Source organism: Chlorogloeopsis sp. ULAP01 (assembly GCF_030381805.1).
Classification (GTDB): Bacteria; Cyanobacteriota; Cyanobacteriia; order Cyanobacteriales; family Nostocaceae; genus Chlorogloeopsis.
Window position 1 is genome coordinate 57,672 of sequence record NZ_JAUDRH010000013.1, and the last position, 57,671, is coordinate 115,342.

Annotated in this window: 49 protein-coding genes and 3 pseudogenes (2 of these 52 cut by a window edge); 24 read left to right on the top strand and 28 right to left on the bottom strand. The window is 42.7% G+C overall.

Translation table 11 applies throughout. The features are described from left to right. Nucleotides 1-47 carry the beginning of an agmatinase SpeB gene (speB, locus tag QUB80_RS23815; RefSeq protein ID WP_289791960.1) on the bottom strand. Its footprint begins 1,000 nt before the window's first position, so only the first 47 of its 1,047 coding nucleotides appear in the window; it begins with the start codon at nucleotides 45-47; the stop codon falls past the left edge of the window. A gap of 586 nt (nucleotides 48-633) precedes the next feature. Here speB and QUB80_RS23820 point away from each other — a divergent pair. From QUB80_RS23820 to QUB80_RS23830, 3 genes are all read left to right on the top strand, one after another. Next, nucleotides 634-2,667 carry an FAD-dependent oxidoreductase gene (locus QUB80_RS23820; RefSeq protein ID WP_289792125.1) on the top strand — a complete coding sequence of 678 codons (2,034 nt, stop codon included), beginning with the start codon at nucleotides 634-636 and terminating at the stop codon, nucleotides 2,665-2,667. 122 nt (nucleotides 2,668-2,789) lie between these two features. Beyond that, nucleotides 2,790-3,116: an ATP-dependent Clp protease adapter ClpS gene (clpS, locus tag QUB80_RS23825; RefSeq protein WP_289791961.1), complete on the top strand. Its 327-nt coding sequence runs from the start codon at nucleotides 2,790-2,792 to the stop codon at nucleotides 3,114-3,116. 9 nt (nucleotides 3,117-3,125) lie between these two features. Continuing rightward, nucleotides 3,126-3,449: a DUF2103 domain-containing protein gene (locus tag QUB80_RS23830; RefSeq protein ID WP_289791962.1), complete on the top strand. Its 324-nt coding sequence runs from the start codon at nucleotides 3,126-3,128 to the stop codon at nucleotides 3,447-3,449. A gap of 172 nt (nucleotides 3,450-3,621) precedes the next feature. Here QUB80_RS23830 and QUB80_RS23835 read toward each other — a convergent pair whose 3' ends face one another. The 6 genes from QUB80_RS23835 to QUB80_RS23860 form a co-directional block, all read right to left on the bottom strand. Continuing rightward, entirely contained in the window at nucleotides 3,622-3,942 is a 321-nt protein-coding gene (locus QUB80_RS23835) for a hypothetical protein (protein WP_289791963.1), read from the bottom strand. 493 nt (nucleotides 3,943-4,435) lie between these two features. After that, nucleotides 4,436-6,814 (bottom strand): response regulator, encoded by a 2,379-nt coding sequence (locus QUB80_RS23840; protein ID WP_289791964.1) that lies wholly within the window; start codon nucleotides 6,812-6,814, stop codon nucleotides 4,436-4,438. A 265-nt stretch (nucleotides 6,815-7,079) separates the two neighbouring features. Then, on the bottom strand, nucleotides 7,080-8,042 hold the full coding sequence (locus QUB80_RS23845) for a TIGR03885 family FMN-dependent LLM class oxidoreductase (RefSeq protein ID WP_289791965.1): 963 nt from the start codon (nucleotides 8,040-8,042) through the stop codon (nucleotides 7,080-7,082). A gap of 58 nt (nucleotides 8,043-8,100) precedes the next feature. Continuing rightward, nucleotides 8,101-9,495 (bottom strand): Nramp family divalent metal transporter, encoded by a 1,395-nt coding sequence (locus QUB80_RS23850; RefSeq protein WP_336622342.1) that lies wholly within the window; start codon nucleotides 9,493-9,495, stop codon nucleotides 8,101-8,103. 206 nt (nucleotides 9,496-9,701) lie between these two features. Continuing rightward, nucleotides 9,702-10,346: a pentapeptide repeat-containing protein gene (locus tag QUB80_RS23855; RefSeq protein WP_289791967.1), complete on the bottom strand. Its 645-nt coding sequence runs from the start codon at nucleotides 10,344-10,346 to the stop codon at nucleotides 9,702-9,704. A gap of 174 nt (nucleotides 10,347-10,520) precedes the next feature. After that, the gene (locus QUB80_RS23860; protein WP_289791968.1) at nucleotides 10,521-10,820 is read right to left on the bottom strand and encodes a YkvA family protein; all 300 of its coding nucleotides are present in this window, start codon (nucleotides 10,818-10,820) and stop codon (nucleotides 10,521-10,523) included. A 515-nt stretch (nucleotides 10,821-11,335) separates the two neighbouring features. On the opposite strand from QUB80_RS23860, the gene QUB80_RS23865 reads away from it, so the two are divergent. After that, nucleotides 11,336-13,024, top strand: a complete 1,689-nt coding sequence (locus QUB80_RS23865) for a phosphoenolpyruvate carboxykinase (RefSeq protein ID WP_289791969.1) — start codon at nucleotides 11,336-11,338, stop codon at nucleotides 13,022-13,024. A gap of 552 nt (nucleotides 13,025-13,576) precedes the next feature. Next, nucleotides 13,577-14,185 carry an MBL fold metallo-hydrolase gene (locus QUB80_RS23870; RefSeq protein ID WP_289791970.1) on the top strand — a complete coding sequence of 203 codons (609 nt, stop codon included), beginning with the start codon at nucleotides 13,577-13,579 and terminating at the stop codon, nucleotides 14,183-14,185. Between the two features lie 163 nt (nucleotides 14,186-14,348). On the opposite strand, the gene QUB80_RS23875 is transcribed toward QUB80_RS23870, so the two are convergent. Continuing rightward, nucleotides 14,349-15,587: an MFS transporter gene (locus QUB80_RS23875; RefSeq protein WP_289791971.1), complete on the bottom strand. Its 1,239-nt coding sequence runs from the start codon at nucleotides 15,585-15,587 to the stop codon at nucleotides 14,349-14,351. A gap of 122 nt (nucleotides 15,588-15,709) precedes the next feature. Continuing rightward, nucleotides 15,710-16,651 carry a serine hydrolase gene (locus QUB80_RS23880; protein WP_289791972.1) on the bottom strand — a complete coding sequence of 314 codons (942 nt, stop codon included), beginning with the start codon at nucleotides 16,649-16,651 and terminating at the stop codon, nucleotides 15,710-15,712. A gap of 15 nt (nucleotides 16,652-16,666) precedes the next feature. On the opposite strand from QUB80_RS23880, the gene QUB80_RS23885 reads away from it, so the two are divergent. From QUB80_RS23885 to QUB80_RS23895, 3 genes are all read left to right on the top strand, one after another. Continuing rightward, entirely contained in the window at nucleotides 16,667-17,392 is a 726-nt protein-coding gene (locus tag QUB80_RS23885) for a C40 family peptidase (protein WP_289791973.1), read from the top strand. A 133-nt stretch (nucleotides 17,393-17,525) separates the two neighbouring features. Continuing rightward, complete coding sequence (locus QUB80_RS23890; RefSeq protein WP_289791974.1) at nucleotides 17,526-18,557, top strand: glycosyltransferase family 2 protein; 1,032 nt, start codon at nucleotides 17,526-17,528, stop codon at nucleotides 18,555-18,557. Nucleotides 18,558-18,819: 262 nt separating this feature from the next. Next, entirely contained in the window at nucleotides 18,820-20,976 is a 2,157-nt protein-coding gene (locus QUB80_RS23895) for a polyribonucleotide nucleotidyltransferase (RefSeq protein ID WP_289791975.1), read from the top strand. On the opposite strand, the gene QUB80_RS23900 is transcribed toward QUB80_RS23895, so the two are convergent. Then, the gene (locus QUB80_RS23900; RefSeq protein WP_289791976.1) at nucleotides 20,934-21,119 is read right to left on the bottom strand and encodes a hypothetical protein; all 186 of its coding nucleotides are present in this window, start codon (nucleotides 21,117-21,119) and stop codon (nucleotides 20,934-20,936) included. The genes QUB80_RS23895 and QUB80_RS23900 overlap by 43 nt on opposite strands. A 299-nt stretch (nucleotides 21,120-21,418) precedes the next feature. Here QUB80_RS23900 and QUB80_RS23905 point away from each other — a divergent pair, with 299 nt between their 5' ends. Continuing rightward, complete coding sequence (locus QUB80_RS23905) at nucleotides 21,419-22,474, top strand: J domain-containing protein (protein ID WP_289791977.1); 1,056 nt, start codon at nucleotides 21,419-21,421, stop codon at nucleotides 22,472-22,474. 228 nt (nucleotides 22,475-22,702) lie between these two features. Beyond that, complete coding sequence (locus QUB80_RS23910; protein WP_289791978.1) at nucleotides 22,703-22,966, top strand: DUF3146 family protein; 264 nt, start codon at nucleotides 22,703-22,705, stop codon at nucleotides 22,964-22,966. A 391-nt stretch (nucleotides 22,967-23,357) separates the two neighbouring features. Here the strand turns inward: QUB80_RS23910 and QUB80_RS23915 are convergent, their stop codons facing one another. Together QUB80_RS23915 and QUB80_RS23920 are read right to left on the bottom strand one after the other, a co-directional pair. Further along, nucleotides 23,358-25,181 carry an ATP-binding cassette domain-containing protein gene (locus QUB80_RS23915; RefSeq protein WP_289791979.1) on the bottom strand — a complete coding sequence of 608 codons (1,824 nt, stop codon included), beginning with the start codon at nucleotides 25,179-25,181 and terminating at the stop codon, nucleotides 23,358-23,360. 17 nt (nucleotides 25,182-25,198) lie between these two features. Then, the gene (locus QUB80_RS23920) at nucleotides 25,199-26,968 is read right to left on the bottom strand and encodes an ABC transporter ATP-binding protein (RefSeq protein ID WP_289792126.1); all 1,770 of its coding nucleotides are present in this window, start codon (nucleotides 26,966-26,968) and stop codon (nucleotides 25,199-25,201) included. Between the two features lie 174 nt (nucleotides 26,969-27,142). On the opposite strand from QUB80_RS23920, the pseudogene QUB80_RS23925 reads away from it, so the two are divergent. Beyond that, nucleotides 27,143-27,973 (top strand): annotated as a pseudogene (locus tag QUB80_RS23925) (Rpn family recombination-promoting nuclease/putative transposase). A 20-nt stretch (nucleotides 27,974-27,993) separates the two neighbouring features. Here QUB80_RS23925 and QUB80_RS23930 read toward each other — a convergent pair. The 4 genes from QUB80_RS23930 to QUB80_RS23945 form a co-directional block, all read right to left on the bottom strand. After that, nucleotides 27,994-28,371, bottom strand: a complete 378-nt coding sequence (locus QUB80_RS23930; RefSeq protein ID WP_289791980.1) for a DUF1636 family protein — start codon at nucleotides 28,369-28,371, stop codon at nucleotides 27,994-27,996. Nucleotides 28,372-28,473: 102 nt separating this feature from the next. Next, nucleotides 28,474-29,514 (bottom strand): ABC transporter substrate-binding protein, encoded by a 1,041-nt coding sequence (locus QUB80_RS23935; RefSeq protein ID WP_289791981.1) that lies wholly within the window; start codon nucleotides 29,512-29,514, stop codon nucleotides 28,474-28,476. Between the two features lie 14 nt (nucleotides 29,515-29,528). Beyond that, entirely contained in the window at nucleotides 29,529-31,922 is a 2,394-nt protein-coding gene (locus tag QUB80_RS23940) for a TonB-dependent receptor (RefSeq protein ID WP_289791982.1), read from the bottom strand. Nucleotides 31,923-31,931: 9 nt separating this feature from the next. Continuing rightward, nucleotides 31,932-32,186, bottom strand: coding sequence for a hypothetical protein (locus QUB80_RS23945; RefSeq protein WP_289791983.1), 255 nt, complete (start codon nucleotides 32,184-32,186; stop codon nucleotides 31,932-31,934). Between the two features lie 377 nt (nucleotides 32,187-32,563). Between QUB80_RS23945 and QUB80_RS23950 the strand changes: the two are divergent. Next, nucleotides 32,564-32,707, top strand: a pseudogene (locus tag QUB80_RS23950) (DUF4351 domain-containing protein); the annotation flags it as partial. 107 nt (nucleotides 32,708-32,814) lie between these two features. Here the strand turns inward: QUB80_RS23950 and QUB80_RS23955 are convergent. The 5 genes from QUB80_RS23955 to ntcA form a co-directional block, all read right to left on the bottom strand. Next, nucleotides 32,815-33,498: a Uma2 family endonuclease gene (locus QUB80_RS23955; protein WP_289791984.1), complete on the bottom strand. Its 684-nt coding sequence runs from the start codon at nucleotides 33,496-33,498 to the stop codon at nucleotides 32,815-32,817. Nucleotides 33,499-33,647: 149 nt separating this feature from the next. Further along, nucleotides 33,648-34,664 (bottom strand): helix-turn-helix transcriptional regulator, encoded by a 1,017-nt coding sequence (locus QUB80_RS23960; RefSeq protein ID WP_289791985.1) that lies wholly within the window; start codon nucleotides 34,662-34,664, stop codon nucleotides 33,648-33,650. A gap of 357 nt (nucleotides 34,665-35,021) precedes the next feature. Next, nucleotides 35,022-35,471 carry a pre-16S rRNA-processing nuclease YqgF gene (locus tag QUB80_RS23965; protein WP_289791986.1) on the bottom strand — a complete coding sequence of 150 codons (450 nt, stop codon included), beginning with the start codon at nucleotides 35,469-35,471 and terminating at the stop codon, nucleotides 35,022-35,024. 306 nt (nucleotides 35,472-35,777) lie between these two features. Then, nucleotides 35,778-37,271 (bottom strand): DUF3084 family protein, encoded by a 1,494-nt coding sequence (locus tag QUB80_RS23970; RefSeq protein ID WP_289791987.1) that lies wholly within the window; start codon nucleotides 37,269-37,271, stop codon nucleotides 35,778-35,780. A 135-nt stretch (nucleotides 37,272-37,406) separates the two neighbouring features. After that, nucleotides 37,407-38,078: a global nitrogen regulator NtcA gene (gene ntcA, locus QUB80_RS23975; RefSeq protein WP_016874320.1), complete on the bottom strand. Its 672-nt coding sequence runs from the start codon at nucleotides 38,076-38,078 to the stop codon at nucleotides 37,407-37,409. 493 nt (nucleotides 38,079-38,571) lie between these two features. On the opposite strand from ntcA, the gene fabI reads away from it, so the two are divergent. From fabI to QUB80_RS23990, 3 genes are all read left to right on the top strand, one after another. Then, entirely contained in the window at nucleotides 38,572-39,348 is a 777-nt protein-coding gene (fabI, locus tag QUB80_RS23980) for an enoyl-ACP reductase FabI (protein WP_289791988.1), read from the top strand. A 194-nt stretch (nucleotides 39,349-39,542) separates the two neighbouring features. Beyond that, nucleotides 39,543-40,172: an imidazoleglycerol-phosphate dehydratase HisB gene (gene hisB, locus QUB80_RS23985; RefSeq protein WP_289791989.1), complete on the top strand. Its 630-nt coding sequence runs from the start codon at nucleotides 39,543-39,545 to the stop codon at nucleotides 40,170-40,172. Between the two features lie 73 nt (nucleotides 40,173-40,245). After that, nucleotides 40,246-40,770, top strand: coding sequence for a GNAT family N-acetyltransferase (locus QUB80_RS23990; RefSeq protein WP_289791990.1), 525 nt, complete (start codon nucleotides 40,246-40,248; stop codon nucleotides 40,768-40,770). A 287-nt stretch (nucleotides 40,771-41,057) separates the two neighbouring features. Here QUB80_RS23990 and QUB80_RS23995 read toward each other — a convergent pair whose 3' ends face one another. Further along, nucleotides 41,058-42,074: a sulfate/molybdate ABC transporter ATP-binding protein gene (locus tag QUB80_RS23995; protein WP_289791991.1), complete on the bottom strand. Its 1,017-nt coding sequence runs from the start codon at nucleotides 42,072-42,074 to the stop codon at nucleotides 41,058-41,060. A 319-nt stretch (nucleotides 42,075-42,393) separates the two neighbouring features. Here QUB80_RS23995 and chlP point away from each other — a divergent pair, with 319 nt between their 5' ends. The 4 genes from chlP to QUB80_RS24015 all read left to right on the top strand — a co-directional run bounded on the left by chlP (nucleotide 42,394) and on the right by QUB80_RS24015 (nucleotide 46,584). Further along, nucleotides 42,394-43,614, top strand: a complete 1,221-nt coding sequence (chlP, locus tag QUB80_RS24000; protein ID WP_289791992.1) for a geranylgeranyl reductase — start codon at nucleotides 42,394-42,396, stop codon at nucleotides 43,612-43,614. 117 nt (nucleotides 43,615-43,731) lie between these two features. Next, a complete protein-coding gene (locus QUB80_RS24005; RefSeq protein WP_289791993.1) occupies nucleotides 43,732-45,534 on the top strand; it encodes a GH3 family acyl-acid amido synthetase in 1,803 nt (600 codons plus the stop codon). A 31-nt stretch (nucleotides 45,535-45,565) separates the two neighbouring features. Beyond that, on the top strand, nucleotides 45,566-45,712 hold the full coding sequence (locus QUB80_RS24010) for a hypothetical protein (RefSeq protein WP_289791994.1): 147 nt from the start codon (nucleotides 45,566-45,568) through the stop codon (nucleotides 45,710-45,712). 191 nt (nucleotides 45,713-45,903) lie between these two features. Continuing rightward, a complete protein-coding gene (locus tag QUB80_RS24015) occupies nucleotides 45,904-46,584 on the top strand; it encodes a tetratricopeptide repeat protein (RefSeq protein WP_289791995.1) in 681 nt (226 codons plus the stop codon). Between the two features lie 674 nt (nucleotides 46,585-47,258). On the opposite strand, the gene recF is transcribed toward QUB80_RS24015, so the two are convergent. After that, the gene (gene recF / locus QUB80_RS24020) at nucleotides 47,259-48,395 is read right to left on the bottom strand and encodes a DNA replication/repair protein RecF (protein ID WP_289791996.1); all 1,137 of its coding nucleotides are present in this window, start codon (nucleotides 48,393-48,395) and stop codon (nucleotides 47,259-47,261) included. Nucleotides 48,396-48,557: 162 nt separating this feature from the next. Beyond that, a complete protein-coding gene (locus tag QUB80_RS24025; protein WP_289791997.1) occupies nucleotides 48,558-51,416 on the bottom strand; it encodes a cation-translocating P-type ATPase in 2,859 nt (952 codons plus the stop codon). 292 nt (nucleotides 51,417-51,708) lie between these two features. Between QUB80_RS24025 and QUB80_RS24030 the strand changes: the two genes are divergently transcribed. Together QUB80_RS24030 and QUB80_RS24035 are read left to right on the top strand one after the other, a co-directional pair. Then, nucleotides 51,709-53,379, top strand: a complete 1,671-nt coding sequence (locus QUB80_RS24030; protein WP_289791998.1) for a transglutaminase domain-containing protein — start codon at nucleotides 51,709-51,711, stop codon at nucleotides 53,377-53,379. Nucleotides 53,380-53,530: 151 nt separating this feature from the next. Then, a pseudogene (locus QUB80_RS24035) lies at nucleotides 53,531-53,722 on the top strand (macro domain-containing protein); the annotation flags it as partial. Between the two features lie 15 nt (nucleotides 53,723-53,737). On the opposite strand, the gene QUB80_RS24040 reads toward QUB80_RS24035, so the two are convergent. Together QUB80_RS24040 and QUB80_RS24045 are read right to left on the bottom strand one after the other, a co-directional pair. Next, a complete protein-coding gene (locus QUB80_RS24040; RefSeq protein ID WP_289791999.1) occupies nucleotides 53,738-54,643 on the bottom strand; it encodes a LysR substrate-binding domain-containing protein in 906 nt (301 codons plus the stop codon). Between the two features lie 112 nt (nucleotides 54,644-54,755). Then, a complete protein-coding gene (locus QUB80_RS24045; protein ID WP_289792000.1) occupies nucleotides 54,756-54,881 on the bottom strand; it encodes a hypothetical protein in 126 nt (41 codons plus the stop codon). Between the two features lie 27 nt (nucleotides 54,882-54,908). On the opposite strand from QUB80_RS24045, the gene QUB80_RS24050 reads away from it, so the two are divergent. After that, nucleotides 54,909-55,775 carry an oxidoreductase gene (locus tag QUB80_RS24050; RefSeq protein ID WP_289792001.1) on the top strand — a complete coding sequence of 289 codons (867 nt, stop codon included), beginning with the start codon at nucleotides 54,909-54,911 and terminating at the stop codon, nucleotides 55,773-55,775. Between the two features lie 92 nt (nucleotides 55,776-55,867). Here the strand turns inward: QUB80_RS24050 and QUB80_RS24055 are convergent, their stop codons facing one another. After that, entirely contained in the window at nucleotides 55,868-56,038 is a 171-nt protein-coding gene (locus tag QUB80_RS24055) for a hypothetical protein (protein ID WP_289792002.1), read from the bottom strand. A gap of 99 nt (nucleotides 56,039-56,137) precedes the next feature. Here QUB80_RS24055 and QUB80_RS24060 point away from each other — a divergent pair, with 99 nt between their 5' ends. Together QUB80_RS24060 and QUB80_RS24065 are read left to right on the top strand one after the other, a co-directional pair. Further along, the gene (locus QUB80_RS24060; RefSeq protein ID WP_289792003.1) at nucleotides 56,138-56,797 is read left to right on the top strand and encodes a DJ-1/PfpI family protein; all 660 of its coding nucleotides are present in this window, start codon (nucleotides 56,138-56,140) and stop codon (nucleotides 56,795-56,797) included. Between the two features lie 10 nt (nucleotides 56,798-56,807). Further along, nucleotides 56,808-57,248, top strand: a complete 441-nt coding sequence (locus QUB80_RS24065; RefSeq protein ID WP_289792004.1) for a DUF6220 domain-containing protein — start codon at nucleotides 56,808-56,810, stop codon at nucleotides 57,246-57,248. 188 nt (nucleotides 57,249-57,436) lie between these two features. On the opposite strand, the gene QUB80_RS24070 is transcribed toward QUB80_RS24065, so the two are convergent. Beyond that, on the bottom strand, nucleotides 57,437-57,671 hold the 3' portion of the coding sequence (locus QUB80_RS24070; protein WP_289792005.1) for a PD-(D/E)XK nuclease family protein. 599 nt of this gene lie beyond the right edge of the window; only the last 235 of its 834 coding nucleotides appear in the window; the start codon falls outside the window, past its right edge; the stop codon is at nucleotides 57,437-57,439.

The following is a 57,671-nucleotide window of genomic DNA, read 5'->3' on the forward strand; positions in this document are numbered from 1 at the left end:
TTGATTTGACCAATGCCACTAGGATTATAGTCTTGGAGATTAGTCATAGTACCTGAGAAAACTTCACTATTACCATGTTATGGATTAAACGGAGTGCTAACATCTCTACTACGACGGTTAAGATGGTACTTGTAGTTGAGACAATTAACCTGCTTTAGCAATTATTAGTGATCTGCCGCAAAAGTGTTGATAGGTTTGTAGTAAGCACAAACAGTGCTGCACTCATCAAGGACTAAAGTCCTGGCTACGAAATCATTCTGCACTCATAATTCATGCGATGAACCACTAGTCCTATTTTTGGAGGGTGGAAAAGTATCTCAAAAGTCGTTTTTGACGGAACGGGTTAGTCGAGTGAGCGATCGCTTACAGGTTGCTAGTTGCAGAAGGTATTCTGATGGTTCTTGAACTGTAAGCTTTATTTACACTTTGTTAATGTGAATTAACGTGAAAATAAGATTTTAAGGGTGCTAGCACCTCAAAGAACTGATAAAGTACCTAGCAAAAGCAAAAATCTCTGCTTTTTACGTATATAAACCCATATGGTTGCTTTTTCTGCTGTCAATGCAAGGGTGCAAGATGGCTGAACTTGCAACCCTAAGTCCTGATTTAGGAGTTGAACGGAATCATATCTATATGAAGGGCAAATACTTAGTTAGTTTTCGTCTATCATCCTTAATTAGTTTCACTCTCATCTCTAGTTTTATTGCACCTTACTCTGTAGTCGCTGCACCACCGAGAACACCCGACAAAACCTTAAACTGTGACATTCTCGTTGTGGGTGGCGGACTTTCTGGTGCCGCTACAGCTTACGAAGGCTTACTGGCAGGTCAAACGGTTTGTCTTACAGAAATTACTGATTGGCTGGGAGGACAAATTTCTTCTCAAGGAACCTCTGCACTCGATGAACGACCAACTCAACGCGCCAAGCTATACTACTCTCGTGGTTACTTGGAACTGCGAAAACGGATTGAGCGCAAGTATGGAAAGCTCAACCCCGGTGATTGCTGGGTAAGCGATTCTTGTTATCTACCCCGCGACGGGCATGAAATCTTGAGATCCATGCTCAGAAATGCGGAAAAACAAGGTAGAGGCAAGTTGCAATGGCTTCCGAACACAGTTGTTAAGGAATTGAATATTAGTCCGGATGGAAAAATAATCAATAGCGCGATCGCCATCCAACACGAGCCAGCACCCAATGCCCCACCCCTAAACACTTTTACTTTATCCCAAAGCATCGAAGACGCCTATCGCTATCAGAACTCTTCTCGCTTTACCAAAAACATCATCCGCTTGGTTCCGAGACAAAAACAAAAAGGTAATGCCCCTAACTGGTATGTTGTAGACGCTAGTGAAACAGGGGAAATTATTGCCCTTGCTGATGTTCCCTACCGCCTGGGTATTGATGCTCGTTCTTACTTAGAACCTTCTGCCTCTAGTGCCAACAACGATCCCTACTGCACCCAAGGCTTTACTTATACCTTTGCGATGGAGGCAACCGAACAACCACAACCCCAAACAATGCCTTCTTTTTATCCAAATTATGCACCTTATTACAGTTATGAATTGTCGCGGTTGGCAAGCTTTCCTTTAGTTTTTACCTATCGCAGGATCTGGAGTCCCCAGACAGGGGAAACAACTAAATTTGGGGGCATAACCTTTACAGTTCCTACCCCAGGTGATATTTCCATGCAAAATTGGACTTGGGGTAATGACTACCGTCCTGGAACCTCCAAAGATAATCTGATTTACACTCGCCAACAACTCCAAGCTACCGGACAGTTAAAACCAGGCGGTTGGATGGGCGGACTGCGGACAGAAACTTTGCGTAGAGGCGAAGAAAATGCTTTGGGTTTTTATTACTGGTTAGTGGCAGGTACTACTGATTCCCAATTAGGAGATGGTGTCAAAAAACCACAACCAAACAATCGCTTTCTGTCTGGGTTAGATTCGCCAATGGGGACAGCGCATGGCTTATCAAAGTATCCGTATATGCGCGAAGGGCGGCGTATCATCGGACGCCCAAGTTGGGGCGCTCCCGATGGATTTGCGATTTGGGAAATTGACATTTCTCGCCGCAACTACGACGATGAGTACTATAGTAAAACTCTACCACCAGGAGAGTATCGCCGTCTGAAAGCAGCCTTAGCTGGCTTGGAAGCCTTATCAGTTCTTTCTGGACAAAAACGACCAGAAAATGTAGCACGGCGGACTCGTTCTACTATCTTCCCCGATGCTATAGGTATTGGTCACTATGCAATTGACTTCCACCCTTGTATGACTAAAAGCCCGCCAGAAGCACCTGGAAATACAGAACGTGCAGGTGAAAGGCGCGGGGCTGGACAAGCTTACCCCTTCCAAATCGCGCTGAGAGCAATGATTCCACAAAAAATAGATAATTTGTTGGTAGGAGGTAAAAGTATAGCTACCAGTCATATCGCAGCCGCAGCATATCGGGTACATTCCTTTGAATGGTCATCTGGAGCCGCAGCAGGAACTACAGCGGCTTTTGCGCTAAAAAATAATGTCGCACCTTATCAACTCGTAGATAATTTACCTAGACCAGAACCCCAACTGGAAGCCCTAAAGCGTTTGCTAGAGAAAAACGGTAACCCTACTGCATTCCCTGATACCTCGATTTTTAACCAAAATTGGGAAGATTGGAAGTAATTAGATAGTAGATAGTAGTTAGTAGATAGTTGTTTACCACTAACCACTATCCACTATCCACCTACCATGAACTAAACTAATAATTTGTAGTGTAGTTTTGGAAAAACTTGGGTTAAGTATTTATGGTTACCAGACTTTCAGCAGCTTTTTACGGGATGGCAACGGCACCAACTGTAGCTCCTGAACGGTCTAGTCAAGTTACCCGCAAGACCTATCCAAATTACAAAGTCATTGTTTTGAATGATGACTTTAATACTTTTCAGCACGTAGCTGAATGTTTGATAAAGTATATTCCGGGTATGACTAGCGATCGCGCTTGGGAACTCACTAACCAAGTACACTACGAGGGTCAAGCTATTGTCTGGATTGGGCCTCAAGAACCAGCTGAACTTTATCATCAACAATTACGTCGAGCCGGTCTGACGATGGCTCCTCTGGAAGCAGCATAACTAAATAACATGAAAAAACCTACCCCAGACGCTCGTAAGGCAAGTTCTCCTAAAAATGGCAGATTAGTTTGGAATCACTCAACCCATATCCCTGGTTTGATTCCCATCCTCGAACGTCTGTGCAAACAGGATGGAATTCAAACCATAACCCCAGGACAGATTGGACGAGTGAAAGGTCATTGCCCGAACTTGCAATTGCGGGTGTCGGTACCCATTCGGGGGGGTTTTAAAGCGATCGCCCGTCAAGGTAAAACAGTACAAGAAGTATTTATCCTTACTACTTTGCAGCAGAATCAACTTGAAGAAGCGATTGCGATCGCCATGCATCATTAATCAATAATTTATTGGCTAGTAGGAGCGGGTTTGTTACAGAGCTTTTATCGTCAAAAAGAGATTTTTGTTAAAACCCGCTTGCACTCTAGGTTAATTGTTCATTGCCATTAACCATTAGCTATTAGCCATTAGCGACTAATTTAGAAACGCTTCGGAACCGAAGCATCTGTACCTACTCCTGAACATGCCGTACAGCAAACTTGTGTAGGGGCAGACTGACAATACAAGAAAATGTTAAAAAATATGATAAAGCAGTGGTGATTCTTAAAGTCATATGTATTGCTTCCCAATGCGGTAAAGCAATTTTTTCTATACCAAAAGCAATACAGTAAACTAGCCAGTATGAGAAGCTCATTCTAAACAATATTTGTTCTGTGATTTCAGCTTCATCATTTTGTTGTTTGTTATTCCACAGTAAAGCCAAACCAAGAATACAAGCTACACATGAAACAGCAACTACAAAATCATGACAAAGAAAACTCACTAAATACATTTGTGCTGATCCCCAAAGTTTTCCATTGCAAGAATCAGTCTAAAGGAATATTTATTCCAGTTAAGCAAATAGTTACAAACTGAAATAGATTACAGCAAAAAATGTAAATAAATACTACAAATTTATAAATTTAGTTATAGAATTCAGAATAGTAGCACAATAAACCGTCAGCAGTCTGCTAACACCAATTTAAAATAGGATAATTCATTACTCAGTTTATAAATAGACAATACACATATCTTGCACCTCACCTTGAACACCCTTGTACAAAAGTACAAGTCTTATAGCCAAAGTCCGTTGAAACGGACTAGAAGATATGTCTAGTAAGCTAAAGCTTTTAGCCCTTGAAATTTATTTTTTGGCGGTCGAAAAATAGGTGCAAAATATAACAATACAAATTGATGTGCCTTCTGCCAAACAACCAAAACTTGGAAAGTTTTTGCAGTTTCTCTTCTGATTATCAATCTTAAATCCTGCTTTTGGCTTCAGAATTTTATTCATTTTTACTAATCTCCAAAATGCTACTGGCAGCTTGGTACAAAGATGCCACATTTAAGCCATCTGTTGGATACTCAACTACAGCAAAGTTACATATAGCTTGATATCGAGTTCCATCGGCAGCTATGAATATTTGTTGGCGGAGGGTAGTTAAAACATCCGAGAGGCGATCGCTCATTTCAGCCTTTGTTAAACCTGATATGCCCACCACAAATTCTCCATTTCCCCAGTAACCCACAACTTCGCCGCCACGAAATGTAGATTGAAAAAGGCGGCCCCATTTTTGTAATACCTGATTACCTGCTTCGTGACCATACTGAATATTTATTTGTCGTAAGTCAGCTACGCTGAATATTGCCAGGCAAACCAACTGACTGTGTGTTTGGGCATGGATAATGAACTGTTGCAAATCTCGATCAGATTGAGGCTGATTTGCAACTCCTGTGATCAAGTCTTTGGTATAGAAAGCTTGTAATAAGCGAGCGCGTTCTAAGCGATGAGTAATCCGTGCTAACAATTCTGCACCTACTACGGGTTTGACAACATAATCATCAGCACCAGCAGCAAACACCTGTTGTACCGTTTCCATCTCCCGATGAGCAGTGAGAAACAAAATTGGTAATTCCTGCCAATTGGGATCGGTACGAACTGCCTGACAAAGCTCAATGCCACTCAATTGAGGCATATTCACATCTAAAATTAACAAATCCGGCATGACAGCTTGGAGTACTTCCCAAAAATGTAATGGATCTTCTAGTTCTGTCATCCTGATACCCCAAGGTTCTAACATCGGGCGCAGTATCTCTAGCATTACTGGATCGTCATCTACAACCAGTACATTTATTACTTGGGAACGGCTGCGCTGTAATATCTGTAATGCAGTATTCCAAATTTGAGTAGCTGTGGCGGGTTTAGCCAGAAATCCCCGTGCTCCAGCACGAGCTACTGTGACGCGATCTACCAATCCATCAACAGCAGCAAGCACTAGTACCGCCAGAGGTGGAGTACGATTGGCTAAGTCTAATAGTAATGCCAAACTTTCTTCTCGCCACCCCGCCTCATCTATACTTAGTACTACCAAATCGGGTGATGTATTTTGTAGATAGTGTTTAGCATCCTCTAATTTAGTAATTTGTTTCCAGTAAATATCCCCAGTCTGTACTAATTTTTGCAATTGTGCGCCTAATTGCAGATCGGGATCGATGAGCAGTAAACGGGCATCAGGAAGGGGAGGGAGTGGAGCAGATAGGGGAGATGGGGAAGATGGGGAAGAATTTACTCTTATTACTCCCTCAACTCGTTGTCCGCTTGTCCCCTTGTCCTCTTTCCCCTGTTTTTTCAGATTTAATAAGTTGTCTAACTTCTCTATGAGTGATATTAACTGACGTTGTTGGGCTGCTGATAACTTACTATCCCCTTCTAGAATCCTTTCTATTTCTCGCGCCGTCTGGGTACCAGTTTCTTTGCCAAACATTCCCAACACACCAGCTAGTTTGTGTGCTGCTCGCCCCGCAGACTGGTGTAAATCAGAACCTAATTTTCCAGTGTGCAACTCTCCTGCGGCTTGTTGCAGTACTTGTATTCGTTCTGCCATTAGTTCTTGATACTGGTTCCACATCCCACTCATCGCTTGATTGAACTGCTGTTCAACATTTGGATTGAAAATTTTGGTTGGGGAGTTTGAGATTTGAGATTTTTCCTGAGAATGTGATTTTAGCCGATATCCTACACCGTAGACATTTTCAATCCAGTCTGATGCTCCTGCTGCTTTTAACTTTTGCCGCAAACCTTTAATGTGCGACTTTACACTTTCTTCTTGAGGAGGATCGTCAAATGTCCACAGATGCTCGATGATATCACCCCGACTATAAACTCGTGCTGGATTCCTCAAGAATAACTCCAATAGGCTGTATTCTTTGGGTGTTAATTCTAGTGGCTTATCTTCGTACTTAGCCTCACAAATACTTGGATCTAGCCGTAGTGCGCCTACTTGTAATACAGGAGTACGAGGGACATCACCCCGACGCAACAGCGCTCTTACCCGTGCTTGAAGTTCACCGACCTCAAAAGGTTTAATTAGGTAATCATCTGCACCTGCATCCAGTCCGCGAATCCGATCGCTACTAGCATCTTTAGCTGTCATTAATAAAATCGGAGTCAAAAAGCCTTTAGAGCGCAATTGCTGGCACAAAGTAATACCATCTAACTTTGGTAGTCCCACATCCATTAAAAGCAGGTCATATTTAGTACTCTCGACATATTCCCAGCCAGTTTCTCCATCCGCAACGATATCTACAACATAATTTTGCTTGTGGAGCGATCGCGACAAGATATCGGCTAAAACCTCGTCATCCTCGATGAGCAAGATTCTCATTCCTCGTTTCTCCCATCTATCACTGCTGTCTATATATGAGGAGAATCGCCTGTTTTTAGTAAGTATGTCAACTGAATATAGAAGTACTAAAAATTACTAAGACTTTGGCTATTTTCTCATAGGTGATAGATTAAAAATTATTTTGCTCAAACAGATATTAACTAGCAAATACTATCTATAAATACTTGAATCTTCTGTCAATGCGATCACAGCGAAAACTCTGAATATGAAAATTTTGTATTTTTTGTTACTAGCTTTTTGCATTTTACACCAAAGCTGGTAAAACCTTTTCACTAAAAACCTCAATAAACTGCTGCTGCTCTTGGTTGACGTTGTGCAGAATTAATTCATCAAAACCCAATTCAATGTAATTGTGCAACCACTCTATATGCTGATAGCAGTCAGCCGAAATGCGGATGTGTTCGTATAGTTCCTCTGGTTTGACAAACTCGCCAGCAGCATCAAATTGTTGGGGAGTTCGCAATTCTGTCATGACGATATTCTTGAAAATATTGTTGCGCCACTGTTGATGTGCTTTTTGTTTTGCTGCCTCCTCATCGCGATCATAAGAAAGCTGTACTTTCAAAATCATTGGCTTGCCTTCTCCACCTCCACGACGAAAAGCATCAACCACTTTTTGCAATTCTTCTAGTGGGTGAGAGATCGTAATTAAACCATCTGCCCAACTGCCCAACCACTCTGCCGTTTTTGCGGTGACAGCAGCACCAATAATTAGAGGAAGGATTTGCGGACGGGTATAAAGTTTTGCTTCTTCAACGCAAACCAAACCGTGATGAGTAACGGTTTCCCCAGCCCAAAGAGCGCGGATGATATCAACACAGTCTTTGAGGCGGGCATTGCGATCGCTCTTGCAAGGCCATTTATCTCCTGTAATTTGTTCATTCACTGCTTGACCACTACCAACTGTAAGCCAAAAGCGGTTAGGGAACATTTCTGCTAGAGTTGCAGCTGCTTGAGCAACAATTGCAGGATGATACCGTTGCCCAGGAGCGCAAACAATGCGGTAGGAAAGCTTAGGAGTTGCTTGCATTGCCGCACCCAACCACGACCAAGCAAAACCGCTTTGTCCTTGTTGCTCACTCCAAGGGTGGAAGTGATCGGAAGACAGAGCAAGGCTAAAGCCTGCTTGTTCTGCCATCTGCACATATCTCAACAGTTCGCTAGGTTTGAATTGTTCGTGGGAAGCGTGATATCCAATCTTGGCCATAATTTTCTCCGTATCAGTTGCAGTCCCTTTTGATTACGTGTTGTGTAAGCTCTGCTCTTCAGATCGCTCCCAGGAGTTGTAAAAGATAGATCAATGCAAATACGGCAAAAAATATTCCTGCGATCGCTGTACCAGCAAAAATTATTTTTGATGGTTGTAGTTCTTTTGGCAACATCCGGTGGTTAAGGTAGAGCGTAAGTCCAGTCACAATGGGAATGTGGGCAGCTTCAATTGCGCCTGCTGTTTGCAGTAAGCCAACAGGTTGACCGAAGAACAAATAAACAGCTATTGGTAAAACTGTCAGTAGAACTACAATGTAAACACGCTGCAAGAACTTCTCGTTAGTCCACCGTCCACGCACACCAAAACCCTGGACAATAATCTGCGTACCATCAGCAAACATCCGTCCAAAACCATCTTCTACTGACAGTACAGTACTACAAAAGGTGATAAAAACAATCGCCACCATAAACCAGAAGCCAAAAGGCCCCCAAAGATCGCCTAGTAGTCTTCCCAGAGTTTCTGCTACCTGATTTTCTTGTGGTACTATTCCCAGTGGACGTAGCAACTCACCACCGAGAATCAGGAAAGACAATGCTGCCAATAGCGCACCAACCACAGCTAAGGTGTTGGATATAGCCATTAGATTTAACCAACCGCGTAATTTCTTTTTTTGCTCCTGGTTGAGTTGCTTGGGATCTATACTTTCTTTTCCCTTAACACTAGCAGCACCATATCCTCTAGCTTCAACCCAGTAAGAATACCACATTAACCCAGCTGCTCCAGCTAGCATAAAACCCAACCAAGGTAGTATTTCTTGATACTGTATATTCTGTGGAATTTGCGGTATTAATCCAGTTGCTAGTTGACGAACATTAGGAAAAACCAGAATAGCAGCTGTTACCACTGCAACTGTGCGAGCAATTCCTACATAAGAAGAAATCTTTTCTACTAAGTTGTATTGTCCAAACAAAACAATTGCCGCCGTGACAACGATGATGATTACTGTCCACAGTTGCACACCTCCTCGAGTAACCAAAATCAGTGCCGTAGCAGCAGCTCCTGCCAGCCCAGCAACAGTAGAAATCGCTACCACTAACTGTGGTAATAATATCAGCCAGATAGCCCAGTTTTTCGGCCCAGGAAGTTGCCTGAAACCTTCTAGGATAGTTGCACCAGTACAAACTGAAAAGCGACCTACCTCACCATTAATAAACCATTTCAGAATCACAGCAGCAAGTAACGCCCATAGCAAAGAGTAGCCATAGAATGCGGCAATTCTGGGTGTAAATAGCAATTCACCAGAACCCGCAGCCGAAAGCATCCATAAAAAACTCGGCCCAAGCCACTTCAGGTTTTCCCAACCATGTGGCGATTCTGGTATATTTTGTATATTTTTTTCTTGCTGTCTTTTTGTAGTTTTTGATGAATCGCGATCGCTTTGATTATTCATTTCCTGGAGAAGATGAACCTCTGTGGCTACAGCCAGATTTTGTCGAATAACTGCAAAAGGTTCATCAATCAAAGGTAAAGTTTCTATTTCTACCTTAAGATTGTTCTATTCTACTGAAAACTCTGCGAATTAACCTATCTGCGGTAGGATGTGCTTAAAAACACAGATTCCTGACTTCTGTTGAGAAGTCGGGCATGTTAGACTTATCAAAAATTATCAAAAAGCGCCCCACTCATATCAGCCCCTCTTAAGTCTGCTTGAGAGAAATTTGCGCCTCTCAAATCTGCTTCACTTAAATTGGCATTTCTTAAGCAAGCATGACTTAAATTTGCTCCTTTTAGATCTGCCCGCGACAGATTTGCTGAGATGAAATTAGCTCTAACCAACTGTGAGCGACTCAAGTTAGTATCGCTGAGATTAGCATCTTGTATATCTGCTGCTGTTAAGTCTGCCTTACTAAGATTAGTTCCACTCAAATTAGCCAAATTTAGTTTCGCCCTACTTAAATTTACTTCACTCAAAACAAGCGAACAAAGCTTGGCACATCTCAAATTAGCATTAATAAAATTTCTTTCTCCAATTGTATAACGACGCAAAAGTTCATCTGTTGTCAATCGATGTGAAACAGCAACCCAAGCACCTTGATAACACCATGCAGCTTCCATTAGAGTAGCAGCAGTATTAATAGCTACTTCATCACATTTAGAAACGATCGCACCATTGCAGCCATCCCACTCACCTTTGAGCATAAAAGCAACTTCATTAGCGGCAGCAATTGAATCAAACAGTAAAACAGATTTTTGAGGGCTTTTTAACCAGCTATTCAAAGCTGTTGATATTATGTTTTTCATTGTTTAATAACCTAATATAAAAAACAATCGGAGCTAGAGACACTCCAACTCCGTGCTATTTACTTAATATTTTGTGCAAGAAGCTGATTGACTGTAATTTTCAACAAGATGGATATTGTGCTTCTAGCTTTTATATCCAAAGCATTAACTGCTTACTAACACTACTGAATAGTTTCAAGATACAGCGTTAACATCAATTACAGTAGATGTTTGAGTAGAATTTGAGGCGGCAGAATTGCCTTTTTGGCGATTTTTGAGTTTTTCTGCCAGAATTTGGGAAACTTCTGCAACAACTAAGCTAGCAACTAGCCCATCATCTATCCATCCCAAAATCGGGACAACATCTGGTGAAATATCCAACGGGCTAATTAAGTACACTAGACCAGCAATAATTGCAAACCAGCGATATTTAGAGTTACGGAAAACTTTACGAATTTTGTCTACTAGTAACTGAGTAAAAAATCTCTTGCCCATTGAGAATGCCCTCTAACTAACAACATTAATCCTGACAAATTTACACATAAAAGTCTTGTGTGGATAACCCTTGGCTTTGTAGTGAAAACTCACCGCCCAAACTTATGTACGGTTAACCGTATGTTACTAAGCCCCTACTAATCACTAACTACTGTACGCGCAGGTTTATTTGAATATTTCGTCATCCTAGAGAGATTGTTGTTAAAACCCGCCCCTACAATTGACCAATGACTAATGTCTATAAAACTTTATATGAAGAATTACTCCTTTCTCACAACTTCCTCACATTTTTTTCTTAGCGTGGTACTAGAGCCAATCAAAAAATAAAATTAAAAATAATTTCCTCTATTTTGGATGGAGATAAGCATAATTTTCTGTTGCATTGCGATATTGGAAAACACCGCTGCAATGGTAGAAATGTTATGTTGCCATCAAAAAAGAAGGTACAGAAGCAAGTTTGTGAAGGAAGGGCTATCTTTGGCTTAGTACAGCATTAAATAACGAAAAATCGGGCAATGACAGAAAATATATTTGTACAGACCTGGCTTGACAGTGTGCCATTACTAAATGGCAATTCTATGGAATCGGCAATGCCTGGAAACGTAATGCACAGCAACTATGCTCTAGAAGAGCAAGGTATCCTCAATCCTGGTAATGTCTATTGGAATCTTTCAACTCCAGCCCTCTATGAAGAAGCAATTCGACGGCAAGAAGGAGTGATGGCGGCTGAAGGGCCATTTGTTGTGCGTACCGGTCAACATACAGGGCGATCGCCAAATGACAAATTCATCGTTCGTGAATCCAGCAGCAATAATGAGATTTGGTGGGGAAAGGTGAATTATCCCATCAGCGAGCATCGTTTTGAGGCTCTACACGCAAGAATGCTGGCATATATGCAAGGACGAGATCTGTTTATTCAAGACTATTATGCTGGTGCTGATCCCACCTATCAGCTGTCGGTTCGCTTCATTACCGAAACAGCCTGGCATAGTATCTTTGTCCGCAATCTATTTATTGAACCATCGCGGCAAGAACTCGCTAGTTTTTTGCCTGATTTTACTGTAATTGCTTTGCCCAACTTCCATGCCAAACCAGAAATTGATGGCACCCATTCAGATGTATTTATTGTCTTAAATTTTGCTCGTAAATTAATTTTGGTTGGTGGCACCAGTTATGCTGGTGAGATTAAAAAATCTATATTTACAACCCTTAACTATCTGCTACCTCACCATCACGTTCTACCAATGCATTGTGCTGCTAATGTTGGGCAAAGCGGGGATGTGGCTTTGTTTTTTGGATTGTCTGGTACGGGTAAAACAACTCTTTCTGCCGACTCCAAGCGCACGCTGATTGGTGATGATGAACATGGTTGGAGCGATCGCGGCATCTTCAATTTTGAGGGTGGCTGTTATGCCAAGTTAATTCACCTATCTAGGGAAGCAGAACCGGAAATTTATCAGACAACACAACGCTTTGGCAGCATTCTAGAAAATGTCGCGATTAACCCTCTTACCAGGCATTTAGATTTAAATGATGCCACTCTTACAGAAAATACTCGTGGAGCTTACCCCATTGAATATATTAGCAACGCCAGCCCGACTGGAATGACTGGTCATCCGCAAAATATTATTTTCCTCACTGCTGATGCTCTGGGAGTATTGCCACCAATTGCCCGATTAACTAATGAACAGGCGATGTATCATTTTTTAAGTGGCTACACAGCGAAGGTAGCCGGAACAGAAAAAGGATTGGGACACGAGCCTCAAGCTGTCTTTAGTGCCTGCTTCGGCGCACCATTTATGGCTTTGCATCCCAGTGTTTATGCGGATTTATTAGGGCAAAAAATTGAACGTTATAAAGTAAAAGTATGGCTTGTCAATACTGGTTGGACAGGCGGATCTTATGGTGTAGGAGAGCGCATCCCCATCAAACAGACTCGCGCCATGTTAACAGCAGCACTGAGTGGCGCATTAGACGAAATACCCACGACAGTTGATCCGGTGTTTGGTTTCCATGTCCCAGTTCGCTGTCCTGGGGTGTCTGAGAAGTTGCTGACTCCTCGCTTGACTTGGAGCGATCCTGATCATTACAATATTCAGGCTTATAAACTTGCAGAAATGTTTATCGATAATTTTAAGCAGTTTGCAGATGGAGTTGCTCCTCAAGTGCGATTAGGCGGGCCTTTAGTAGGAAAAGCAAATTAAACTAAATTCTCAATAAAAAAGCCAGTAGAAGAAACACTACTGACTAACAGTAAAGCCAATTGGAAGTTATTGAGGAATCATGGTCTAAAGATTAGAATTCCAGAGACTAAAATTTATGTAAAGTGATATGCAATTTTCATGCAACACCTAGTAATTTGTCTTTGGCAATCCGATCACCTGCGGTAAACAGAAATCAAAAAATCTTCGCTGAAGTTGAAAAGAAAAAAGCTAGTGGGACACACACCACTAGCAACAAGCAAGCCAAAATGTAAAGTCAATCTCATGAACTAAAATTGATAATTTCAAAAAATGATCACCTCGTAAAGTTATATGCAACTTTCATGCAACACAATACCTCTCATTTAATAATTGGTAGGGTGCATTAAAGCAGCGCGTAACGCACTGTCAGTGGGGCGTACGGCTAGTTCTCGCTCTTTTAAACTCTCAAAGATTTATATAGCCGTAACACACCCTACAAATTTCCACAAATTGCCCACTCCAGTATGCCATTGCAGTGTATGCTGGCAAGGGAGCGATTCAAAAATCTATTTTATGAAATTACTACACCGTTCTGACTTATATGGATGGTCGAGCTTCGATGAAGAACGCAATGTAGATTTCAATAGCGTTGCTTGGATTCGTCCCCAGGGAAACATTGTTATAGATCCATTACGTTTATCGATCTACGACTGGAAACATCTTAATTCCTTGGGTGGTGCGAGTTGGATAGTTATTACCAACTCCGATCATGTACGTGCTGCCAAGCAAATCGCTAATTCTTTTAGTGCTAAAATCGCAGGACCGATCGCTGAAAAAGACTATTTTCCGATTAAGTGCGATCGCTGGCTTGGTGAAGGTGATGAGTTAGTACCAGGATTGCAGATACTGGAATTACATGGCTCAAAAACCCCAGGCGAATTGGCATTACTTTTAGAAAAAACAACCCTAATTACTGGTGACTTGGTACGAGCACATAAAGGGGGTAGTCTAATGATATTACCAGATGCGAAACTTTCTAATCAAGTCGAAGCGATTGCTTCAGTTCAAAGATTAGCAAAGATGAAGGAAATAGAGGCTGTACTGGTAGGTGATGGTTGGTCAGTATTTCGAGATGGAAACCTGGTTTTACAAGAACTTACAGATAAAATCAGCAAATCTTGAGGAACCAGCACAACAAAATAGTCGCAATGAACTCACTCAACATGAAAAAGGCATTGGGCATTGCTATAAAAATTTCCTCCCTACACCCTTTTTCAAGCTAAACTGTCATGCGATAAATCATACAAATAGCCAATAAGAATCTCTTTTCCCTAGCCTCTAGCTCCTAGCCCTTTGTTTTTCTACCACAATGAACCGATGATTTGAGACTGAGGGCAAATCCTGCTGTTAACAAGGTTAGAACCCCTGTCACCCAAAAAGGAGTGCCGTAGCTAATACTGACAAGCAAACCCGCCACAGCAGGACCGATTGCATTAGAGATACTTAGGTAAGAGGCATTAATTCCTTGAACTTCACCTTGTTCGCGATCGCTGCTATTGATAGATAAGATAGCGCTGATCAGTGGGATGGGAAACGAATTCGTGATACCCAAAAGACACGCCAAGACAACGAACACAGGAAAAACTGGAAAGACAGGAATTAGTAGAAAAACTGCGGCTCGTCCAGCAATTGCCACAGCCAGAATATTGGCAAGATTGAACCGTTTTGTCAGGGGTTCGACAGCAAAAATTTGTGTAAGCACCCCGACTACGCCAATGAGTGTAAATACGATCGCCAAAGTTTGGGCATCTTGATTGAGCACTTTAAGGAAGAAGGGTTGAAAGGCGAAGGTGAAGATTGTAAATGTAAAGCCACTAAAAAACGTCAGCACAAAGGCTTGACCAAGCTTTGGATGCAATGCAGACTGAAAGATTTTACTGAAACCAAACATTTGCCAACTCAGTTGGAATTTCTGTCGCTGTGGTAAGGTTTCTGGTAGTAGCAACCAAGTCAGAACAACAGCTGAAAAGGCAATAATAGCTCCTGCAAAAAAGCTCATTCCTAGTGAAGAAACTCCCGGAAAAGTTGGTAACAGTTGAGCAAAATAACTAATAGCAGGCCCTGTAACAAATCCTAAGCGAAAAGCAGCATCAAGCAATCCAAATGCTTTGGCGCGATCGCCTGGTGCAGTCGTGTCAGTAATAATAGCTCTAGCAATGGAAGTGTTGCCTCCCGTCAAACCATCGAAAATCCGAGCCGCAAAAAGTAACCAGGCAACAGGTGCAAAGCTGGCGAGCAAATTCGCGATCACCGTTCCCACAAGGCTAATGACAAGAAGCGGCTTGCGTCCCATAAAGTCAGAAAAACGCCCCAAAATAGGAGTAGCTATAAATTGAGCGATCGCGTACCCTGTAGTGAGTAAACTAGCTTGAAAATCGCTCAGTCCAAATTGTTTGGCGTAGGGATAAAGAATTGGAATAATAATTGTGAAACTGACTGAGTTAATAAACGCAATCAAAGCGATAATCCAAAATTTCAGAGGTAGATCGAACTTCGCTTTTAGGACTTTCAACGGACGCATCATTATAAGGGAACGGGGAACAGCAACGCACCATTCTAGATTTTAGGTGTGTTAGGACTTAAAGAGTCAGATCCCCGGCTTCTAGTAAGAAGTCGGGGATCTCGATACATATGACTAACTCTTCACTATCCCAGATTCGCAACTGTTTCTACAAAACTCTGAGAAATAAAAGGCAGGATGTCGCGATTCTTAGCGTTTGCTTTACCTTCAGTGAATACTACTAACAGGTAAGGACGGCAATCTGGTATTTCAATATACGCTACATCATGGCGAACTTGACTAGTCCAACCCGCCTTTGACCAAATTTGTGCTGTTTGGGGAAGTCCACCGCCCAAAAAACCCGTAACTTGATCTTCTTCAACATCCTTAGGCAATTCATCAGGATTCAGACTGCGCTTCAGTAGAGCCATCATCGATTGCGATCGCCCACCAGACACTGCCACTCCCCCGACAATACTGTGCAATAATCTAGCGGTAGCATTTGTTGTCAGCATATTGCGATTTTCTAGTAACTGACCATAAAATACGCGTTCGCGTCCGTATGGCCCATCACACCAGGTTTTTTGGCAGGCGTTAATCGTTTCCATTTCCGCCCACCCCAAAGACTGATAATAACGGTTAACAAGATTGCGTTGTAGTTTCCAAGTTTCAAAAGGCCCTGGTGGTAAATCTGGCCCCGATGTTGTGCCAGTCAGCACATCTATTACTAAGCTGGTGGCATCATTGCTAGAGTCTACAATCATATCGCGCATGGCTCTTTCTAACTCAGTGGAAGTCTGCAACATTCCTGACTCTAGCCATTCTTGTACCGCCACCAAGTAAAACAATTTCACCACACTCGCTGGGTAAATTCGCTCAGCACCTCTATAGGTGAAACCACGGATGGGATGATTCCAAAAGGCATCTGGAGTGAGAGCGCCACCAGTATTTACTAGTACAGGTGGATCGTAGACAATCCAAGTTAGAGCAATTTGATTACGGGCTAGGGTCGGAAATTTTGCCCAAGTAGCCTCTAAAATAGCATTGCCTAACTGTTCGAGTTGTACGTCTTTGTTGAAGAAAGCCATTGTTATTCTTGTAGGATGTCCCTTAATCTCAGATCCAAAATCCAAAATCTCATCACTTTAGGTGAGTACGAGTGTCTCGCTAACATAAACATATACGATTCTCCCGAATGTACGCGCCTAGCAACACAAGCTGCATCAGGACGACATTTACAGGTGAAATCAACTGAAAGGGATGCACAGACTGGCAATGAAACATCTGTACACGTACGTTTGTGTGAGGATGATTATCCAGGGTGGTTATCGCTTGCAGATTTAAATCTATTACAGACTGCTACTGTACTTTATCAGGCTAAATCTTTTTCTGAATCTGAAGTTAGAAAATTGCTACCAGAGGTAATAGCTTTTGCCCATCAAGCGATGGAACAGCCTAATTATTACCTTTGGGGTGGTACAGTTGGGCCAAATTATGACTGTTCGGGTTTAATGCAAGCAGCTTTTTGTTCAGTCGGTGTTTGGTTACCCAGAGATGCCTACCAGCAGGAAGCTTTCACCCAGCCAGTGACAATTTCCCAATTAGAAATAGGCGATCTCATATTTTTTGGTATTCCCCAAAAAGCCACTCATGTGGGACTCTATTTAGGAGATGATCGTTACATCCATAGTTCTGGGAAAGATAAAGGACGTAACGGTATTGGGATTGACATTCTCTCGGAACAAGGCGATGAGGTTAGTCAGTCATACTACCAGCAGCTACGTGGCGCTGGCAGAGTGGTGAAGAGTTACGAACCGCATAGTCATTAAAGAAAGGTTTTAAGGGTGTGAGGGTGTAAGGGAAAATTATGTGGGTGCAGGAAAAACCCTGATGGGTGAATTTAAATGGTACCCCTATACCCTTGTACCCCTATACCCATAGTAAAAAAGGACACGAATAGGTATGAGGAGTGAATTAATTTCTAATGGGATGGCTGGACAATATGAAGCAAAGTCCTTATCCATCCCTGATGTCTCGGTGGTGGTGCCTGTGCGTGATGAAGTGGAAAGTTTGCCTCATTTGTTGGAGGCGATCGCTTCTACTTTAAAAAGTAGTCAATTAAGTTACGAAATTATCTGTGTGGACGATGGTTCCACGGATGGTTCAGATCGGTTTCTTAAGGAACAAGCGCAAGTTCGCCATGATTTAAAAACCGTGATTTTGCGTCGTAACTACGGCCAAACTGCGGCAATGGCAGCCGGATTTTATTACGCCCATGGTAAAGCAGTTGTAACTTTAGATGCCGATTTGCAAAACGATCCTGCGGATATCCCCATGCTGCTGGCAAAGTTGGAGGAAGGCTACGATTTGGTGAGTGGTTGGCGGCAAGCACGCCAAGATGCTGCGGTAACGCGCTTACTTCCTTCTAAAATTGCCAACTGGCTGATTCGACGCGTGACTAGCGTGCATATTCACGACTATGGTTGTTCGCTCAAAGCCTATCGTGCTGAACTGGTAGCTGATATGAACCTCTACGGAGAACTGCACCGCTTCTTGCCAGCCTTGGCGTATATTGAAGGTGCGAGAATTACAGAAATACCTGTGCGCCATCATGCCCGTCGGTTTGGGCGTAGTAAGTACGGTTTGTCGCGGACGTTTCGAGTCTTGATGGATTTGTTAACTATTGCCTTTATGAAAAAGTTCCTCACCCGCCCGATGCACGTTTTTGGGCTGTGGGGCTTAATTAGCATAATTTCGGGAGGAGTGATCGGCATTTACTTAACTTGGGTAAAATTTGCTCTGCATCAAGACATAGGCGATCGCCCTTTGTTAATTTTGGCAGTACTGCTTTTGGTAACAGGGATACAGTTATTTTGCTTTGGTTTGTTAGCTGAGTTACTAATGCGTACTTACCATGAATCTCAAGGACGCCCGATTTATCGCGTGCGTGAGGTCATAACAAATAAGCAATTGACAACTGAAAGCCAAATTTAACTACTTATTAAAGCAAGGGTCAATTTTAATCCAGTTATGATCTCCGAAAATTTTCCTGCAAAATGTTTTAGCTAAAAATTTGGCAATTAAGTGAGCGAGCGAGAAAAATTCAACTTATATGAAGAAATACAAATTAATATCCCTAGACAAACAGCTGTAACTAAAGTTGTCAATCATTATGCATACTACTCCAGCCAGATTAGTTCATAAATGTTAGGATTGCCACAGAGAGAGAATAACGAAGAGAAGGAAAAGAAACTGAATGGGAGAATTTGAGAAGTCAATATCCTTTGACGGACGGGATATTCGACTGAAGGTGGGTCTACTAGCACCCCAGGCTGGTGGATCGGTGTTGATACAGTCTGGGGATACGGCAGTTCTAGTTGCAGCTACGCGATCAGCAGCCAGAGAAGGCGTTGATTTTCTGCCCCTCACTGTAGATTACGAAGAAAGGCTTTACGCAGCAGGGAGAATACCAGGAGGATTGCTGCGGCGAGAAGGCCGGCCGCCAGAGAGAGCGATTCTCACCAGCCGTTTAATTGACCGTCCTTTACGTCCTTTGTTCCCATCATGGTTGCGGGATGACCTGCAAATTGTGGCAATCACTCTTTCGATGGATGAATTAGTGCCGCCAGATGTGCTAGCTGTAACTGGTGCTTCTATCGCTACCTTATTGGCAAAAATTCCGTTTAATGGGCCAATGGCAGCAGTACGTGTTGGCTTGGTAGGTGATGATTTTATCATTAATCCTACCTATGCTGAAGTCGAAGCCGGAGACCTGGATCTTGTGGTTGCAGGTTCACCAGAAGGCGTAATTATGGTGGAAGCGGGAGCTAATCAATTGCCGGAACGAGATATTATCGAGGCGATTGAATTTGGCTACGAAGCAGTACAGGACTTAATTCAAGCACAGCGAGATTTAATGGCAGAACTGGGTTTGGAAATTGTCCAGGAAGCAGCACCAGAAGTAGACTCGACGCTGGAAAACTTTATCCGCGATCGCGCTACAGATGAAATTAAAAAAATTCTGTCGCAATTTGATTTGGAGAAAACTGAGCGGGATACTGCTTTGGATGCAGTCAAAGAATCAGTTGTAGGTGCGATCGCTGAACTACCAGAAGAGGATCCGATCCGAGTTGCTGCTACTACGAATAAAAAAGCTCTAGACAATACTTTCAAAGACATCACTAAAAAGCTGATGCGCCGTCAAATTATCGAAGATAATGTTCGAGTGGACGGTCGCAAGCTAGATGAAGTGCGTCCCGTTTCTTGTCAAGTTAGTTTACTGCCCAAGCGCGTTCACGGCAGTGGTTTGTTTAACCGTGGATTAACCCAGGTACTATCTAATTGTACTCTCGGTACACCAGGAGATATACAAACCTTAACTGATGACTTGCAACAAGATCAGCAAAAGCGCTATATGCACCATTACAACTTCCCACCGTTCTCAGTAGGGGAAACTAAGCCTCTACGTGCGCCAGGACGCCGGGAAATCGGGCATGGAGCTTTGGCTGAAAGAGCAATATTGCCTATATTACCACCTAAAGACCAATTTCCCTACGTAATTAGGGTAGTATCAGAAGTATTGTCTTCTAACGGCTCCACTTCAATGGGTTCGGTTTGCGGCTCAATCCTAGCTTTGATGGATGCCGGCGTACCTATTGCTAAACCTGTTAGTGGTGCTGCGATGGGCTTGATTAAAGAAGGTGATGAAGTGCGAGTCTTGACTGACATTCAGGGCATCGAAGACTTTTTGGGTGACATGGACTTCAAAGTTGCCGGGACAGATACGGGAATTACAGCCTTACAAATGGATATGAAAATTCCGGGTTTGTCTTTGAATATTATTGAGCAAGCTGTCAACCAAGCGAAAGCAGCGCGGCTACACATTCTGGAGAAAATGCTCCAAGTTATTGACAAACCACGCAGCGAGATGTCGTCTTTCGCTCCACGTTTGTTGACAATTAAGATTGATCCAGACATGATTGGTCTAGTGATCGGGCCAGGAGGCAAAACAATTAAGGGTATTACCGAAGATACGGGTGCCAAGATTGATATTGAAGATGACGGTACTGTCACTATCTCGGCTGTAGATGAAAATAAAGCCAAAAAAGCTCGAAATATCATCCAAGGCATGACGCGCAAGCTGAATGAAGGTGATGTTTATGTAGGGCGTGTAACTCGGATTATACCAATCGGTGCATTTGTGGAATTTTTGCCCGGAAAAGAAGGCATGATCCACATTTCCCAGCTGGCTGACTACCGTGTAGGCAAAGTAGAAGATGAAGTTGCAGTCGGTGACGAAGTCATTGTGAAAGTTCGTGAAATAGACAATAAAGGTAGAATTAATCTCACCCGCTTGGGTATTCACCCAGATCAGGCAGCCGCAGCGCGGGAACAAGCAACAGTAAATCGATAAATTACTGATGGATTGGGAATTTCATCCCAAATCCATAGTTTAAGAATTTGAGCTAAAAAGCGATCGCTAAGGTGAAGTAAGAGCGATCGCTTTGTATTATGGCAGGGAACGGAGAACAGGGAACAGCGCAAAGAATTTGTCATTTCTTGTTCCAGGTTGAACCTGGTAACGAAGGTGATTTTTCCCTACACCTTCTTTACTAAGTTTTTTGTCAAAATTCCATGTGTAACAGTTGAAAGGATGGAATGTAAGTTTTACCATACTCCCAGGACTTATACAAATTTTAGATACTTCGACAAGCTCAGTACAAGTTTTGGATTTTGGATTCAAACCATTGATGAATAGGCTATCCCAGAATTTTGAAACAAGACTTCCGCGTGCCAATTTGGTATTACACACTAAAAACTAGCCCTGTGACGTATCCTCAAAATTATTCTTATCCATGCCTAAATCAGTTTCATCACTAAACCAAAGCCTAACAACATCACTAGCTCTTTCATATCTCCATCTTCGTTTCCAAGCCCTAGAAAAAGAACACCAATGGCTACTTAAACAAATTAAGAGAAAACGCACAGAACTGAAGAATTTTGTTGAGCAAATGCGTTCTTTGGCTACGGACATCTTTCATCGAGGTTCTCCTAACTTTACTAAACTGTCAGAAATTGACCAAGAAATTCATACTCTCTTTGATGAAATCTTGACAACCATAAAGCTTGGCAAACAAACTAAAAAAAATATTGAAAAAATTTATTTTAATCTTCAAATTGCGGGGCTGATTAGTCCAAAATCAACTCAAAAAGAGCCAGAAGAATTAGATGAACTTTTTGAAAATAACGATCCAGATAATGAGTTCTTTAATTTTTCTGGAGAAGAAAGCCATCAAAATCAACAAACAAAGCAGCAGCTAGAATTTTCTACCACAACTAGAACTGATGAATCGCGAAAAGTGCGCCAGACATTTTTGAGATTAGCCGAAATTTTTCACCCTGATAAAGTAACAGACAGCGAGACACAGATGCGCCACACGGAAATTATGAAGGAACTAAATAAAGCCTATCAAGATGGAGATCTAGCTCGACTGTTAGAAATTGAACAGCAACATCAAGCAGGAAAATCGATTACAAGTGATGGTGAGGACGATTTAACTAGAAAATCTACTAATTTAGAACAGGAAAATGAATTCCTCAAAACTCAATATGAAAATTTGAAACGAGAACTTCGTTTGGTGAAAAATACTCCTGAAGGAGTGATGGTTTCTGATTGTCGCAAAGCCAATCGAGAAGGAATTGACCCTATTGCTCAGATGTTAGAACAAGTTGAATCTGAAATTCAAGTAATTTCTGAGATCCGCGATTTTGTTAGGGATTTTAGAGAGCAAAAAATCACTATCAAAGAGTTTATTGATGGGCCAAAAGTTCTCCACCAAAGAAATCAAGATATTATGGAAGACTTACTGGAACAGATGTTTGGAGATTTAGATGTGATGATTATGTTTTAAGTGTAATTAGTTATGTGAAATTAAATTTATCCAGAAAATTTCTTATACCTGAGACAAATACTATGCTTTATAGTTAGCGGTTATTACACGCACACTAAGTCTTTAGGTTTAACTTGAAGTGAGTAGAATCAGAATATCCAATTACTACCATTGGTGTATTTGATGTATTTTGAGTAAATGTAAAGTTATTACTATTCGGTTTTTATTCCAAACTTGATTCCAAGCATCGTGAGTGCTAAACGTTTACCACAAACTACTGCTCATGTCAGGATTATCCGTCAATCTTGGCAACACGGCTTACTTGAAGGAGAAGTAAGAGCAGGTGACTTTGAGTGGCAATTCCAGTGGCATTTTCGTCGGGGAGAACTATCTGTCAAGCCTTCCCAAGGTCGTGCCTTAATTAAAGAACCGCTCGGTCGTTTTTTAGAGCAAAAAGATTACCAGCTCGAACCAGGGGGAGATTATGCCTTTACCATTCGAGCCGAACTTTAGTCAATAGTCATTGGTCATTTGTCATTGCTAGGGGCGGGTTTTGTTGATTATCTTGCCGTTCAAACTGATAATTTATCTTCTAAACCCGCCCGTACTGGTTAGTGGTTAGTGGGTAGTAGTTTTGTTGATTATATGAAGGTTAAAACCGAGAATTTATCTTCTAAACCCGCAAGGGCGCGCTGCCTCCCCTACAGTAGTTAGTAGTTCTCCTCTGCTCCCCTGTCCCTTGTGCTTTCTTGTCCCCATATCCCCGCGTCAGCCCTAATGATACAGCGGTGTTCAATTTGGTGAGGTACAAAACTTTTAGTCTCAAAGTCATATAAAATGCCTATTTGACTTCTGACTACCTGTGGCAGGTGCGAACGTGATCGCTATCAAAACAAAGAAATTACTATTGCAGTTCAATACAGATTTTACGAACATCATCAAACTTGCCTTGTGCTTCTATTTTTCCGTCTCGTAAAACTATGACACAATCCGCATGACGTAGAACCCAAGGACGATGAGAAACAACAAGGCAGGTTGGATACCAACCTCCATTTCCCACTTCCCTTTTGCTGGCAAACAAACGCGACCATAATTTTCGTTCCGTCTCCACATCAAGTGCACTAGAGAGATCGTCAAACACCAACAACTCAGGTTGACGCACAAACATCCGAGCAGCAGCAGCCCGTTGCAACTGCCCTCCAGAAAGCCGCACGCCTTTTGGCCCCACGATAGTATCAAGCCCCTGGCTCATGGCAGCCAAATCCTGTTCAAAAACTGCTTGATAGATTGCTTTCTCAATCGCCATCTCATCTTTTTCTAAACCCAGTAGAATATTCTCTTGGAGTGAGGTACTAAAAAACTGCGGAATTTGCGGCGTATAGGCACTACGCGGAGGAACAAAAAAGTCAGTGGGATTCTCAACCTTGCAACCATTCCAGTAAATTGAACCTGCTTCCAGAGGTAACAATCCTAGCAGCACCCGCAGCAGCGTTGTTTTGCCAGCGCAAACACGTCCTGTAATTACCGTTAGACTGCCTCGAACCAACTTCAAATCGATGCCGCTAATCCCTTGATTAGTATCTGGATAATGGTAGGTGAGGTTAAAAGCCATCAATTCACGCAACCGCAAGTTCTGCTCCCAAACAGGTTGGGCAATAGGTGGCAGTGCAGGTTGGCCAGTCAAAGGATAGTTCAGGTAAAGATTATGATGGGCAACTAATGTCTGAGCAGGTGTGCCAGAGAGTAAAGCTGCTAGGCGCTCAAAAGAAACCTCCGTTTGCTTGCAAAGCATTATAAATCTGCCCAGATAGTCTAAAAAACCAGTAATAAAGGATAGGTAGTAGACAAATAGAGCAAAATCACCAACACTCAGCGCACCGAGTCCAGATTGTAGCGATCGCGCCACCAAAAGCAAAATTCCTCCTGTCCCCAGATTGACAATATTCTGCAAAACTGACTCTAAAGTTGCCGTCAGCACCTGATCTTTCAACATCAACTGACGACGTTGCTCATTCAGTCCATTAAAATAATTCAGCACATCAGTTTGCGCTCCAGCAACCTTAATCGTTTGAACCCCAGCAAAGATGTCACCCACAATCCCTGTCACTTGTTGAGTCGCGTTGCGGCTAGCCTGTCGATATCGTTTCAGCCGAGTTTCTGCGCCTTGGACAATCGCAGCAATTACCGCCAAGGGCAGGAAAACAAACACCGTGATGCGGACATTAATGCTCAGTAGTATAGCAACTGAACCGAGGACAATCAGCGCATAGCCAGGGATACTGCCAATCCAAGCTACTGTTTCTTCGATTTGCGAGATATCATCCCGAAAGTAACTAATCACCTCACCCGTAGATACTGTTTTACTCGTCTCCTCTCCCACCACCAGAGGCTTGGCGCCAGGGCAGTGTAACAAATGTTCTAGCAAATTGCGCTGTAGCAATGAACTGGTGAGGAACCGATATTGAGTGTTAGTAAAACGACCCACAAAAATAAAGACAATCCGGGCTAAACCAGTAGCTAGTAACAAAGCAATAATTGCCCAAGCAGAAAACCTTAATGTCGATTCACCCGTTAAAGTGTCAAAAAATGCCTGAATAATTAGTCCAGGTAAAATCGGCAGCCCCATGCCAAACACCCAGATGATGCTGTCGAGCGCATATAGCTTGGGGTTGTAGAGAATGATTTGCCACAACAATGTCCAAGTCGGCAGCTTTTGTTTGGTTTTCATAGGGTTCTCGTCATGAATTATGCTAAAACCTCCATCAAACCTGTTTGTAATAACTGGGAAAATCGAGAGTTGGCATCATTCTCTAACTGTTCGCGCGCGCCGTATTCAAAGATTTTGCCATTGTCTAAAATCAAAATTTGGTCGGCACGCTGTACTGTTTTAAGGCGGTGAGCAATAATTACACCAGTCCGTGCTTGTAGTAATCTGTCCACGGCTTGCTCAATCAGTGTCTCGGTGAATGGATCTAGGCGTGAGGAGGCTTCATCTAAAATCACCAACCCCGGATTTTTGAGAAAAATGCGAGCGAAGGCAAGCAACTGTGCCTGTCCGGCGGATAAACTGCCATTGTCTGCTCCTAAATGAGTTTCTAAGCCTTGCGGTAAGGATTGCAACCAGCTTAACAATCCCAGTTCCTCTAGAACACGCAGAATCTGCTCCTCATCGATATTAGGGTTGAACAGAGTCAAGTTATTTCGGACTGTGGTTTGAAAAAGTTGTACGTCCTGAGTCACTATGCCAACGTGTTGCGGTAGCTCGATTAACGGGGTAGAGTCAATCGCTACATCTCCTAAACGAATGCTGCCGGATTGGGGATCGTAGAGCCTCAGTAACAACCGTGCCAGAGTTGTCTTGCCACTACCCGTGCGTCCTAGAATGCCTAACACCTGTCCGGGCGGTAAATGAAAAGAAATTCCTTGCAAAACTGGTTCCTGTTCTCTTTCTCCCTCTATGCGTTGGCTTTCATAACTGAAGGAAACCTCCTCAAAGGTCACGGCAATAGGCCCTTCCGGCAGTGAGCGATCGCCTCCTGCATTTAATTGAGGTTGGATTTGCAGTAATTCTTGAATGCGGTGAATGCCTGCTTCAGCTTTTTGTAAGTCTTCTAATTCTTCTCGAATTTTCTCAATCGGTTCCCGCAAGAGATTGCTGTAGTGAAAGAGTAAGTAAACGCCTCCGATTGTAATTGCTTGTTGATTCCACAGATAAATGCTGACTGCTAGCGCTAGAGCATTGCCAACAATAAATAGTCCAATTGATGTTCCCCAGAGAAAAGTTCCCGCAAGCCGAGCCTTGTGATAAACAATCAACCAACCTTGGATGATTCGATAAAAGCGATGCATGACATAACGAATTGCCCCATTCGCTTGGATGTCTTCAGTACCTGCAAAATACTCTCCAACAAAACCAAAAAACTCAGCACTGGTTTGACGATAAGCTGTCCAAGGATAAATTGCGTATGAACGAATCCGAATTAGCACACTCAGTGCTGTGAGACTGAACAAAGTGAGTGCAAAACCCGCTCGCCAATCTGTAGAAAAGAGAATAACTAAGATGGTAAGCAGTAAAATGACATTGCCAACAACATTAATCGTAAACTGAGAAAAGAATCGCGACAGGGCGTTGACATCTCCATCTACCCGTTCAATTAATTCGCCAGGCGTGCGAGATTTATGAAAGGATAAATCTAAGTTTAAGCAGTGGTTGACAAGATTTGCACGCAGGGAGTTTGTCGCTGTCCAGGCTACGTTTCCCCCAAGATATGTGGATACAACTGATAGTAACTGAGTCACTAGGGCAGCACCCATAAACACAAAAGCCATAAGGAGTAGGAGTTGCTCAGAACCTCCACCCATTGCTATATCGATGAAGTAGCGTAGGATTAGCGGATTAATAGCTTGTAGGATAATACTGCAAAGGAGAGTAATCGCTAGCCAACCCACTTGCCGTTTCTGGGGTTCAAGGTAATTTGCGAGTAAATTCCAGTATTGCTGAAGCGGTACTTTCATCACAGCGATCGCTACTCTCCGTTGTTCTCATAGTGGCTATTATGCAGCGCTGATTTGACCAGTTTGGTTGATTTGCACTGGTGGTTAGAAGCGTTTCAGAGTTAAGATAATAAACGCAAATGCGCGAGCTTTTAATAAGTTTTTAACTGTTGCGCTCATTGATGAAAATCTTTCATGCGTCGAGACTCAATATTTTACAAACTATTTCAACAATCTCCAACTTTACTATTTGAACTACTGGAAAATCCTCCAGCAAATGCAAGCGAATATAAATTTGATTCAGTAGCTGTCAAAGAACCTAAATTTGAAATTGATGGGGTATTTTTACCACCAGAAAATGCAGATGCGGGAGTGGTATATTTCTGTGAGGTGTAATTCCAAAAAGACGAAAAGCTGTATGAAAGAGTATTTGCAGAATCCTCATTATATTTCTACCGCAATCGTGACAGGTTTAGTGATTGGCAAGTAGTCATAATTTATCCATCTCGCAGTGTTGAACAAAGTGATACTCATCCCCATCGAGGTTTGCTCAACAGTAACCAGGTACATCGGGTGTATTTAGATGAGTTGGGAGATATTCGCTCCTTACCTGTATGGGTTGCGCTGATGGTATTAACCACGATAGATGAATCACAAGCACCACAAGAAGCCAGGTATTTGCTTGAGCGTTCTGCGGTTGAGCAACCGGAAACTACAAGTCGCGCCATAATTGAGTTAGTGACAACAATAATGGTGTACAAGTTTGAACAACTTAGCCGCACAGAGGTAGAAAAAATGTTAGGAATTACACTCAAGGAAACACGAGTTTACCGGGAAATTAAGGAAGAAGAAGCTCTCACCCTCATTCTTCGTCAACTAAATCGACGAGTGGGAGAATTACCTCAACAGATGCGAGAGCAGATTGAAGCTCTGTCTTTGGAGCAATTAGAAAATCTGGGGGAGGCATTGCTGGATTTTACCAGTATGGCTGATTTGCACTCGTGGTTAGAAGCACTTGGGGGTTAAGTCCTTGAGGCTCGCGCGAGCTATATTTTTGGTGTTGGGATTTGGGCGAAAATAGTAGACTGTAATATTTCCGGAATTTGTTTCCAAACTACAGCCCCTTTAGAACTCTTGATATATAGTTGTATAAATTCTAGTAAGGCTCCTGTACTATCTTCAGGTGAAAGATTGACAAACAAATAGGTGGGTTTCTCGTGGCTCGATACAGCGACAACACAGCCTTGACTGCACGCCCACAAGCATCCAACTGGTTGAATTTCAATTTCATCATTTGGGAATTTTTCAGCGCACAAAGTGTTTAGTTGGTCAAGTAAAATATTGCCGTCAAAAGGTGAATTTTCTGGTCGTTCTGCGGAGGAGTGGTGACAGGATTTGCAGATGAATAATGTGTGTTTAGGCATGGGTTAGGGTGCGTGGATTAAGTATTTATACAAATCTCAATTACAGCATGAGCAGCAAATAGTTTTGAGCATTTTGCAGTAGGGAATTTTCAACTTAGATCATCATCGCCTACACGCTGGAAGTAGTATCTCAGGAAGTTGTTGCATGACAATTTCATCAGCGATCGGGCCGCGAATTGTGCCACCCCAAAGCACGCCATCAACAAAATACACACATCCCTCGTGGTTAGCTTTCAAATTTTTCAAGAGTGGTATTAGGTTCCATTCACGCTCGAAATTGTCTAGAGGGACATCGTAAGAATTATTGTTCCATACTGACTTTGAATCAAACTTATATCTTGAAACGATGATGATGTCAGTTTCAAGCTGAGGTAGGATTTCAATCGAAATTTTCCTTCGTGTCCTCTTTTCCATGCTTTCGGGTTTTACAAGCCGAAAACCAAGATTATCCAAGAGAGTGGCAGGCGGATCTTTATAAAAAAGATCCACAGGAGTACCCAAGTTCCTAACATTGACCAGCAATAGGCGTGAATGAGTTGCAAGCACAGGAGCTAGCTTTGTCTGGGTTGCTCTCAACTGCTGCTCATGCTTTGCTAGTACCTGTTGTACTTGTGACTCTCGATCAAGTGCCTTGGCAATGGTATAAATATCGCGTTTCCAACCGCCTTTGTTGTATTCAACATAAACAGTTGGGGCAATTGTGGAGAGTAGCTCATACTGGTTCCGGTATTCAGTTAGAATCAAATCTGGCTTCAGGGCAGTAAGTATCTCAAGAGAAGGATTGCCTACACGTCCAAGGTTAATAGGTTGGGTCGTGATGCGACTGCCCAAGTAAGGGATTTGTTGAGTTGGATGATCGAATCGAGTCAAACTGCGTGACCAATAATCAGCAAAGCCTGCTGGCTGCACACCAAGGGATAACATCATATCCAAGGTGTACTGACTCAGTACTGCTATCTTCTGTGGTTGATTGCAGATATTTGTTTCTCCAGCATCATGCTGAATGATGCGACATTCTGTTGATGAGGCTATTCCTGTCGGATGGGAAAAAGTTTGAGAAGCATTGCTGTTACAAGCCGAGACGATCATGGCAGCAATGGTTATGGTTAAAACTAATTGTAGAATATGCACAATTCTCACCATTAGTTTCCTACAACTTAAAATTCCACAGAAACCGAGCCAACGATTGTTAAGGGAGTTCCCGGATCGATTGAAGAACGACTAGTTGCCGAACGAAAGTAGCCTACGTCAAATAGATTTTTGATGTTGATAGCTGCCTGGAAGTTATTGCGTCGGTAATAGAGTGCCGCATCGGTGCGAAAATAACTAGGTAAGTCAAAGGTATTAGCCAGATCACCCTGTCGCTCTCCTACGTAGAAAAATCCTAAACCAAATCCTAAACCCTGTAAATTGCCACTTTGAATTTCATAGGTTGTCCACAAACTTGCCGAATGTTCTGGAACGTTACTTAATCGGTTTCCTATCGGCAATATGTTGTCTTCGGTAATTCGTGCATCGGTATAAGCATAAGTGACAATCACATTCCAGCCAGGCAAGATTTCACCTGCGATATCAAGCTCAATACCTTGACTTTTCTGCTCACCTGTTTGAATACTAAAGCCAGGATTATTTGGATCGGTAGTAGTTAAATTGCTTCGAGTCAAATCATAAAAAGCCAGTGTTGAAGACAATCGCCCGTCTAGAAAATCAGCTTTCGCACCTACTTCATATTGAGTTCCCCTCTCTGGCTCAAAAGAACTGCCATCAAAAGCTGTGCCAGTGATCTGACTAAATGAGCGACTAAAGCTGGCATAGAGTGAAATGGGTTGAATAGGCTGATAAACAATTCCTACACGGGGACTAAAAGCACTATTATCTTGACTCGTTGTGACTCCTGTTAAGTAATTTCTTACTTCATTGTTTACAAAATCAAACCTTCCCCCCAGCAAAAACTTGAGGTTATCTGTCAGCTTGATTTGATCCTGTAGATAAATTCCTAAGTTATCTGCTTGAGTAAAGTTATCAATAGACGGAGGGGCAGTAATTGTGGGTCGAGAACTTAGGTAAACTGGGTCAAAAATGTTGATGACAGGAGCAGTTGCAGTTCTGCCTATGAGACGACGAGTTTGTCTAGTTAGATCAAACCCAAAGACAAGTGTGTGTTCGATTGAGCCTGTCATAAACTTACCAATCACATCGGTTTGTAGCGCATAAGTTTTGTAGTCATCTGCCGGTAAATTAAAAAAATTCCGTTGCGTGGTGATGCCAGTTGTTTCATTCAAGGCGTTAGGAAATGTCTCAAACCTATCCAAGGTGTCTAATGAGACGAATCGAAAAGCATTGCGGATTGACAAATTCTCATTGAACTTGTGCTCAAAGCGGTATCCGGCTCTCCATACTCTAATTTCCCGAACGTCAAAAGGGTTACCCAAACGACGGCTAAAGGGGATGTCTGCCACCTCTCTTCCAATTGCCACAAGACCGCGATCAAGGGGTCTTTTTTCCCACAGATATTCGGCTTCAAAGGTGAGATTTGTATTCTTACCGATATCCCAAGTTAATACGGGGGCAATGAAGAAGCGATCGCTCTCTGAAAAGTCTCGAAAGCTTCCCGCGCTTTCATAAACTGAATTCAAACGATAACGCACACTCCGTTCGGGATTAAGTGGCCCAGAAATATCGATGGAAGGACGATAGAAGTCATAACTACCAATGGATAACTCTGCGGAGTAATAAGGCTCTGCTAGCGGCTGTTTGGTGACTAAATTGATGACTCCACCTGGTTGAAGTTGTCCATATAAGACTGAAGCTGGCCCTTTCAAAACCTCGATTTGCTGCAAATTTACTGTTTCTTGAATTAATCCACCTACAGTGGCATTATCCCGAACGCCATCTCGAATAATAGCATTGCTGAAATCAGTATCAAATCCACGAATTCTGAATGCATTTTGATTGCCGCCAAAACTATTAGTCGGTTGAACCCCACTGACATTGCGAAGTGCTTCATCGAGCTGAAAAGCTTTTTGATCTTCTAGCACTTGTCGAGGCACAACCTGAATAGAGGCAGGAATATCGCGCAGTGGGGTATCAGTTCTCGTGGCAGTTGAGGCATTAGGTGCACGATACCCATCCTGCTGCCCCGTCACCACCAACTCAATTGGCTCATCCTGCTGCGCCGATGGTTCCTCTTGCGGTGTTTCACCCGTTGGTTGCTCTGGCTGTGGTGGCTGCGTTGCCGTTGCCACAGGTGCCAAACCAAAAATCAAACCCTCATCACTGTCAAACAACTCAACTGTTGGTAATCCCGCCTCACCTATCACTGTCACCCGGATCGTATTAGTATCCAAATTTGTAACAGTTATCTCAGTAATACCTACAATAGGTTTTTTCGAACGGAATGTGAACGCATCACCACTGGGTAAACGCAGTTGAGCATTGGGAATATCAGCGATAAAGTTGCTCCCCTCACTACGATTTGTGATTTGCAGTTGTTCTCCTTGAGTGGTTTGTAAAATCACCTCTACACCTTTGTCAGTGGGTTTAGCTTGCACTCCCGTAACTTAGATAACATCCCCTTCAGAAGGGGGGTTCGTTGGTGCTGGTGACTGTACTAGCATTCTGGCGCTAGTGCTGGGATGCTCTATTTCACTGAGTTGACGAATCTTTCTAATTTTTCGTGAATTACTTAGTACCGATGCAATAGATTTATTCTGTGTCTCCGGCTTCGGTACTTCTTGAGCAGTTGCGCTCATTGCACACCACAGCCAAATGGAACTCGTCACTAATACAATTTTCAATAAATGCTTTGGTTTCATTAGCTACTCTACACACCTGGCTATTTTATTTGACTAAAGAAAATTGATCTCACAGGAGAGCAAGGTTTGGTTTTGAAACAACCGTTGCGTTTCGGGATCGTTAAAAAACTAATGCTATGCAGGCAATGCTTTCAGTCAGGGCGATATCGCCAATTTCATCAAATTCACACTACTTAATTCAGAAGTATTCTCAAGAAGAATAAAATAAAGTTGAGCAGCTTTACTAGCAATTTTGATGCTGAGGCGGACTTTTTAGCGGCCGAGACGGACTTTTTTGTTGAAACCTAATCATGCTTAGAATCACTTCAAAGTAAAACGCTCAAGAAGAATACCGATCGCCTTAAATAGGCTCATGTCGTAATATCTTTCATGCGTCGAGAATTGAAACTCTATCTTTAGAACAATTAGAAAATCTTGGCGTAGACGCGCTTTGCGTGGCTTCTCGTTCTCCGGAGGCGTTCTTGAAGGGTAGAGTAGCATTGCTGGATTTTACCAGTATGGCTGATTTGCACTCGTGGTGATAAGCATTTGGTTAAGTCTTTGGCGATCGCACTTACTTTTTGCAACAGGAGATGGCGATACTCTTGCAGGGAATAGCGATCGCTTGCTCCCTTTGTAGGCGTAGTTTTCATTCTTCTGGCAATTCGCCAAATCGTTGACGATAGCGTTCTAGCTGCTGTTGTGCTTGCCTTGCTGTTTCTTCAGGTGTCAGATATCGGTTTCCTCGTTCGTCATACCAGTACAGCACTTCCCGTACAACTTCTCCAGATATGTAGCGCGATCGCCCAACGCCCAACCCCACTTCTGGCATCCAATAGGGTTCACCTATTTGTAATTGATAAGTACCATCCTCTAATCTATAAACTTCAAACGGCTGATGCTGGTCTCGTCGCCAATATTGAGGATTGTGCACCACGTAATACAGCACTCCCAATTTGGCATAGGTGGTCATTTTAGTGTCATACTCTCCGCCTGGAGTTAGTGATACAACTTCCAGCACAAAAATAGGCACTACACCATCCTCTTCCCACACTACATAACTTTTGCGCGACTCACCGCCCTTTCGACGTTCCACACCTAAACTGAGAAACCCGTCCGGCACCACGGGTACTAACGGAGACACACCAGTCGTATGGTAAATCCCCATATCTACGCCAAAGAACCAATCGTTGCGGGTTGCCCAGATAAACTCCAATAGGAAAAGAAGAAGGTTAGGAATAAAGTTTTGGTCTTCGTTATCCACAGGTGTATCGTCCGAACAGGGCAGTTCAGCACTCGAAGGTAAGTGGAGCCAACGGTCAGATTTCACCATTGCAACAACCCACAGCAATTCAAGGTGTTTCTTAATTTTAGGGTAGACACACAAGCCTTGTTAAGGCTACTGCGTAAACACATCTTGAAGAGTGATCGCATTTTTGAGAAAAATGTGGGTAATGACAAGCCCTGCATCGGAGAAGGATTTTAACCACAATTCAAACTAATCAAATCTCCGTTTTTGCGACACTGCATTTGGTAAGACTTGGGATTAATCCCAAATTGCTTCCGAAACGCCACAGCAAACCGACTACGATCGCTATAACCAACTGCTTTTACCACCTGCTCAATAGAGATTTCTGAATCCATTAATAATTGTCGTGCTTGCTCTAATCGATATTGACGCAAGTAAGCAAATGGTGTAGTTTTAAACACCTGATGAAACCCTTGCTTGAGTTTGCGATCGTTTAATCCTACCTGCCGTGCCAAATCGAGGAGTGAAGGAGGATTATCTAAATTTTGAATGAGAATCTCTTTGGCGTGATGAATACAGTCAATATCATGACCCCGAAGACTGCTATGTGAACGAGGTACATCTGTATCAACTAATTGCATCAACTGTAAGGCTAGTAATTCTAGTACCTTGCCTTCGAGATACATTCGTTTAAAGACACCTTGATAGGGGCAATGTAAAATTTGCTGCAAGGCAACTTGCATAGATGGCGTTGTGGTTCCAGCAAAGTTAATAATCTCATCACCTTCTCCAATCAACGTTTCCAACTCCAGTGGCAATCCTCTTAATTGACCTACAACCAATTCTCCAAACAGGTGTGAATCGATGCAAATATGGACGCTCTTGATTCGCTCTCCTGCAAGATGCTCCAGGGTTTCTTTCGGTACAACACAACTCCCAGTAAGGGAGTTATATCCCGGATCGACATAGGTTCCACAATCACATCTGTAATTTCCTGAAATATGGAAGAATGAACCTACAGGCCACCGACATTCAGACTTCTTGAGGATTAAATATTCTCGGTTGAGGCGATCGCTGATTGAAAGCTCAAGTCCGGGGCGGAGTTGAATGTTTTGATCATAACCTTGGGCAAGTTGTGGCGGATACTCACAAATTGTTTCAAATTCATTCGACTGACAGGTAATCTCGCCATTTTGGATTGCTTCCTCAAATAGCTCTGTGTAATCTTGGTTAGAGAGGGTGATTGCCACGTTTACTTTAAATGTAGTTGCATAGATTCGAGTTCCTTATTTCAAAATACAACAAGCTATAGAGAAATATTGTCAGGAAATACTTAGGTTGAACTTCCGTTAGTGATAGAATCTCTCTACCTCTCGCTCACCCCTACGGTGTACACAATGCTACCCCACAGGCATTTGATCCCCCCTAACCCCCCTTAAAAAGGGAGGAACTTAAATCAAAGTCTTCCTTTTTCTCTTTCCCAGGCTGGCAGCCCAGGAAAGCATTGATTGAGGCTCTGCCTCTTCTTCATGAAGCAGAGCCTCAAAGTTTTCATTACCATGCAGAGCATAGTAATGAGAAAAATTTCATAATTCATCATTCAGCATTCATAATTCATTTACGGATTCTGTCAGTCGATTTAGATATCTTTCGATCAAGAGAATGGCAACAATGTCATCTATAGGTCGTGGTGGTGTGCGCATACCTTTTGGTAGGAGCTTTGTCAGTCCTTGTGGTGGGTACATTTGCCAATAGCGATCGCGTCCTTCTAAACTGGTATAGCGTTCGTCTACTAAAACTATCTTCACTTGCTCTGACAATTTCTGTTGCAGTTGCTGTTTCCACCTTTTAGCTGTGGTTTGATCACCCATTACTATTAACGAGATTGGATATTTTTGTCGTAATTTATCAATGGTGGCAATGGCATGATCTGAAGATACGACTTGGTGATAATGAAGTTGTCGATCTAGTCCCATCACCGCTAAACCACACTTATCTTTACCTGGATCAAAGCCTAAAACGACTGGTTGCGTTGGTATAAATTCATTAGAATTCATATTAAATACTATTAAATACTTTTAATATTTAGAGATTGGATAGTGGTTAGTAGGTAGAAGTAAACAACTACCTATGAACTACTAACTTTTGTACTGGCAGATTTCGTTGATTATCTTATTGTTCTTCTAAACTAGCTCCTAGTAACTACTAACTACTATACAGGCGGGTTTTGCTGATGAATTTTCGGTTCAAACCGAGAAATTATCTTCTAAACCCGCACGCCAGTTGCTACAACGCGCTTAACCCGCAAGGACGCACTGGCTCCCCTACCAACTACTAACAAAATCATTCATATATTTTCAATTTTAGGTACTAAAAATAACTTGCCCATTTTTAATTGCCACTAATTTAACTTTTAGTGGCCCGGCTGTGTAAGTATCTTCTGCTGCAATAGCTTTAATATCTAATGGTTGATCATATTGTCGCAATTGAGCTACAAAGCGAATGAAAGTACCATCTATTTGAATATTTTCTAAAATTCCAGCATTACGAGCGCGAAATTGGGAAGCAGAAATCAAAAGTTCTAAACGCTGCCTCAATTGATAGGAGGTCATGGTTTTAGGATCGGCACTAGTTGTGGCTAATACCTCGCCTCCTGAAAAAACAACTTGATTTATTGCTGCATCAGCAAAAAATTCTACCGGTTTTTCTCCCCTAACGTAGTTACCTGCCGAGAAAACTCGCACTACGTATTCTCGTCCATCTTGAATCTGCTTGCCTAATTGCTCAATTTGTTCCTCGGTAACGCGCAAGATTTGCACATTTGGGGCAGGATTTAGATTCGGCTCGGTTAATTCAATGCTGGCATTACGATTAGCTTCTTGTAACAGCTGGATTACTGCTTGACGCACTGCTGATGGTTGCTGAACACGAACTACCCCAGCAGCAAGAACTTGCCCGCGAAACAAAGCTAGTTTTCCTAAACGAAGGTCACGATAAGACTGATAATATTTCTCTAGTCTTGCGACTTCCTGTTCAAGATCTTGCTGTTGCGCTTCCAAATCTTTCAAGCGAGCTTCTCTTTGAACAATAATCTTTTCCCGTGCCGTAATTTCTAAATTGCGCTTTTGAATGATGTTATCTAAACTAGCTATTTTGCGATCGCGTGCTTCAATCGCTTCTTGCCGCTTGGCAAGTTCTTGATCGCGTTTATCAATTGCCGCCTGAGCTTCAGCGAGTGCCTTTCTCGCTTCTTCGTACAATCTTTGACGCTCTGCCTTAAGTAATTTAATTTCTGCTAGTTGTTTGTTTCTTTCTGCATAAACACTTTGCAATTGAGTTTTAGCTTGTTGATATTGTGTTGCAACTTGGCCTAATTGTTTTTGGGTACGTTGGAGTTCCTCTTGAGTTTGTGCTTGTTGCTTGATTGTGCGGTTGAGTTGAGCTTGTGTTTGCTGCTGCTTGGCATTTGCTGACTGTAAGGATTTATTTATTTCCTGTAAGTCCTGTTGTGCCTTTGATTGCTCAATTCTTGCTTGCTCTAGCTCGGTTTTGGTAGTATCTAGCTGCTTAGTTGTATTTTCTAGCTGTACGCGTTTGCGTCTGAGATCTTTTTGAATATCTTCTAGTTCAAAAACTCCCTTGCGCAATCCTTCATCAGCTAAAAATAAAATTCCCAGGGTTGATGCGGAAATGCCCAACCCTGTGAGAATTGTCACTAAAACAGCTGTATTTTTGGGTCTGAGATTGAACAGTGAAAGCCGCTTCTTGCCAACCCGTGTGCCAATACGATCGCCTACGGTGGCAATTACGCCTCCCAAAATTAAAATTGCAATGATGAGGATGTACCCGGTGGCCATCAGTTAATGATTTAGCGAAGAAATCCCTCCAGATACAGCCTACTACTTCCAGCGATTGTCTGTGGGAGATTGGAAATGAGCAATAGCTGACATTACTTAACTAGTTAACCTGCTCACTCCAGTCTCCAAGCGCTTTTAGGTGAATTGCCGACTTAAGGTAACAGGCTTATGGACAGTAATTTTTTTCTTGTGTATGGAAATCATTTTCTTTTCGCGCAAGTCACCCAGCAATCTAGTGACAGTAACGCGGGTAGAGCCAATTGCTTCAGCGATCGCCTGATGAGATAGCTTCAAATCAATCGTGATTCCATCGGCACAAGGAATGCCAAAATCGCGACAAAGAATTAATAAAAAACTGATTAACCTTGAACCCATATCTCGGTGAGCAAGTGTTTCAATCATCATTTCTGTCTGAAGAATACGTGATGAAAGGCCTCGCAGCATTAACATCGACAATTCAGGATTTTCCTTTAATGCTTGTTCCACCTGTTCAATTGGTGCTGAGAGCAATTCCGCAGGTGTAAAAGCAACTGCATGATAAAAGCGATCGGACTTGTTTCCAGTCAGTAAGGACAAAACTCCAAAAACACTATTTTCCCGCAGCAGCGCAACGGTGATTTCTTCTCCTGCCTCGTACACCCTGGAGAGTTTTACTGCACCTTTTAAAAGAAAATAAACTCGTTCAGCAGGATCACCGGGGAAAAAGATCGTTTTATTGCGCTCAAACGTTTCCACAACTGGTGGAAACGCTCCAGTCGCCATCTGACGAAAAACATTTGCTAGGGCTTTATCTTGTGTCACGATCATTTACCTTCCCCTATCCCAATGCCGGAAAAAAACTAAAGATGGATTTCCTAAGAATACACCCGAAAAATCAAGAAAACATTGTTAACCTTTTTGTTCTTTCCTATACTTATCCTTTTTATCTCATAAATATTGTTCAAATCATACAAAATTTCTACTATTAGTAGCTAGTACTTTTTGAACTACATTTACCCTAATTGTAAAAAGTAGGTTTTTTTAAGAAAAAAATAAGATACATTGAAAATCTCTTAAGGATGAAGCTGTGTTTTTGTGGTATTAAACACTAGCTATAATCTCGGCAGAAAAAGTAAGCACGAGTGATTTTCCGGAGTGTCTAGACGATGCTTGGTACTAACACTAAGCATCTTAATCTCTTAAAATCCCACTTTCTTCAAGCATTGAGAGTGATAAATAAAGCAAATCTTATCGACAACAAATACCAAGCAGGCTCAGATTCTTGTATGCTCCTAATGAAACATCGTGCTAAAGAATTTATATGTTGGATCTAACTGGAAAAAATGCCTTGGTTACAGGCATTGCTAATAACCGCTCGATTGCCTGGGGTATCGCTCAACAACTACACAAAGCGGGAGCAAACCTCGGTATTACCTATTTGCCGGATGACAAGGGCAAAATGGAGAAAAAGGTAGCAGAACTAGTAGAACCTCTCAACCCTAGTCTGTTTCTACCCTGTAACGTCCAAAATGAAGAGCAAGTCAAGTCTACTTTTGAGACGATTCACCAGAAGTGGGGCAACCTAGATATTGTGATCCATTGCTTGGCATTTGCTAACAAAGATGATTTAAGCGGAGACTTTAGCCAAACTTCTCGTACAGGCTTCCAAACAGCTTTAGATGTTAGTACATATTCTTTAGTGCAACTGGCAGGTGCAGCTAAATCTTTAATGACACAAGGAGGAAGCATTGTTACTCTTTCTTATTTGGGTGCTATCAGAGCAATCCCAAACTATAACGTTATGGGAGTTGCAAAAGCTGGTTTAGAAGCTAGCGTGCGTTATCTTGCGGCAGAATTAGGTCCCTCTCAAATTCGGGTTAATGCTATTTCTGCCGGGCCGATTCGTACTTTGGCTTCCAGTGCAGTTGGCGGTATTTTAGATATGATTCATCATGTAGAAAAGGTGGCTCCATTACGACGCACTGTCACTCAAATCGAAGTGGGTAATACAGCAGCGTTCTTATGTAGTGACTTAGCCAGTGGAATTACTGGACAAGTCCTGTATGTGGATGCAGGATATGAAATTATGGGAATGTAATGGGGACTGGGGACAAAGAAGAGGACAAGGGGAAGGGGAGACAAGGAGACAAGGAGCAAGAATGTCAATCACAATTCTCCTTGTCGACGGACACTTTCCTCAACGGAGGGAACCTTTGCACGGAAGTGTCCTCCCCGTGTCTTCTTTACCCGATCCCCAATCCCCAATCCCCGATCCCCAATTCCTAAATATCTATGCAAATCAGCGATCGCCAAATTCTCTCAAATATACAATCTCCGCGTATTGCCTCTTTACGCCGCACTACGGGGGAAACAGATGTACAAGTCACGATTAATCTGGATGGCACAGGGGTTTGTAATGCTGCTACTGGTGTTCCGTTTTTGGATCATATGTTGCACCAAATTGCCTCCCACGGTTTAATTGATTTGGATATTCAAGCTACGGGTGATTTACACATTGATGACCACCATACGAACGAAGATGTGGGGATCACTCTGGGACAAGCAATTAGCAAAGCATTAGGCGATCGTAAGGGCATAGTCCGTTTTGGTCATTTTCTCGCACCTCTGGACGAAGCATTAATTCAAGTGGCACTAGATTTTTCCGGACGTCCTCACCTCAGCTATGGTTTAGAAATTCCCACTCAACGGGTGGGAACTTATGACACCCAACTAGTGCGGGAATTTTTTGTGGCGATCGTGAACAATAGCCAAATGACGCTGCACATTCGCCAGTTAGATGGCATTAATTCTCATCACATTATTGAAGCAACTTTTAAAGCCTTTGCCAGAGCTACACGGGTGGCTGTAGAAATTGATCCCCGTCGTGCTGGAATGATACCCAGTTCTAAAGGTGTATTGTAGAGATACATGAGGTTAAAAGTGAAATTGCTCAGGGCAATTGGATAAACTTTTGTTCTGAGCAGGATCGCAATTTATGGAAAACTTAGAAAAAGTAAATTTAGAGAGTACAAGACTAATTCTCAAACCGATTTCGTTGGAATATACAGAAGATGTGTTTCGGGAATTCACAAGCGAAATTACTACCTATATGTATCCGAAACGCGCTGACAATATCGGTGAAACCGAGAAGGTAATCAAAGATATGATTCAACAACGAAAAAATGGAAATGATTTAGTTTTGGTAATGCTCAAGCAGGAGACTTTGGAGTTTTTGGGAATTTGCGAAGTTGGTGCTATTGATACTGATACACCGGAGTTAGGAATTTGGATTAAAAAAGCAGTTCACGGTAAAGGTTTTGGTCGAGAGGCAATTGGCTTATTGAAAGACTGGGTGGATCATAATTTAGAGTCCGAATGTCTTTCCTACCCTGTTGACAAAAGAAATATCCCTAGTCGAAAAATAGTAGAAAGTTTTGAGGGCAAAGTATTTAGGGAATTTCAACGGATTAACAAGAGCGGTAATCTTCTCAATGAGTTTGAATACAGGATTTATAAATAAATATTTTATTTTAATTTTTTTCTTCTTGAAAATATATGTAGTTAGCGACAGCCTAACGCACCGCCAGACAATGTGGTGCGTTAGGCTCAAGCTGTACACACCCTACTGGATTGACACAGCTAAATTTGTGCGTTAGATGCGTAGTCATATTTTGCGCCCAAGCGCTACTACGAGCCTTTACTATCGCATCATTTTAGTCTTGCCACGCACTACTTAAGATTTACTTCTAAATATCCGGCAATTCTCCAAAATGTTAACAAAAGAAGATGAATATAGTCTAGCGCTAGCTAAATTGAATAATATAATGGGAAAGACCTAGCATCCTTCGGCTTCACATATACCTTTTGCTGAGGCTCTAGCTGTAACTCATCAAACCGTTCCCGTGTTAAATGTGCCGTCACTACTTGTCCATCATCCAAAGTTAACTCTGCCTGAATTTCCCAACCTAAATGTATCAATCGACTCACTCTTGCTGCTACGGTAGTACCATTGGGAGTTGTTTCTATCAGGACATCTTGAGGACGCAAGAACATTTCTGGATGTGCTGAATCGAACCCGTTACCCTGGAATATTCGCGAACTACTTGGCAGTACATTTACAGGGCCGATGAAACTCATCACAAAGGCTGTCGCGGGATGGTCGTAAACTTCTGCTGGTGTTCCTACCTGTTCTACGCGTCCTTTGTTCATGACCACAATTTCGTCTGATACTTCCATTGCTTCTTCTTGATCGTGAGTGACGAAAACTGTGGTGACGTGTACTTCATCGTGCAAGCGTCGCAACCAAGCACGCAAGTCTTTGCGGACTTTGGCATCAAGTGCGCCAAATGGTTCATCCAGCAATAATACTTCTGGTTCTGGTGCTAGCGCTCTTGCTAAGGCTACTCTTTGCCTTTGCCCACCAGAAAGTTGTGAAGGATAGCGATCGCCTAGTCCTCCTAATTGAACTAATTCTAATAGTTCTTCTACTCGCCTTTTCGCTTTAGCTTTTGAAGCTTTACGGATTTCTAACCCAAAAGCAATGTTTTGCCGTACTGTCATATGCTTAAATAGGGCATAATGCTGAAAAACAAAGCCAATATTTCTTTCTTGCACGCTTTGATAGGTAGCATCTTTGCCTGTAAGCACAATTCTGCCGCTATCTGGCATTTCTAAGCCAGAAATTAGCCGCAATAAGGTGGACTTCCCTGAACCTGATGGCCCCAATAAAGCAACCAGGGAGCCACTTTTGATTTCTAGACTCACCCGATCAACCGCTTTAAAACTGTCAAAATGTTTGGATACGTTTTCAACAACTATGCCCACTGCTATTAACCTCTGCGATTTAACTACGGTTTTTTAACTACGGTTTTTTGATGGGGTTAGAGTACTTTATTTATACCATAGAAGGCTGCTACAAGTTGCAAGTTGTGAAAATTTAGGATCACAAGGAGCGAGTACCACGATTTGCTTTGGTTTGTGGAAAAAGCAGCAAATCTCATCATACCCAATTCCAAGTTTAAGCAATCGTAGCGAAATATTAAGGAATATTGCATTTCCGTGCGATCCACAAGAAAGAGCGAGAAATGAGCCAAAACTCCGTGATACGATTCTTTCGGTAAATGTCAAGATTGGGAGTAGACCTTTGACACTACGGGTTGCTGTTGTTGGGTCAGGCCCAGCTGGCTCATCTGCCGCAGAAACACTGGCAAAAGCTGGGATCGAAACTTACCTGTTTGAGCGCAAACTAGATAATGCCAAGCCCTGTGGCGGTGCAATTCCCCTGTGCATGGTAAGTGAATTTGACCTGCCCAAGGATATCATTGACCGTCAGGTGCGGAAGATGAAAATGATTTCACCCTCCAATCGTGAGGTTGATATCAACTTAGAAAAAGAAGAAGAATATATAGGAATGTGCCGTCGTGAGGTGCTGGATGGTTACCTCCGCAATCGGGCGGCAAAATTAGGCGCACATTTAATTAATGCGACTGTTCATAAACTTGATATACCTACAAACAATACTGATCCTTACACCATTCATTATGTAGACCATACAGAAGGTGGCGCTCAAGGCATTGCTAAAACTCTGAAAGTCGATTTAATTATCGGCGCAGATGGGGCAAACTCCCGTGTTGCCAAAGAAATGGATGCTGGGGATTATAATTATGCGATCGCTTTCCAAGAGCGGATTCGCTTACCCCAAGACAAAATGGCATACTACAATCAGTTAGCAGAAATGTACGTTGGTGACGACGTTTCTACTGACTTTTATGCTTGGGTTTTCCCCAAATACGACCACGTAGCCGTCGGAACTGGTACGATGCACGTGAACAAAGCCAGCATTAAGCAACTGCAAGCTGGTATCCGCGCCCGTGCTGTAGAAAAACTTGCTGGCGGTCAAATTATCAAAGTCGAAGCACATCCGATTCCTGAACATCCCCGCCCTCGCCGCGTTGTTGGACGCATTGCCTTGGTAGGAGATGCTGCGGGCTACGTCACCAAATCCTCTGGCGAAGGCATTTACTTTGCTGCTAAATCTGGGCGGATGTGTGCCGACACCATTGTAGAGGTGTCCAACGGTGGCGCTCGCATTCCCACAGAAAATGAACTCAAGCTTTACCTGAAGCGTTGGGATAAAAAATACGGACTCACCTATAAAGTGCTAGATCTCCTGCAAACCGTATTTTATCGTTCTGACGCTACCCGCGAGGCATTTGTGGAAATGTGCGCAGACCTTGACGTACAGAGGCTAACATTTGATAGCTATCTGTATAAAACCGTTGTGCCAGCGAATCCCATCACCCAGTTAAAAATTACTGCCAAGACAATTGGTAGTCTGCTGCGCGGTAACGCTCTGGCTCCCTAAATTAGGGCATACAGAGACTGAGATAATTAAGAAGATACACAATACAAGACGCACTTAAATTGGGGATATTCTCCGCTTAAGGTGCGTCTACTTTTTTTGTATTACTTACTCTGGATTATGCGCCGAGTTATACAAGTTTTTAGCAAAATAATTGCTCCTGCTGCCAAGCGATTTGATTATGCTTTGGAATATCCCCAAATAGCACAGCGAAAGTTACAGGAGGAAATTTTTCAACGTCTTCATCACAGTGAATATGGCAAATCATTAGGTATCAGTACTATTACTGATTGGTGTCAAATTCCTATACTGGAATACCAAGATATTGAAACTTGGATTTTAAAACAGCAAGCAACAAAAAAGTCTCTTCTCACAAACGAACCAATTCTTTTCTATGAAAAGACTTCTGGAAGCCGTGGTGCTGCTAAAGTTATCCCTTATACAAAATCTCTGCGTCGTTCTTTTAATCAGATGTTTTGTGTTTGGGCGCATGATTTGATTGTACATGGCCCCAAATTTTCTACTGGCAAGATATATTTTTGTATTTCGCCGCAGTTGGAAGACAAAGAAGACGCAGACAGAGAAGAGGACAAGGAGACAAAGAGACAACAAGACAGGGGACAAGAACGTGAATCACCAAAAGACGACGGGGAAGCCCGTTCCTTTAAGGGGCGCTCAGAATCGTCGTCCGTCGTCTTGGGGCAAGGGGCAAAGGGCATTGGCCAATGCCCAATTCCCAATTCCCGATGCCCGCGAAATCCCCCAGACTTCAGTCGGGGGATGAGCTTAATATTCTCCGTGTCCCCGCTTCCCCGTGTGCCTATGTCCCCTTCGCCCATCTCCTCTTCCGGGCTAGAAGATGATTCCCAATATTTAGATACTTGGTTAAGGTGGTTTCTCAGTCCATTTCTGGTTTCCCCTGCACGACTAAACCGCTTGCGCAATGCTCAAGAGTTTAAACACGAGCTTTCTAAAGCGCTGTTGATAGCACAAAAGCTGGAAATTATTTCTATTTGGAGTCCGACTTTTGTGCGAGTAATCCTTGATTATATTCAAACTCACCGCAGACAATTAGCTTTGGAATTAGGCGATCGCATTTCACGAGAACAGCGTCAAATATTGCTAGAACCTTCTTGTTCCATTCCCTGGACACAAATTTGGCCGGAACTTAAGTTGATCTCTTGTTGGGATAGTGCTAACGCTGCCGATGGAGTGGGTTTTTTGCGAGCTTTGTTTCCTAATGTAATGGTGCAGGGAAAAGGACTATTAGCAACGGAAGCACCAATGACTATTCCTTTGATTGCTGCACAAGGATGTGTACCTGTTCTAGATCAAGTTTTTTTTGAATTTGAAGATGTAGAAGGGAAAATTTACCATCTTCACGAACTAGAAAAGGGAAAAGTTTACGAGATTATTCTTTCTCAGAAGGGAGGATTGTATCGTTACCGCATTGGCGATCGCGTTCGCGTGACTCATTTTTATCTGCAAACACCTTGCTTGGAATTTCTCGGACGTACTCAGGAAATCAGCGATTTAGTGGGTGAAAAACTGCATTCGGAATTTGTTCGCGATGTTCTGAATTGTTTGCCATTAAAGGAAACATTTTTTAAAAGTCTTGTACCCGCCAAGCAACCAAAAGAACACTATATTTTATTACTTGATCAAACTACATTAGATCCTCAAGATATCGCTACGCAATTAGACACTGCACTGCAACAATCTCCTCATTACCGCCATGCCAGGCTTTTGGGGCAACTTACGAGCGTGCGTGTACTTATACATTCACGTATTCATGAAATTATTAGTTTACATAAAACCCGTTCTGGCAAAAAGTGGGGAGACTTAAAACACGAAGTTCTCTCAACCACACCTATTGATGAAGAATTACTTGTCGAGTTGGAGAAATCAATTCAGAATTTTTAATTTGTTGCACACAATCAAGGTGGAAGAATCTATGCGGGAGACTGATCCTTGGGTTACTATCCTGATATTAGCAATGTCTGTGATTGCAACGGCGATCGGTGTATACAATTTTGAATTATTTTTAAACTTTATCTGTTTGATAGATACTCTGCCTAATGTCAGCAAACATTGCAAGTAGACTTAATGAAATGTGTGTATTACCTACCAGAATGCATAAAAGATTACGTAGTTCTAACTGCTGAGATTGCGGAACAGGGAACTGATTCGCATGATTAAATATTGCTCACTATATGCTGGGTAAAATATTTATAAGGGCAACAATTAGTTTGAGCTTGAAGAGTCACACACTCAATGTGTGAAGGGGAAAGGATGAAGCATATCAAGCAAGGAATTGCCATTTTGGGAATCACAAGCATGATAGCCGGAATACCTGCTATTGTGTATGCACAAGCAGCACAGACGACGCGCGGCACCCAGATTAGTTATCAGCAGTATTACACTCAGGGAGTGCAAAAGCTAGAACAAGGTAACTTTAGTGGTGCGATTGAAGATTTTAATCAAGCAGTGCAACTTAACCCTAAGTTATATCAAGGTTTGTGTCTGCGAGGTATGGCTAAATATCAATTAGGAGATTTGCAAGCAGCGAAAGTAGATTTTGAACAAGCGCTCAAAATCAACCCCAACTATGCAGATGCTTACAATAGTAGGGGAATTGTATCAGCAGAGTTGGGAGATACCCAAAGTGCGATCGCTGACTTTAACAAAACACTGACAATCAATCCGCAGTTTGTTGATGCCTACTACAATCGCGGGCTACTAAATCACAAACAGGGAAATTACAAGTTAGCCATAGCAGACTTTAACCAAGCGCTTAAAATTAATCCCAAGCTAGCTGATGCTTACGGCAACCGGGCAATTGTCCAATATACTTTGGGAAATAAGCGCGATGCTGTTGCCGATCTACAAAAAGCAGCAACACTATTTCGCGAACAAGGAAACAGTGAAGGTTATCAGCAAACACAATTTCTTATCCAGAAGGTTCAGGAGTAGTCAGTAAAAGAAGGCACAAAAGCTTTCTAGATTAAGATTTCTACCTTTTTATTGTGGTTGCAGAATTTTGTCGTAGCGTACTACCAATATTAGGCAAAAGTCAAAAAAATCTTTTGAAAGGCTCATGTCACTAAGGTTTTAAACATTTTTTCTTTTTCATTTTTGATAATATAGGTGGGCAACAATGTCCACCTTTTTTAGCACTGATATATAACAAAAAAACAGAGACTTCCCCTCGTCAAGAGCTAGCTTGACACATTTTCAATTCGACATCAGTGCATGAATTAATTCTAGTTCTGTTCTTCAAAAACAACACAGGTAAAAGTGATTAAAAAAAGCTTATTATTGTTTGTATATATATGAAAAATATCACTTTTTATGTAACTTTTAATTAAGTTCTTCTTAGTAAATTTCAATATTTGTTTATAAAGCCCATAACTATAAAGATGATTGCTATGGGAGTCAGGTTTGATTTCTGAAAAAAATTAAGTATTTGTAGGGGAGGCAGTTTGCGGTGTAGATTTTCTGACCGCAAAATTGCCGTTGTGTTATGATTTTAGTCAACGCACCAAACCCTTGAAAATACTACGTTACGCTTTGCGACCACCATCCTACGTGTTGTTCAAATTGTTCATATTTTCAGGTGCAAGATTTGAGTCAATTCATTTTTGATGCTAAAAATTGATGAAAGTTTTACTACTTATCTTTCCACTCTGAACGTAAAGAATTTGAGAGGAATTTAACCACTGAGAATCAAAAGAACCCAGATGAGTAGTAGTAATTAACGTTTGAAAGCGATCTTGGATAGTATCAAGTAATTGATTTTGACGAGACAAATCTAACTCTGCCAAAACATCATCAAGTAATAGCAGTGGAGACTCTCCGACGACTTCTTCAATTAATTGCAACTCTGCTAGTTTTAGGGCTAATACCAGCGTTCTTTGCTGCCCTTGAGAACCATATTGACGAGCTGGTGTACTATTAATTGTCAACTCTACTTCGTCGCGATGCGGCCCGACAAGAGTAGTACCTTGTCGCAACTCGGCAATAGCTCGTTGCTGAATTTTGGCTAAAAAAGCTTCTTGTACCTGTTCTGGTTGACTTTCCTCTAAAGGAACATTTGGTGCATACTTGACTTGCAGTGTTTCTGTACTGCCACTGATATTAGCGTGCCAAGCCTTGGCAATTGGGGCTAGTCGCTGTATAGCTCGCTCTCGGCGTCGAATCACCCGTGTACCTGCATTGGCTAATTGTGCATCCCATACGGCTAATTCCGATTGTACAGATGCAGTTGGGCGTATTTCTAAATTCTGCTTTAAAAAAGCATTACGCTGCCGCAGCACCTGGTTATACTGCTGTAAGATGTGGGTGTAAATAGGTTCAAGTTGAATTAATAAAGTATCTAGCCAATGACGGCGAACTTCAGGTAGCCCGCGCACTAGTTCTAAATCTAAACTAGAAAACTGGACGGCATTCAGAATACCAAGAAAGTCCATTTGACGCCGGAGATTTTCGCTGTTGAGGGTAACAGTGCGGCGACCGTTGCGGCGTAGGGTTAAACTGAGGTTGCTAATACCAGTTTGTCGCTTGAGGAAAGCACTAATTTGGGCAAGATCTTCTCCTTCACGAATTAAATCGCGATCGCGTCCATGTCGATGCGATCGCAATGTTGCCAATAACTCCACCGCCTCTAGCAGGTTCGATTTTCCTTGAGCATTATTACCTACCAAAATCGTTTTTGGAGCAGTAAATTCAATTTGCTGCTCTTGATAGTTACGAAACTGTCGAAGTTGGAGGGTTTTGAGGTACATAGAGGGAATGGGGGACTGGGGATTGGGGACTGGGGATTAGGGACTGGGAACTGGAAAGGAAATGGGAAATGGGCAATGGGCAATGGGCATGGGGCATAGAGCAATGCCCAATTCGCTATGCCCAAATTAAATACCCGATCGCCAATCACCAATACCTAATTCCTAGACTGTTTTCTTGCCAATCAAACGGAAGAATATCTTCTCCCCTTCAATCCACACAAACATTAAGGCACTAAAGCCAAGACAAACTCCTAATTCTGACATACTTAGTACGTGAGTACCAAAGAAGGCGCGTAGGGGAGGGACATACACTAACATCAACTGCAAAATTGTTGTTAGGATTACCGATCCTAGTACATAAGGATTAGAGAAGGGATTCATCTCTATTGTCAAGCGTGAGTTAGAGCGAATTGCGATCGCGTGTCCCATTTGAGCAAGACACAGGGCAGTAAATACCATTGTTTTCCAACGCTGTGGATCAAGTCCTGGTGCCTGTACTGTTTGGACATGATAGTACGCCCATTGCATCAAAATTATAGAAATGATCGCAAAAATAATCCCAATCCGAATCATGTAAGAACCCAAACCCCTCGCAAAAATACTTTCGCGGGGACTAAAGGGCGGACGCTTCATGACGTCGGGTTCCGGTGGTTCTACTGCTAGTGCTAAGGCTGGTAAACCGTCAGTCACAAGGTTCATCCACAGAATTTGTAGTGGTGTCAGGGGAACGCCTCCCAGTCCGAGGATGGGTGCGGCAGCAATGGTGAGGACTTCGCCAATGTTACTACCCAGAATGTATTTGATAAAGCGACGAATATTTGTATATACAACCCTACCTTCTTTGGTAGCGGCAACAATTGTGGCAAAGTTATCATCCAACAACACCATGTCGCTAGCTTCTTTACTAACATCGGTGCCAGTGATGCCCATTGCAATCCCGATATCAGCTTGTTTGAGGGCTGGGGCGTCATTCACACCATCGCCTGTCATTGCCACAAACCTGCCCCGACGTTGCAATGCTTGCACAATCCGCAGTTTATGTTCGGGAGCAACACGAGCGTAAATATTTATTAAGTCAACATTTTCCTCTAGCTCTTGGTCGCTCATTCTTTGCAAATCTTGACCTGTGAAAGCGCGATCGCCTTCAGCAGCAATACCCAAATCTGTGGCGATCGCTCGTGCTGTTAACTGGTGATCGCCTGTAATCATAATCGGTCGAATGCCTGCATCCCGACACTCTTGTACGGCGGCTCTAACTTCTGGGCGTGGTGCATCTAACATTCCCACTAATCCCAGCCATACTAAATCTTGCTCATATGTCTCTTCTGAGCCTTCGGGAGGGACTTCCATCAGAGGTTTATAGGCAAAACCCAGCACTCGCAAACCCTTAGAAGCCATGCGATCGTTTTCTGCCAGAATATTATCCCGTTGTTCTTGGCTAAAAGGAACTACACTATTACCTAAAAAAATATGAGTACAACGAGCCAAAGTTAATTCTGGAGAACCTTTGGTGAACATTAAGTAATCTTCGGAGTTCACTAGGTGACTGATTATGGGATCAACATCACTTAAAGGCGAGACACCAGTTTCTACTTGCTCTACCTTGGTAATTACACTCATCCGCTTGCGTTCGGAGGAAAACGGGAATTCACCAACACGAGGTAACTTACTATTCCACTGGTCTTTTTCAATACCTCCCTTACCTGCCAGTGTTAGCAATGCTCCTTCAGTTGGATCTCCCAAAATCGTCCATTGCCCTTTGTCCTGTTGTAATACCGAATCATTACAAACTGCACAGGCAACTAACAAAGCTTGCAGTCCTGGATGGTCTTGTAGTTCTACAGTACCCTCTTGCAGTTTAAATTCACCTGTGGGAGCGTAACCTTCCCCTGTAACGCGGAAACTTTGGTCATCAGCTGCTGTATAAACAGATTGTACAACCATCTTGTTCTGAGTCAGAGTACCAGTTTTATCAGAACAAATAGTAGTTACAGATCCAAGAGTTTCTACGGCTGGCAGTTTGCGGATCAAGGCATTGTGCCGCACCATTCGCTGGGTTCCTAGTGCCAAAGTCACGGTAATTACGGCGGGCAAGCCTTCTGGCACAACAGCCACTGCCATCGAGAGTGACACTTGCAAAAGTTCCCGCAAGTTGCCACCACGCAACAAACCAAGGACAACAACGATCGCGACTAGAACCAAAGAACCCGTCACCAGAACATTGCCGAGTTGTGCCATCCGTTGTTGTAAGGGGGTAGGTTCACTTTCCACCGCCTGCAACATTGCAGCAATTTTCCCTAGTTCTGTCTGCATTCCGGTGTTGGTGACTAGAACCTTAGCTCGCCCTTGAACGACTTCTGTGCCTTGAAATACCAAATTAATGCGATCGCCCAATCCTGTTTCGTCAGGCAATGTGATTTCTGCCTGCTTAACAACCGCCTCGGCTTCACCAGTAAGTGCCGACTCCCGCACTTGCAAGTTGGATGCTTCTAGCAAGCGTCCATCTGCCGAGATATGTACCCCCGCTTCTAGGAGCATCACGTCTCCCGGTACCAAATCCTTTGCTACTACCTCCATTGGTTTGCTGTCGCGGATGACTCGCACATTAGGAGAAGCAAGTTTTTTCAAGGCAGCTAGCGCTTTCTCAGCACGGCTTTCTTGGACGTAACCAAGGATGCCATTGAGAATAACAATCGCTAAGATAGCAATAGTGTCTTTAAATGGCACCTCACCTGGTTTTAACAGCCCCGCTCGCCAATCTAAAAGGTCTAAAACCCCGGAAATTATAGCTACAGCGATCAGCATTAACAACATAATGTTCTTAAACTGATCCACCAAAATTTCCCAAGCGCTGCGACCACCAGTTTCCTCTAGTTCGTTTGGGCCATATTTTTGCAGCCGTTGTTGTACTTCTTGAGGTGATAAGCCAGTGTCTGCATTACTAGAGAGCAGTTCTATAGATTTATCAACTTCTAAATTATGCCAAACGGCAGCTGAATCAGGCAGAGAATGAGCAGACATCTTAATAGGTTACAGGAAATGGTTACCGAATTCGATCATAATTTAGTGAAGGCTGGAAAAACCATCTACTAAAGTTACATTAAAGATGTTACCAATCTGGGTGGATGTAGGTGTGATTGCTGGCATCTATAATTTTTTCTACAGCAACATTCATAAGATTTTGCTGAAGTAAATGTATGTTATAGCACTTATTTATGGTGATTATGAGCAATTGAACTTACTAGTTCAGTTGCATAGTAAATACCATAATTTATTCCAGGCGTGCTCAACCTCTAAGTAAAGTTAGTTTAATATGAGTTTTGCTCCTCCCAGTTTTTCACCTCGCCAAATGTTTGGGCAAAAGACTATTCGACCTATTGGTGCCGCCGTCTTGAGTGGTATCGCTTTTTCTGAGGATAACCTCATTGCTATTGACTCTGTCAAAGGTTTTCTGCTGCAAATAGATCCGGTTTCGGACAACACTAAAATTCTCAATCCTTACCAAACCAAAGAATTTACAGACATCACAGGTTTGGCAATTTGGGAAGATACTCTTTGGGTAACACGCGACAAGAGTGTTTATGCGTGTAAATTAGGTTCTTTTGGTTTGGAGCACTTTGTTACCTTACCTTATACTGCTGACGGTATTGCGGTTTGGAAATCAACTATTTATGTCAGTTGCCAAAAGTTAGGATACATTCTAATTTTTGATCGTGATACGCGCAAAGAAATTACTAGGTTCTATGCTCCTGGAGTGGGAGTGGAAAACTTGGCAGTGAGTGAGGAGACTCTTTGGGTTTGCGACAGCACCGAACAAACAGTTTATTGCCTCGATAGAGCAACTGGGGAAGTTCAATTTAGTGTATTGACACCATTTGAGTCTCCCACAGGCATAGCAGTATATACAGATGCAACTACAAAACAGCAAACTCTTTATCTCGCCTATGCTTCAGAGGAGCCTTATGTGCGGGATAACCCAAATGCAGATCCTAATCACGAGCTAGCATACCGCGATCGCACGTTTATTCATCCCCTCTACTATCACTACGATTCACAAAAACACTACGCTCTCTCCAATGGCTATCTGATTGAAATGTCCTATGTAGAGGAAATTTCACCAATTGAAGAAGTGTATTTACAAGAAGTTGAGTGGAGAATTGCTCTACCCAGCGACACCGATCGCCAAAAGGTAAAACACGTTGAGCCAATTGGGTTACCTTTCAAAGAAGAACTAATAGACGGGCAACGGGTAGCAGTATTTACATTTGATGCTCTGGTTCCAGGTGAGCGACATATGTTTGGCTGGAAAGCAGTTTTAGAAGTCAGAGGTATAAAATATCGCTTTACTCCAAAGGATGTAGAAGATGTTCCCGAACTATCGCCAGAATTTGCCAGCCGCTACCTAGTAGATAATGATGAATTGGCGATGGATACTGACATTGTCCGTCGTGCCGCAGAGGAAGCAATTGGTACTGAAACCAATTTGCTGCGTAAAATGTATAGTATCCGTAATTATGTTTACGACCAATTATCTTATGGCATTAAACCCCACATAGATACTCCAGACAGAGTCTTAGAACGAGGAGTTGGTTCTTGTGGTGAGTATGTGGGTGTTTTGCTGGCTTTATGCCGTTTAAATGGAATCGCTTGTCGTACCGTAGGACGTTATAAATGTCCTCCTTACGCCGAACACCAGCAAGTACCCCTACAACCAGATTACAATCATGTCTGGCTAGAATTTTACATACCAGGTTTTGGCTGGTTGCCAATGGAATCTAACCCCGACGATATCGGCAATTATGGCCCTTATCCAACACGATTTTTTATGGGTTTGTGTTGGTATCACATTGAAATTGGTAAAGGTATCTCTTTTGAAACTTTAACTAGTAAAGGTGTACGGCTAACAAAAGAAGATATTTCAATTGGTGAGTTGGCGATTAATCATATCCGGTTTACGATTTTGGGAGAATTGCCGCCATTTTAGGGATTGGGGATTGGTGATTGGGTAGAGTAGAGTTTTGTAGGGTGGTCACTGCCTAACTTTCCTCAAACCCTTACTTTTACTTTGTGAACAGTACCCACCTTACGCTTATAGCTCCTTAAATTTTAAAGTCTGAAACGGCGGTACTGAAGGCGAAGCTGAATTGCTCGCATCTTGCTATGTTAATAGTTTAAAACTAGCTATTGAGAGGGATATTAAAACAATTGTGTTCCCAGCAATTAGCTGTGGTGTTTATGGTTATCCAGTGGAACAAGCCTCAAAAATTGCTATTTGGGAAACAATTAATTTTCTTCACGAGCACGACTCAATCACATCGGTGAGGTGATTGATCCCTAACTGCTCACGTATCGCCACGATTTGGCTCCCATTGTGTCGTCTTCCGTGCCAAGCCCAGAAATGCGCTTATGACTGGGGAGGAATCATGCTGCCGCCAAGTCAGATAAAGTCCGGTTTTAGGTGTCTGCTCTTGTAAGGGTCTGTAAATGACTCCGCTTCTGTGGAAGTTTTGCAAGGAGGCGGGAACAAAAGCGATGCCCAGTCCTGCTGCAACCAAGCCGATAATCGTTTGCATCTGAACTGCCTCTTGAGCCACTTTCGGACGAAATCCTGCTTGCTGACAAATATTAATAATTTGTTCGTAAAAGATGGGTCCCATTTTAGCAGGAAATAGGATAAATAATTCCGAAGCCAATGTAGAGAGAGATACTTTAGTTTGGGTAGAGAACGGATGGGTTTCTGGCAACGCCAAGACCAATGATTCTTGCAAAATGCATTCCACACTCAAACCTGGCTCGCTGATGGCAGAACGAACAATGCCGATATCAATTTGTTTATCATACAGGGCTTGAATTTGTTGAGCAGTCGTCAGTTCATGCAATCGCAGTTCTACAGCCGGAAACTGTTCTCGAAAGACCCTTAAAATATCTGGCAGGACGGTATAGGTTGCAGAGCCGACAAATCCGATCGCCAACCGTCCAACCTCACCCCGCCCGATCTGTTGGGTCGCTTCAATCGCCTGTTCGAGTTGCGCTAACACCAGGTAGGAACGCTCTAAAAACACTTTGCCTGCTTCAGTTAGATGCACTTGCCGTGTCGTGCGATGGAACAGTTGCACGTCGATTTCTGCTTCTAACTCCTGAATTTGCCGACTGAGAGGTTGTTGCGCCATTTGTAAGCGTTGGGCAGCGCGACCGAAGTGCAATTCTTCCGCCACAGTAACAAAGTAACGCAGATGCCGCAATTCCATTTGAACCTCTAGGGTGTTAATGCTATCAAAATCAGTGTTGGACAGTTCTAATCTTACTTTTTAGCATGAATGAAGAGGCACAGAGAAGGGCATCCGACATGACCAGTAACCGTCAGTTAGGCGCATTGGAATCAGACCATCGGGACGCATTTTCTGTTTCTCGATCAACCAGAACGAGAGCGCGATCGCTTTGTTCAAGAGGTTCTTTCGTTTTTGGGGTAAACAGTTTTGCAGTCACTATTAATCTTAATTGGAGGAAAAGCAAATGAACTCAGACAAAAATCGTGTCACTCCTAAAGTTTGGTTGATTACAGGATGCTCAACAGGATTCGGACGTGCCCTAGCAGAAGTTGTGTTAAAAAAGGGCGACGAAGTGCTAGCTACTGCTCGCGAACCAGAGCGACTTCGCGCTTTGACTGAACACTATCCAGAAACCGCAAAGGCTGTCCGTCTGGATGTAACATCATCCCAAGATATACAAACAGCGGTTGATACCGCGATCGCTACATTTGGTCGAATTGATGTGCTGGTCAACAATGCGGGTCATGGACTCATTGCCGCCCTTGAAGAAGTCAGTGATGGTGAGATTCACCAATTTTTTGAAACCAATTTCTTTGGGGCACTCCGTCTGATGCGAACGGTCTTGCCTGTGATGCGTCAGCAAGGCAGCGGTCACATTGTGAATATATCATCCACAGCAGGATTAGTGGGATTTGCTGGAAGCAGCCTCTACTGTGGTGCTAAATTTGCCCTGGAAGGTACGTCTGAAGCCCTAGCTAAGGAGGTTAAATCCTTTGGAGTAAAAGTGACTTTAATTGAACCTGGGGCATTTCGCACAGACTTTAACGGACGCTCTCTAGCAGTAGCCGAGCAATCCATTGATGCCTATGCTCCGGTGAGCGGTGCGTCATTGCAGTGGTTCAAAGAGATGGATGGTCAGCAACCTGGCGATCCACGAGCAGCGGCGCAAGCCATCATTCAAGCTGTGGAAAGTCCTCATCCACCGATGCGACTGGCATTAGGCACTGATGCCATGAGCCTGATTCAGGAAAAACTGGAATGGGTCAAAACCGATTTGGATGTTTGGCAGCAGGTTACTGTAAGTACGGATTATACAGATAGTAACAACTGAGGTAATCATTGGAGAGTTAAGGTCTGAGCGAGCCATGAGACGGTGCATATGTCCACTAAAGTTAAGAATCTAAGTCAGGAGAAAGTTCAGTTTCAGCAACAACTCAACGGCTCCGCACAAAGCTGAAGTTGATCGAAGAAAAATATCCCCGATCGCTTGCCAACAAAATACTCACCAATCTTTGGCGCAAGGTGCGATCGTAAGTCGTCTTCATCTTTGGCTTGATAAATTTCTTCAAATAGAAGCTTCAAAGAGATTGTCATGACGGTGAAAAGAGTACTCGATCGAGGACTAGGCGGGGTGGGCTGTCATTCCTAGTATAGAGATCAATTCATTACAAACCGCATCAGGAGATTTGACTCATGAGCCACTCACAACAGTATGTTGTTGGGTTAGTCTTTTACCCTGGCATGACAGCACTCGATATCATTGGGCCGCAAACCGTATTTAGCGCTCTACCAGGTATCCAAATCCACCGGATCTGGAAAACACTAGATCCAATTCAAACTGATGATGGGATGAGAATTATCCCAGATACGACCTTTGACAATTGTCCACCCCTAGACATTATTTGTATTGGCGGTGGTTTAGCCCAAAGTGTAGTCGTAGACGATCCAGAAATCCTGGCATTTTTGCGGCAACAGGGTAGTATGGCAAAATTTGTCACCTCGGTTTGTGGTGGTTCTGAGTTTCTTGCAAAAGCAGGATTGCTTCAAGGATATCGTTGTGCAACTCACTGGATGTTTCGCGAACAACTGGCAGCAGCAGGAGTTCCAATCAGTACCGAGCGAGTGGTAATCGATCGCGATCGCATGAGTGGTGGTGGCGTTACCGCAGGGATTGATTTTGGTCTAGAGGTCGCCAAAGTACTTTATGGTGAGGAAACTGCCAAAATTGTTCAGCTATTAATAGAATACGATCCCGCCCCGCCCTTTGATACCGGTTCGCCCGAAAAAGCAGGTGCAGATCTCGTTAATAAAGCAATGGCATATGCTGCTGCATTGAATTTAAAAGTCAAGTAGGTAGTTTGAAATGACCGCAAATTCAGAAATAGATCGCGATATTGCTGCTAAAAGCTGGATAAAACTTGGTTTTTACGCAACTTCAATTCTCTTTAACGTCTGCTTAATTGCTCAGGTATTAACGGTTGGTGTTGCATACTTCACCGATCCTACCTGGTGGAATATTCATGTGTGGCTCGTGCGAGGGTATAGTGGACTGTCGCTAATATTGCTAGCAGGAGCGTTGATCGCTCCATTCTCAAACTCAATCCGATCGCTTACCGTCAGTCTGCCCGTGCTGCTTGCTCTCCAGTTTTGCAGCATTCGTCTTCAGACTCCTCTTCATTTAGAGGTGCTTCATCCTCTAATTGGATTCACGTTATTCTATGTTTCTTCAAGCCTTGTACATCGTGTATCGCATGAGGTGTTTAGCAAGTCAGACGCTGTAACTGAATCTAGGAGGAGCTTGTGAAAATTTCTCTTCAAATCAGAACCATTCTCTTAGTATTTAAGTAGATAGACATCATTAAATATAAAACTTGAATGTTGTTTGGGTTGACGCTACGGTTACCCAACATTGATAAATTTTGATTGGTAATGCTCACGCTCTACCCATCCTACAAATAATTATGACGACGACTTATCATTGTTCATCAAACGTTAATATTGAACTTTTTGTGAGACTTTAAAAGCTGAAAATTCACAAATAGAATTAAATGGACAAAACTTACAGTGATAACCAGGATTAGGTGGGAAAATTTGACTAAATTTATGATTTTGTTGTTGATATTTTTGTAAATCTTCCTGGTGCTTTTGGGCAATAGTAGCTAACTCAAATTCAACAAAATCTAATTCTCCTCTCGTCACACTAATTAAATCTGACTTTTTACAAAAC

What these genes read in the sequence shown, in the direction of transcription:
- QUB80_RS23935 (WP_289791981.1), bottom strand. Translation starts at nt 29,514, where the DNA reads ATGGTGAGAATTGTGCATATTCTACAATTAGTTTTAACCATAACCATT.
- QUB80_RS24030 (WP_289791998.1), top strand. Translation starts at nt 51,709, where the DNA reads ATGAGTTTTGCTCCTCCCAGTTTTTCACCTCGCCAAATGTTTGGGCAA.
- QUB80_RS23970 (WP_289791987.1), bottom strand. Translation starts at nt 37,271, where the DNA reads ATGGCCACCGGGTACATCCTCATCATTGCAATTTTAATTTTGGGAGGC.
- QUB80_RS23900 (WP_289791976.1), bottom strand. Translation starts at nt 21,119, where the DNA reads ATGACAAATTCTTTGCGCTGTTCCCTGTTCTCCGTTCCCTGCCATAAT.
- QUB80_RS24025 (WP_289791997.1), bottom strand. Translation starts at nt 51,416, where the DNA reads ATGTCTGCTCATTCTCTGCCTGATTCAGCTGCCGTTTGGCATAATTTA.
- QUB80_RS23860 (WP_289791968.1), bottom strand. Translation starts at nt 10,820, where the DNA reads ATGGGCAAGAGATTTTTTACTCAGTTACTAGTAGACAAAATTCGTAAA.
- QUB80_RS23880 (WP_289791972.1), bottom strand. Translation starts at nt 16,651, where the DNA reads ATGGCTTTCTTCAACAAAGACGTACAACTCGAACAGTTAGGCAATGCT.
- QUB80_RS23830 (WP_289791962.1), top strand. Translation starts at nt 3,126, where the DNA reads ATGAAAAAACCTACCCCAGACGCTCGTAAGGCAAGTTCTCCTAAAAAT.
- ntcA (WP_016874320.1), bottom strand. Translation starts at nt 38,078, where the DNA reads ATGATCGTGACACAAGATAAAGCCCTAGCAAATGTTTTTCGTCAGATG.
- fabI (WP_289791988.1), top strand. Translation starts at nt 38,572, where the DNA reads ATGTTGGATCTAACTGGAAAAAATGCCTTGGTTACAGGCATTGCTAAT.
- QUB80_RS23840 (WP_289791964.1), bottom strand. Translation starts at nt 6,814, where the DNA reads ATGAGAATCTTGCTCATCGAGGATGACGAGGTTTTAGCCGATATCTTG.
- QUB80_RS23850 (WP_336622342.1), bottom strand. Translation starts at nt 9,495, where the DNA reads ATGAATAATCAAAGCGATCGCGATTCATCAAAAACTACAAAAAGACAG.
- QUB80_RS23915 (WP_289791979.1), bottom strand. Translation starts at nt 25,181, where the DNA reads ATGAAAACCAAACAAAAGCTGCCGACTTGGACATTGTTGTGGCAAATC.
- QUB80_RS23890 (WP_289791974.1), top strand. Translation starts at nt 17,526, where the DNA reads ATGAGGAGTGAATTAATTTCTAATGGGATGGCTGGACAATATGAAGCA.
- recF (WP_289791996.1), bottom strand. Translation starts at nt 48,395, where the DNA reads ATGTACCTCAAAACCCTCCAACTTCGACAGTTTCGTAACTATCAAGAG.
- QUB80_RS23905 (WP_289791977.1), top strand. Translation starts at nt 21,419, where the DNA reads ATGCCTAAATCAGTTTCATCACTAAACCAAAGCCTAACAACATCACTA.
- QUB80_RS23930 (WP_289791980.1), bottom strand. Translation starts at nt 28,371, where the DNA reads ATGCCTAAACACACATTATTCATCTGCAAATCCTGTCACCACTCCTCC.
- QUB80_RS23865 (WP_289791969.1), top strand. Translation starts at nt 11,336, where the DNA reads ATGACAGAAAATATATTTGTACAGACCTGGCTTGACAGTGTGCCATTA.
- QUB80_RS24015 (WP_289791995.1), top strand. Translation starts at nt 45,904, where the DNA reads ATGAAGCATATCAAGCAAGGAATTGCCATTTTGGGAATCACAAGCATG.
- QUB80_RS23870 (WP_289791970.1), top strand. Translation starts at nt 13,577, where the DNA reads ATGAAATTACTACACCGTTCTGACTTATATGGATGGTCGAGCTTCGAT.
- clpS (WP_289791961.1), top strand. Translation starts at nt 2,790, where the DNA reads ATGGTTACCAGACTTTCAGCAGCTTTTTACGGGATGGCAACGGCACCA.
- QUB80_RS23990 (WP_289791990.1), top strand. Translation starts at nt 40,246, where the DNA reads ATGGAAAACTTAGAAAAAGTAAATTTAGAGAGTACAAGACTAATTCTC.
- QUB80_RS24055 (WP_289792002.1), bottom strand. Translation starts at nt 56,038, where the DNA reads ATGACAATCTCTTTGAAGCTTCTATTTGAAGAAATTTATCAAGCCAAA.
- QUB80_RS23945 (WP_289791983.1), bottom strand. Translation starts at nt 32,186, where the DNA reads ATGAAACCAAAGCATTTATTGAAAATTGTATTAGTGACGAGTTCCATT.
- QUB80_RS23835 (WP_289791963.1), bottom strand. Translation starts at nt 3,942, where the DNA reads ATGTATTTAGTGAGTTTTCTTTGTCATGATTTTGTAGTTGCTGTTTCA.
- QUB80_RS24065 (WP_289792004.1), top strand. Translation starts at nt 56,808, where the DNA reads ATGACCGCAAATTCAGAAATAGATCGCGATATTGCTGCTAAAAGCTGG.
- QUB80_RS24010 (WP_289791994.1), top strand. Translation starts at nt 45,566, where the DNA reads ATGCGGGAGACTGATCCTTGGGTTACTATCCTGATATTAGCAATGTCT.
- QUB80_RS24050 (WP_289792001.1), top strand. Translation starts at nt 54,909, where the DNA reads ATGAACTCAGACAAAAATCGTGTCACTCCTAAAGTTTGGTTGATTACA.
- QUB80_RS23820 (WP_289792125.1), top strand. Translation starts at nt 634, where the DNA reads ATGAAGGGCAAATACTTAGTTAGTTTTCGTCTATCATCCTTAATTAGT.
- QUB80_RS23875 (WP_289791971.1), bottom strand. Translation starts at nt 15,587, where the DNA reads ATGATGCGTCCGTTGAAAGTCCTAAAAGCGAAGTTCGATCTACCTCTG.
- QUB80_RS23845 (WP_289791965.1), bottom strand. Translation starts at nt 8,042, where the DNA reads ATGGCCAAGATTGGATATCACGCTTCCCACGAACAATTCAAACCTAGC.
- QUB80_RS23955 (WP_289791984.1), bottom strand. Translation starts at nt 33,498, where the DNA reads ATGGTGAAATCTGACCGTTGGCTCCACTTACCTTCGAGTGCTGAACTG.
- QUB80_RS23895 (WP_289791975.1), top strand. Translation starts at nt 18,820, where the DNA reads ATGGGAGAATTTGAGAAGTCAATATCCTTTGACGGACGGGATATTCGA.
- QUB80_RS24005 (WP_289791993.1), top strand. Translation starts at nt 43,732, where the DNA reads ATGCGCCGAGTTATACAAGTTTTTAGCAAAATAATTGCTCCTGCTGCC.
- QUB80_RS23855 (WP_289791967.1), bottom strand. Translation starts at nt 10,346, where the DNA reads ATGAAAAACATAATATCAACAGCTTTGAATAGCTGGTTAAAAAGCCCT.
- QUB80_RS24040 (WP_289791999.1), bottom strand. Translation starts at nt 54,643, where the DNA reads ATGGAATTGCGGCATCTGCGTTACTTTGTTACTGTGGCGGAAGAATTG.
- QUB80_RS24060 (WP_289792003.1), top strand. Translation starts at nt 56,138, where the DNA reads ATGAGCCACTCACAACAGTATGTTGTTGGGTTAGTCTTTTACCCTGGC.
- QUB80_RS23885 (WP_289791973.1), top strand. Translation starts at nt 16,667, where the DNA reads ATGTCCCTTAATCTCAGATCCAAAATCCAAAATCTCATCACTTTAGGT.
- QUB80_RS23920 (WP_289792126.1), bottom strand. Translation starts at nt 26,968, where the DNA reads ATGAAAGTACCGCTTCAGCAATACTGGAATTTACTCGCAAATTACCTT.
- QUB80_RS23965 (WP_289791986.1), bottom strand. Translation starts at nt 35,471, where the DNA reads ATGAATTCTAATGAATTTATACCAACGCAACCAGTCGTTTTAGGCTTT.
- hisB (WP_289791989.1), top strand. Translation starts at nt 39,543, where the DNA reads ATGCAAATCAGCGATCGCCAAATTCTCTCAAATATACAATCTCCGCGT.